Origin of the sequence: Micromonospora sp. NPDC047670, from assembly GCF_043204915.1 — a bacterium.
Lineage (GTDB): Bacteria > Actinomycetota > Actinomycetes > Mycobacteriales > Micromonosporaceae > Micromonospora.
Genome location: NZ_JBIDDA010000017.1, coordinates 1 through 56,717, shown reverse-complemented (window position 1 = coordinate 56,717; position 56,717 = coordinate 1). Strand labels below are relative to the sequence as shown.

The window sequence follows — 56,717 nt, the reverse complement described above, 5'->3', positions numbered from 1 at the left end:
CGTGGACGGCGTCGCCGTGGGCCGCGGGGAGAAGGCGCTGTCGTCGCGTACCGGCCTCGCCATCGCCACCAGCCAGGCGGTCCACGAGCATCTCGTCGCCGCCGGCTTCCCGCGGATCGAACTCCTGCCGAACGTCGCGGACGTGTCGGTGTTCACGGCGGCGAGCAGGTCGGCGGCCGAGCGTCGTCCCGCCGTCCTCTTCTCCGGGAACCTCACGGTCCACAAGCTCGACATGCGACTCCTCGAGTCGGTCGCCAGCGCCCTGCGCGGTCGTGGCGAGCTGCTGCTGGCCGGCCCGCTCGCCGCCGGCGGGGGCAGTTTCGACGCGGAGCTGCGGCGTCTCGAGGAGCTGGGGGCCCGCCACTTCGGCGTCCTGACGCCCGCCCAGCTCGCCGAGGTCGCCGGCACCTGCGCGGTCGGGCTCATCCCCTACGCGATCAACGACTACACCCGGGGTGTCAGCCCCCTGAAGTGCTTCGAGTACCTGTCCTCGGGCCTGGCGGTGCTGAGCACCGGGCTTCCGTCGGTGACCGAGCTGGCCCGGACCAACTCGCACGTGACGGTGGCCGAGGGTGACGACTTCGTGGCCCGCCTGGTGGAGCTGCTCCAGCCGGTCACCGACGCCGTCGTGACCGACCGAATGACGAGCGCGGCAGAGCACGGGTGGGAAGGCCGCGGCGCGGTGCTGCGTACGCTGCTGGAGACGGAACTGGCCCGTGGCCGATAGCGGGCCATGAGCAACGATCGTCGATCGCGTCGCGGTCACACGGGGGTGTCGGGTGGTTCGGGCATGAGCCGGGTCCTGGTGATCAGCGTCGAGCCGCCCTGGCCGGCACAGCACGGCGGGCGTATTCGTACGGCCCGGGTGGCCGAGGCGCTGAGCCGTCACGTCGAGGTGCTGGTCGCGTTCCCCGACCACGGCACGCGGCAGCCGGACCCGCCGGTCGCCACCCGCCCGCTGCGGTGGACACCGCCGTCGACGGTCCGTACCCGGGCGTCGGGCCGGCCCCACCTGGGCGGCCACTACATGGTGCCCATCGCGGAGTCTCTCGACGCGCTCTGCGACGAGTTCCGGCCCGACGCGGTGTACTGGTCCCACTCCTACCTCGCGGCGTGGGCGCCCCCGGCGTTCCAACGGGTGCCGCACATCGTCGAGTTCGCCAACATCGAGAGCCGACGCCTCCGCACTCTGGTGACGTCGGCCCAGGGGTGGCAGCGGATGGCCCGCCGCGCCGAGGCGACCAAGGCCGGCTTCTGGGAGCCCCGGGTCGCCGCCCGCGCCGCGCTCTGCGTCGCGCTCTCCCAGCCGGACCTGGACGTGCTGAGCAGGTGGGCGAGCGACGTCGTCCTCGCCCCCAACGGTGTGGACCTTTGGCCCTACCACCCGTCCCCACCGGACGGATACGTCCTCGCCCTGGCGTCGTACGACTACGAGCCGAACGTGCTGGCGCTGCGGACGCTGGTGCGGGACGTCTGGCCGCTCGTCCGCGCCGGGTCTCCCGAGGCCCGGCTTGTGATCGCCGGCCGGCGGAGCGAGGCGCTGGCCCCAGAGTTCGACGGCGTTCCCGGGGTGACCGTCCTCGGCACGCTCGACGACGTGTCGGAGGCGTACGCCGCAGCCGCGGTGACCGTCGCGCCCGCCACCACCGGCGGCGGCTCGCAGCTCAAACTGACCGAGTCGATGTCGCGGGGGCGGTCCGTCGTGATGAGCCGGTTCGCGGCGCAGGGCCTTCCGGACGCGGTGCGGGACGCCGACGCCTACTGGGTGGGCGACGAGCCGCACTCCTTCGCCGAGGCGGTCGTCGACGCGGTGCGGAACGTGCCCGCGCGGCGTGCGCGGGAGCACACCGCGTGGCAGCGCTGTGAGGCGCTCGGCTGGTCCCGGACGGTCGGCGAGGTGGTCGACTCCGTGACGGCCCTCGCCAGCGGGAAGGCGGCGTCGTGATCCGGCGCGTCCACCTCGTCGAGTCGGGCGGCCGGGGCGGGGTCTTCAACCACTCGGTCGAGGTCGCCGCTGGCCTGGCGGAACTCGGTGTGGACGTGGTCGTGCACACCGCCGACGACTGCGACGCGGTGCCCGCCTCGGTGCGCCTGTGCCGGTGCGTCACCTGGCACCGTGCCTCACCCAACCGCGTGGTCCGGCAGGCCCGCACGTCGGCGCGCTACGTCCTGCGGACGCTGCCGCACCTGTTCCGGGCGATCGACGCCCAGGACGTCGTCCACATCCAGGGCATGTTCGCGCTGACCCCGGAACTGGTCTCGGTGGCCCGGCGCCGCGCCGCGACCGTGGTCGCCAGTCCGCACAACACCTTCGTCCGGTCGAACGCCCCGGGCGGCGGCCGGGCGCTGCGCAGCGCGCTCGAGGACTCCGACCGGATCCTCGTCTATTCGGACGCCGACCGGCAGAAGCTGCTCGACCGGGGAATGGCGAACGTCGCCCGGGTCCCCCTGGTGCAGTGGACCCCGCCCGCGGATGCGGCCCTCGTCGAGCGCTGGCGTGCCGAGCTGAAGCCGGACGGGGGCAGGCTCGCCCTCCTGCCCGGTCAGGTCCGCAGCGACAAGAACCCGGAGTTGTTCGTCCGGGCCGTGGCGGAACTGCCCGACTGGCGGGGTGCGGTGGTCGGCGAGGACCTCGGGCCGGGCCGGCAGGTGGACGCGCTGATCGCCCAGACCGGGGCGGCGGTGACGACCGCCTACCGCTACCTGGGCGTCGACGAGTTCACCGCGCTGGTCGCGGCCGCCGACGTGGTCGTCGCCCCGTACCAGATCGCCAGCCAGTCCGGTGTCCTGGCGGTGGCGGCCCGGCTCGGTGTGCCGACCGCGGTCGCACCGTGTGGCGGTCTGGGCGAGCTGGCCACCGCTGTCGCCCGGGACACCAGCGTCGGGGCGGTACGGGACGCCATCGCCGCCGCGTACGAGACCGGTGCGACGCCGCTCGACACGGCCGACGCCGCCGGTCGCTTCCTCCACGAGTACACCGTCGCCCAGCAGAGCCGGACCGATGGCCGGATCCACGTCGGCTGAGGAGAGAACCGCCTTGTCCACGTTGACCGTCACGATGGTGTCCGTCTCGGAGACCGCCGGTGGCGCCGAGGCGCACGCCGTCGCGCTTGGCCAGGGCATGCGGGAGCGCGGCCACGACGTCGTCCTGTACGGCCAGTGCCCGGGCTGGGAGGAGCGCGGTCTGGACCGGCGGGAGATCGGGCTCGGGCCGAAGTGGTCGCGCAGGACGATGGCCGCCGGACTCCTGCGGGTGCCCCTCGAACGGCGCCGGACGCAGGTCGTCGCCGACTCCTCGATCTACTACCTCCAGTTCAAACGCGAACAGATCGCCCTGACCGCGCCGCTGTCCCGCCGAGCGCCGGTGGTCTGGACGGAGCACGGGCGGTGGATGGGCGGCCCGGCCGGTCGTCTGCTGCTCGCGGGCTACGCGCGCGCCGCCGAGCACGTCTCGCGGGTGGTCTGCGTCAGCGAGGCCGTGGCCGGTGACCTCGAACCGGTGATCGGGCGGGACAAGCTCGTCGTGGTGCCCAACTCGATCGACACCCGGCGCTACGCTGCCCCGCCGGCCACGACGCGGGCAGCGTTGCGCGAGCGGTTGCTGCCGAGCCGCTTCCACGACCGTCGGGTCGCCATCCTCGCCGCGCGGCTGCACCCCGCCAAGCGCCACGACCGGGCGATCGCGGCGGCGCTGGTCAGCGGAAGCGCGCTGGTCGTTGTGGGCGACGGGCCGGACCGTGAGCGGCTGGAGCAGCTCACCGGCGGCAGCGCCGACGTGCACTTCACGGGTCACCGGAACGACGTGCCCGACCTTCTCGCGGCCAGCGACTTCTACATCTACTGCGGGGCGGAGACCGACGGCACGCCGACCTGCGTCCTAGAGGCTGCCGCCGGAGGGCTGCCGATCGTGGCCTTCGACGGCGATCCCGGCACCGAGCTCGTGCCCCGCTGCGGTGGCCTCGTGATCGGGGACCCGGCGGAGCTGACCCCTGGGACGGCGGCGGCGCTGCTGGACCTCCGGGGCAGCGGCGTCGCGTACGTCGAGCAGCGGCACGGCCGCGAGACCTGGCTGGACGCGTACGAACAGATCTTCGGGGAGTGCCTCCGGTGACCTCACCTGGGAAGACGACGACCGGGCCGGGGGATCGGGACACCGCGCCGGTGGGCACCGTCCCGGCGGATCCCGGAACGACCGGCAACGCGGCCGGTACGGGAGCGGAGGGCGCGCGATCGGCGCGCGGGCTCAGCATGGCCACGGCCATCTCCCTCGGGCTCCGGCTGCTGGGCATGGTCGTGGGGATGGCGACCACGTCCGTGCTCGCCCGTTACCTCAACCCGGACGGGTACGGCGTCTTCGCCCTCGCGCTTACCCTCGGCACGGCGGCGGCGCAGGTCGCCGACATGGGTACGACGATCACGGTGAGCTCCCGGATCGCGCGGGAGAAGGAGTCCGCTGGCCGCATCCTGAGCACTGGCCTGGTCATCCGCACGTCGGTGGCGCTGGCCGCGACCGTCGCCCTGCTCGTCGCGGCCGCCCAGGGGCTGTTCGGGCAGTCCAGCGCGGTCGTCAGCGTCGTCGCGATCGCGACGCCGCTCTCCGCGGCCTCCATCCTAACCGCCGGGGCGACGGCCCGGTTCCGTCCCGAGGTGTCGTCCGTCCTCGCTCTCGTCCAGGGCGTCCTCTGGCTGGTGGCGGTCGTCGTCATCGCGCGTACCGGCGGGGACCTCGTCCTGCTCGCCTGGTTCTTCGTCGCCGTCGTCACGCTGCAGACCGGCATCGGCGTGGCGATCAACCGGCGACTGGTGCCCCTCGGCCGGCCGTCCTGGTCGGAGGCGGGTCGGATCCTCGCGCTGAGCTGGCCCCTCGCGATCAGCTCGCTGGCGGTCATGGCCTACTACCGCCTCGGCTCGGTGATCCTGTTCCACCTCCAAGGCGCCGCCGAGGTCGGCTACTACTCGGCCGCCTACAAATTCCTGGACGTCGCCCAACTCGGCCCGGCCATGCTGGTGGCGCCGCTGCTGCCGATCGTGGCGACCAGCATGTCCATGGACCCGCACCGTCGAAAGCTGATCTTCAGCCTGGCCACGCGTACCGGCGCCGTGATCGGTGTCGGCACGGCGGTCCTGCTGATCGCGCTCGCTCCCGCCCTCGTCGCCTACCTCTACGGTGACGATTTCGGCCCGGCGGTCACGCCGCTGATCCTGCTCGCCGTGGCCTTCGTCGGCGTCACCCTCGGCTATGTCGGCACGACGATCTGCTCGGCGCTGGGCGTCGCACGGCCGATCGCCGCGTTGACCGTCACGGTGGCGGTGGTCAACCTCGCGGCACAGTTCTGGGCGTGCGCCCGCTGGGGAGCCATCGGTGCCGCGGCGGTCGCGGCGGGGACGGAACTGGTCATCGGCATCGCCACCTGCCTGCTGGCCGCCCGGACGATGGCGTCGCGGCTGCCCGTGCGCGAGGTGGCGAGCGTGTTGATCGGCGGAGCGGCCACGATCCTCGTGCTGTGGCTGGTCCGGTTCCCGTGGCCGGCCGAGGCGGCGTTGGCCGGCGGCATGTTCGGTGTCGCGGTGCTGGTCTCGCGGGCGCTCACCCTGGCGGACCTCAGGCGCGTGCTGTCCCGCAAGGCCCTGTGACACGGCCGGCACCGCCGGTCAGTAGGTGGCGCCGGTCTGGAGGTTCTGCCAGGTCAACCCGGCACACACCACGGGTCCCGTCCCGCACGACAGCCGGTCGTTCGTGTTCGTGGCCGAACTGCGCTCGGCGCGGACGAGCCGGCTGACGTCGACGGCCAGGTCCAGCGCGTACGAGGTGACCGAACCGCCGGAGGCGATCGAGACCCCCTGCGCGCCGGGCGCGGTCCGCAGGGTGTTGCCCCGCACCACCGCGGCACCCGAACCGCGCACCTTCGCGACCCCGCCGGTGGTGTCGTCGATGGTGACGCGCGACAACAGCAGATCGGTGCGGGTGTTGAGGTCGACCAGCCAGGTCTTTCCGGCCGTCCGTACGTTGGTGAAGGTCACCTTCGGTAGGGTGTGGGTCGCCGCGGTGGCGGTGACCAGGCCGCCACCCCGTCCGGCGACGCCCGTGTCCGACACGCTCGCCTGCCGTACCGTGGCGTTCGCCGCCCACCGGGGAAGCTCCAGCAGGTAGCTGTCGCCGGGCGACGCGGCGCTGATCGCCCGTACGGTCAGGTCGTCCACCGCGCCGGCGACCTGCAGGACGCTGGCGCCGGCAGCCGACGCGGCGACGGTCAGCCGGTCCACCCGTAGCCGCTGGATCCGGGCCGTGGGATCGACGCGCACGACGGGCCCGGCGCCGAGGTGAGCGACGTCGACCCCTTCGACGGTCAGCTCCGCGACGGTCGCGGCGGCGACGGGCGAGACCCGTAGCAGCGCTCCGTCCGCGCCGGGATCTGCGAACTTGATCCCGCGGACGCGGACGCGGGCGACGTTCGAGCCGTTGAGGTACACCAGGTGCCGGCCGGGGATGGTGGCCGCCGTGATCTGCTCGACGACGAGGTCGTCGACTCGGCCGCCGGTGGTGCGCCATTCGGCGGTGTCGTCGCCAGCCCAGATGACGTTGTTGCGGGCGCGGCCGGCGACGCCGCGGACGGTGGTGCGCAGCGCCGCAGTCTCCGGCGATCCGCCGAGCACCTTGACCAGCGCCGCGGCCGAGGCCACGTCGACGTCCTCGATGACCGTGTCGGTGACCGGTCCCCAGACGTCGTCGTAGGCCTCCCAGTCGCGCGGGGTGATGGCCACCGTGTCGTCGCCCGTCGACCCCCGGAGCGTGGCGATCCTGGTCCGCGCGGCAGGCCCCTGGATGTGCACGCCGTCGGACTGCACGGCGAATCGGATCCGGGTGACGGTGGCGTCGGTGACGTCGCCGAGGGAGATGGCGTACTTGTCGCCGGAGGACTCCACCGCCAGCCCTTTGAGCACGAGGTGGTCCACCCGCCGGAACCGCAGCGTGTGAAGGTCGACGCCGCGGCCACCGACACCGTCGGCGCGGACCCAGGTGCCGCCGATCACCGAGATGTCCCGGTCCCGACCGCCGTCGGCGACGGCCGCGTTGGCGAGCAGGTTGCAGGCGCTGCCCGCCGTCAGTGTGACCGTGCACTCCGCCATGGCCAGCGTCGTGCCGCTGTGCACCACGAGGGGGGCGCTGACCTGGTAGTGGGCGCCCCGGGGGCCCCGGACGAGGCCACCCGCGCCGACGCGGAGGGCGGCGTTGAGTGCGGCGGTGTCGTCGCCCCCGGACGGGGCGGGCAGCACGATGCGCCTCGGCCTCGGGGAGTCGCCGGCCAGCACCAGGCCGCCGGCTGCGGCGATCAGGCTGCGGCGGGTGATCATCTGCGACTCCGGGCGTGCGTCGGCTACCTCGTCAGGAGGCCGTGGCGGCGCACCCGGTCACACACCGGAGACACGCCGCGGGCATCGTACTGAAACCACCCGGCTGCGGGTACGTCGGGCGAAACTTCCGGTGGCGTTCGGCGTCGTCGCGCCTGATACTGTTGCCGCGACGGCCGCCGGCCGTGATGTTCGACCTGCCACAAGGCACGACCGCTCTGGTCACAGGGTTGCTTCGGCTGTGGTCGTCCCGCGACTGTCACGGCAACCGGTTCCGGTTGTTGTCAGCGGGTTCTCTTGGCGAAGGCGGCGATGGGTTCCAGAGGGACGTCGACTGGCTCGGGCAGCGACAGCGCCAACGTCCAACTGCCCCTCGGCCAACCCGACGTCGCGGGCGCGGCCGGGTCCGAACCCCGTCCGGCGCACGCCTCCGGCTGGCGGTCCCGCGCCGCGGCTCCGCTCGCCGCCATAGTCCGGAGGCCACTCGGGTGGGTGTCGTTGGCGGCCGCGGCGCTCTCCGCCGCCTACACCGTCTGGACGCTTCCGTCACCCGCCGGGGTCGTCGTCGCGGTGGCACTGCCTCTCCTCGTGCTTCGCGTTCCCCTGACGGGCCTCGTGCTCGTGGCCCTGCTCGCTCAGGAGATCAAACCCAACGGGCGTTTCGGGGAGCTGACGACGCTGGGTCACCAGGTGTTCTTCGGGCCCGGGAAGCTGCCCATCGTCCTGCCGCTCGCGGTGACGGCCGCGCTCGCGGCTGCCGCCCGGTGGTGGCCGCCGAAGCGACTCCGCCTCCGGTCGACCGGAGGCGCGTTGCTCGGGCTCGCCGCGGCCCTCGTCGCCCTGGCCGTCGGCAGCGGCCTGTTCCACGGGCAGTCAATCTTCTCCGCCGTCAACCAGAACGCCCGACCCTTCGTCCTGCTGCTCCTGGGCCTCGTCCTCGGGATGAGTCTGCAGTCGCTCCGGGACGACCGGAGATCGCTCCCGGTGACGGTCGGCGCGGGTCTGACCGGCCTGCTTCTCGCGGCGGCCGTCGCCATCCCCCTCGGTGAGATCGCCGACGACAGGCTCAGCGCCTATTTCGTCTACTACGATTCCGCGCTACCCGCGGTTGCGGCCGCCGTGTTCGTCGGCATGCTCGGGGACCGAGGGTGGCGCTGGGACTGGCGCCACTTGGCGGTGATCGTCGCCGCGCCGCTCCTCATCGTGTTCAGCTTCCGCCGGAGCGTGTGGCTCGCGGCTCTCGTCGTCCTCATCGCCGCCTTCGTGGTCGGCTGGGCGCGGTGGCGACCGATGGTCCGACAGCTCGCCTTCGCGGGTCTCGTGGTGGGGGTGGTCGTCCTTGCCCTCCCGGGCCTCGCCGCGGACATCGGGCTCCGAAGCGTGGGCAGCTTCGAGGCTGGCAGCCGCGAAGCCACCACGAGCGGCCGATGGGTGGCTGGCAGCGCACCGGCCAGGAGCAGCGCGCCGGCCAGGAGCAGCGCGCCGGCCAGGAGCAGCGCGCCGGCCAGCAGCAGTGCGCCGGCCCCGAGCGCCGCGTCGAACCCGAGCCGCGAGCCGAATCCAAGCCGCGAGCCGGGCCCGAGTCGCGAGTCCGTGCCGAGCGGCGCGCCAGACCCGAGTCGCGAACCGGCCGCGGCGACCCCCGGCCCGACGCCGCCGGCCGGGCCCACCAACCGGCCCGCCCCGTCGGGCCAACCGGCATCGGCCGCGCCGAAGCAGGACAGCGCAGCGCACCAGTCGGCGTCGACGAGCGGGCACATCAGCGATCTGCGCGTCGGGTGGGACCACGTCCGGGCGAACCTCTGGACCGGGGGTGGGCCCTCTCTCGCCGCAACTGGCGGGACTGACCGCCAACACCGCGACCCGGGTGTACGTGCATAACGAACTGCTACAAAACTGGCTGCGGTACGGCCCCGTAGCGCCGGTGCTGGTGATTCTCTTCCTGTCGGTCGCCGGCCTTTCGGCACTGGGGCGCCTCCGCGATCCCGGCAGCAACGTCGTCGTCCGGACGGCGGCCGCGTTCTGTCTGATCGCACCTCTGTGCTTCATGACCGCGCCTTTCCTGTCCGAGACGAGCCGGTGGCCGCTGTTGATGGGCATCGCTGCTGGAATCCTCGCGCGGTTCGGCCGGAAGCCGGGCGGACGCGATCCGCAGCCCGGCAGGGCCGGAGCGGGGTGGCCGGGGACCGCCGGCGGCACCGCGTACCCGCCCCCGCCGAGGGCCGGAGCGCCGAGCACGTGAGGTCGCTGTCGCAGCAGGTGCAGCACAGAGGCCGGTGGAGCCTGGTTTGGAGGTCATGGTGACAGGCGTGCCGTTACGTGAGAGCGAGGCGAGCCGTCCGGCCGCGGTGTCCGTGGTCGTTCCCACCCGGAACAGGAGTCAGCTCGCCTACGAGAGAGCGCTGTGGGCGCTGGCGCAACCCGCCGTGCGAGAGGTGGTCTTCGTCGTTGACGGGAGCACGGACGACACAGCGGCCCGGTTGCAGAGTCTCGCCGATCAGGACTCCCGGCTCCGCGTCATCGTCAACGAGCGCAACGTCGGCCCCCCGAAGGCCAAGAACCTGGGCATCCGCGCGGCGACGTCGGAGTGGGTGCTCATCATCGACGACGACGACATTCCCAGCGACAACCTCATCGCCGAACTTCTCCGCGTCGCCCACGAGGCCGGTGCCGACGTCGTCGGCGTGCCGTGGTTCAACGTCGGCGAGGGTGAGAGCGTCGAGGACCGGATCGCCCGGGCACCGAGAGCACCGGGCGGCCCCCGACTGGACCAGCCCGGATTCTTCCCCGAGACGGAGTGGGCGCGGTGTGTCTGGATGCCGGCGAACGCGCTGTTCCGGCGGTCGGTCTTCGACGCCGTGTCGTACGACGAGTCGTACTTCGGTAACTACTACCGCGAGGAGACGGACCTGTACGTGTCGGCGGCGCGGGCGGGCCGTCGGGTCCTGGTGACGGATCGGGGCTACACGTACATCCGCTCACGGACCGGTGGCGGCATCGATCGCGGGTCGAAGCTCCGGTACGAGTACTCCGTGCTCCGGAACAACTGGTACTTCCTTCGCAAGCACGGCGCGTGGCTGCGCCAGGAGGGCCTGATCCGTGGCGCCGCCCGGGAGCAACTGTCGCTGATCGCCCGACGGACCAAGCCCCTCGCCCGCGCCGCCGGCCGGCGTCTCACCCGGTGGGCGCGGCGATGAGGGTCGCCATCGTCAGCCCGAACCCGGCCAACAACTCCGGCGGCGTCGAGCGGTTCTGTCACACCCTCAGCGACGTGATCGGACGGCTCGGCGGTGTGGCCAGCGTCGTGGGTGCCACCGAAGTCGACACGGTCGCCCACGACCTGGCGATCACGAACGGGATGGTCAGCCGCCGCACGGCGGCGCCGCGGATCCACGTCTATCACGGGTGCTGGGTGGACCACGTCCGGTTGGGAACCCGGACCAACTCGTACTCCCTGCCCTGGCGGACACAGTTCCTCGTCAAGGGGGCGGCGAAGGAGATCTGGGCGGGCGCCAACGCGTACCGGATCGCCGTCTCGCAGCCGACGGCGGCGGAGGTGGAGCAGTGGTACCGGTTCCGGGTCCACCGCGTCATCCCGAACGGGATCGACACCGCGACGTTCGCGATCGGCGACCGCGATGACGCCCGTGCACAGCTGCGGGTCTCCCCGGACGAACGGCTCGCCCTCTTCATCGGCCGCGCGGAGGCGCGCAAGCGGCCGGACATCGCCGCCGCCGCCGCGTCCCGCGCCGGCTACCGGCTGTTGGCCGCCGGCTCGGGCTCCGTCGACGGCGCGACCAGCCTCGGGGTGCTGTCGCCGACGGAACTGCGGACCTGGATCCAGGCGGTCGACTGCGTGCTCGCGCCCAGCGACTACGAGGCGTGTTCGCTGGCCATCCTGGAGGCCATGGCCACCGGCACGGCGGTCGTGACGACGCGGGTGGGTTACGTCCGCACGCTCGTCGACCACGTGCCGGACTACCGCGACCTGACCGCGCCCGCCGGTGACCTCGACGAGTTCACGCGGGCGCTGACGATGCTGCCGTCCCGGCGTCAGGCGGTCGACAAGGCCACCGCGTTCGTGCGGGCGGAGAACAGCCTGGAGCGCTTCGCGGAGCACTGGTCGGCGGCGATCGACGAGGTGATGACGAGGACGGCCGCGGAAGGCAGCTAGCAGCTGCCCGAATTGCCGTCCTCGCCGCCGGTCACCCGGCCCGCCCGGTCAGCGGCCGCCACCGCGGAATACCTCCGCGATCGTACGCAACACGACCTTGATGTCGAGCCAGAGCGACCAGTTCTCGACGTAGTAGTTGTCGAACCGAGCCCGGTCGGAGATCGGCGTGTCGCCTCGCAGGCCGCTGACCTGGGCGAGGCCGGTCAGCCCGACGGGAACCCGGTGACGCGCCGCGTAGGTCGGGTACTCCGCCGAGAACTTCTCGACGAAGTACGGCCGCTCCGGTCGCGGCCCGACCACGCTCATGTCGCCGCGCAGGATGTTCCACAGCTGGGGCAGCTCGTCCAGCGACGTCCGGCGCATGAACCGGCCGATCGGACCGACCCGCTTGTCGTGCGCGATCGACCAGTTGGTCTGGGACTCCTGCTCGTTCACCGGCCGCATCGACCGGAACTTGATGACCTTGAACGGCTTGCCGTAACGGCCGATCCGCTCCTGATAGAAGAAGATGCCCGGGCCTCCGTCGATAAACGTGGCGATGGCACAGAGCAGCAGCACCGGGCTCAGCACGATCAGCGCGACGGCGGCGAACAACATGTCGGAGGCGCGCTTGAAGGCCCACCGTGGACCGGAGAGCGAGATGTCACCGATCTTGACGATCGGGATGGCTCCGATGTGGTCGGGGTATCCGCCCTGTGAGCGGGAGCCCCAGAGGCGCGGCACCGCCCAGAGGTCGCAGCGCGAGCTGCGGGGCAGCAGCAGGGTCTCCATGAGGGTGGACTCGAGGCAGTCAGGGTCGGCGATGACCAGCACCTCGCACTCCGACAGCCGGACCAGTTGTTCGAGGTCGTCGAGCGTGCCGATGAGCGGAAGCGATCCGGTGCCCTGGCGCGACGCGGCGTCGACGCAGCCGACGAACCGCAGACCGTACTGCGGGTACCGGCGCAGCAGCCGGGCGAGTTCGAGAGCGATCGGACCGCTGCCGATGATGATGGCGTTGTGCTCCACCCACCGGCGCTTGCGCAGGACGATGGTGAGCGCCCTGCTGAGCGCACGGCCGACGATCACCAGCCCCGCCGAGAGCGCGACGCCCCGCATGAACCCGCCGACGTACTCCACCGAGGAGTGCCGCTCCGCCGCGATGATGGCCACCACCGCGGCGGAGGCCAACAGCCGCCCGCAGAGGCTCGGCAGTTCGTCGAGGATGCTCACGTGCCGGCGGGGCCGGTAGAGCCCACCGGCCGCGAAGATGGCCACGGTGAGGGCGGCGTTGGCCAGGGTCCCGCGCCAGTAGTTCTGGCTGAGCAGCAGCGGAGCGAGCAGCGCGGCGACGTCGATGGGAACCGTCATCATCCATACCCGCAGCCCGCGCGTGCGGGAGGATGCCTTGGAACCGGCGTAGGGCAGGACCGCGGTCGTGTCAAGACCGGCCCGGGGGGCCGCCGGGGCGGCCTCCGGCTCATTGGTCATCGGGCCGGCGGAGAACCGGGCCGCGAAACCCTCGCCGCCGACGACATCCTGCTGCGGTGCGAACGTCTGCTGCGCCACACCGCCGAAGTGTGTCGGAGGCGTGGGATGACTGGTCGCCGGTTGGCTTGACATGGTCGACCCTTCCCCGTGAAAGCCCCTGGCCACGCTATATAGCTCGAGGGCGACCGCAGGATACGACCGGGCCGGACCTGGCCGCCATAGCCGGCAAGCCAGTTCACAGTCCTACTTTGCGGCTGACAGGATCTCCGGCACCGCGTCGCGGCGGACCGCGTCGAAGAGACGCTTGGCCTTCGCCGTGTCGGCGAGGACGACGCTCTCGTTGCCCATCCGGCCCGTCCCCTTCGTGGGGCAGGTGAAGAAGCCCAGGTTGCCGCTGCGCAGGTGACGGAGTTCCATCGCGAGGTCCAGGAGGGACATCGACTGGTCCACCGCCACCGCGTTCGTCGTGGCCTTCACGAAGGAGTTCAGCTTCGCGGGGTTGGCGAGCACACCGCCGGAGGCCGCCTTGTCCAGGATCGCCTTGATCACCTGCTGCTGATGCTTGATCCGCCTGAAGTCGCCGTCGGCGAAGGCGTAACGCTCCCGGGCGTAGTCGAGCGCGGCGGCCCCGTCCATGGTCTGCCGGCCCGCGACGAACTCCCGCCGGCCGTCCGGGTTCAGCGAGTGCGTCGAGGTGAAGGCCTTCTCGACAGTGATCTCGATGCCGCCCAGGGCGTCGACGATCTCCTTGAAGCCGGCGAAGTCGACCATCGTCACGTGGTCGATGCGGACGCCCGTGAACTTCTCGACCGTCTGGACCATCAGCGGAACGCCGCCCCACGCGTACGAGGCGTTGATCTTCGCGTCGCGGCCGCCGCGCCCCTCGGGAGATTCGGGCACGTTGACCCAGGTGTCGCGGGGGATCGAGATGAGCTGGGCGCTCGACCGGTCCCTCGGCAGGTGGGCCAGGATGATCGTGTCGGTCCGGGAGCCGGAACTGTTCTCCGGGTCGCGGGAGTCGCTGCCCAGGACCATGATGTTCATTGCGCCCTTGGCCACGACCTGCGGACGGGACTCCTCCGGCACCCCGTCGAAGGCGTCGACGCGCTCGATGTCGGATTCGACGGAGCGGAGGTAGAGCCCGCCCGCGATCATGCCGCCGCCGCCGACCACCGCCAACACCAAAAGGGTGATCAGTGCGATCCGCTGCCACCGCGGACGCGGCCGCCGACGCCTGCCGGTCGACTGCTCCGGTGTTGGGGGGAGGTCCAGGATGTGGGTCTCGGGCTCCGCGTACGACTGGCGATGGGGCATGGCGTGATGCTACTTATTCCGGTTCCGGTCCGTGTACCCCCGTCCGTGCCGCATGAATAGACCTCTTGACCGAAACTTCGACGAGCGGCTGTTTCCCTTCGCCTGGTAGAACCCTCTCGTGGACGCAACGAAGCTCCGGCGGGCCATCGCCCGCACTCCGCTCGCCCCCGTCGCCGCCTTCCCCAAGCGCCTGGCCCGGGTCGCCCGCCACGACGCCAAGGTGCTGCGCACCTCGGCCCGGTGGCTGGTCACCTCCCGGGAGCACCACAACTACACGTACGACCTGACCAAGCTGAGCCGGCACCACCTGGCCTGGTTCGTCAGCGTGGTCTGCGACGTCCCCGTCAAGCAGGTCCGCGCGTACTTCGCCGAGATCGAGTCCGACGACGTGCTGCGCCGGCACATCGAGTCCGCCACCGCCGGCGCGGCCCGCCGCGGCCTCGCCGACAAGCAGGTCCGCTACGCCCGCCGGATCGGCTGGTACGCGATCGTCCGCGCCACCCGACCCGGGCACGTCGTGGAGACCGGCGTGGACAAGGGGCTCGGCAGCTGCGTCCTGGCCGCCGCGCTGCTGCGCAACGCCGCCGACGGACACCCGGGGCGGGTCACCTCCCTCGACATCAACCCCGAGGCCGGCTACCTCGCCCGGAGCGCGCCCTGGTCCGAGGTGGTCGACCTGGTGATCGGCGACTCCATCGCCTCCATCGCCGCGCTGGACCGGCCGGTCGACCTCTTCCTGCACGACAGCGACCACAGCCGGGCCCACGAGAAGCGCGAGTTCGAGGCCGTCGAGGGCAAGCTGGCGCCCGGTGCGGTCCTGCTCACCGACAACGTCACGGCCACCAACGTCCTCGCCGAGCACGCCGAGCGCACCGGCCGGCGGTTCCTCGCCTACCGGGAGACCCCGGCCAACCACTGGTACCCGGGGGACGGCATCGGGGTGGCCTGGTGACCGGGTGCGGCTGAGCGCGATCCACACGTACCCCGTCAAGGGCGGTCACCGGCTCGACCACGACGACGCGCGCGTGCTGCCCTGGGGGCTGGCGGGCGACCGGCGCTGGATGATCGTCGACGCCGCCGGCGTCGGCATCACCCAGCGGGAGGTGCCCGGGCTGGCCGGGCTCCGCGCGGTGGCCCGCGACGGCGCGTTGCTGCTGCGCGCCCGGGGCCGCCCGGACCTGGACGTGCCGGAGCCGGCGGCCGGCGAGCCGGTCCCGGTGCGCACCTTCCGCAACCGACCGCACCCCGTGCCGGCGCTCTCCGCCGGGCCGGCGGCGGACGCCTGGGTCGGCGCGTTCCTGGGCCGCGCGGCGCGCCTGGTCTGGCTCGCGCGGCCGAGCCGGCACATCCCCTCCGGCGACCGGAGGTATGACACCGGCGACCAGGTCAACTTCGCCGACGCCTACCCGCTGCTGCTGACCACTGCCGCCTCCCTCGACGCGCTCAACGGGTGGCTCGCCGAGGCCGGGGAGGAGCCGGTGCCGATGGCGCGGTTCCGGCCGAACCTGGTGGTGGACGGTCCGGCGGCCTGGGCCGAGGACTCCTGGGCCGGCCGCCCGCTGCGCCTCGGCGGGGTCCGCCTCCGGGCCGCCGGGCCCTGCGAGCGCTGCGTGGTCACCACGACGGACCAGGAGACGGGCGCGAGGGGGAAGCAACCGCTGCGTACCCTCGCCCGGCACCGCAACATCGGGCGCAAGCTCCTCTTCGGACTGCACCTGGTCCCCGAGGAGACCGGCGTCGTCCGGATCGGCGACGAGCTGGTCGTCGAGGGCTGACCGGGCGCGCCGGCCGGGGACACCGGTCACCCTCGGTCGCCCCGACGGCGGCCGCGTCGCCCGGCTCAGCGGGCGGCCGTGCCCGGGGTGGTGAGGTCGAGCCACATGAGGATCTCGTCGCGGTCGTCGCCGGGGGCGACCCGCAGCGCGCCGGGCAGCCGCCCGATCTCCCGGTAGCCGAGCCGCCGGTAGAAGCGGTCCAGCCCCAGCCCGTCCCGGAGGGTCACGTGCAGCGCCTCCCGGCCCAGCTCCCGACCGAGGCGCTCGGCCTCGCGCATCAACGCCAGGCCGTACCCGTGGCCCTGGGTGTCGGGGTGGACCATCACCCGCTTCAGCACGCACCAGTGCGCCTTCAGGTCGAACCGGTTGTCGCAGAAGATCAACGCGGCGACGAGGCGGACGCCCGCGTACCCGAGCAGGAGGCGGTCCGGGCCCTCGGCGATGCCGGCGAACGTCGGATCGGCGGTGCGCCGGACGTCGGCGGCGGTGACCGGCGGTACGAAGCCGACGGCCCCGCCCGCGTTGGTGACGTCGACCCAGAGCGCGACGATCTCTTCGCGCAGCTGCGGGGTCAGTTCGGGGTCGAGGACGAAGCGCAGGGTCACCCGGCAATCCTGGCCGTGCCGGGCCCGCGTCGTCCCGCGATCGTGACGCGCCCGACAGTGGTGCCGGCGGCGCGCGCCGGTCGAACCGAAGGTGCGGGAGGGGGGATTCGAACCCCCACGTCCTTTCGGACAATAGGACCTAAACCTACCGCGGCTGCCATTACGCCACTCCCGCCGACCCGCTGAGTCTAGAGCGTCGGGCGGTGACGGTGCCGGCCCCGCCTCCACCGCCGGCCGCGCGGCGGGTCGGGCTCAGTCCAGGCCGAGGTCGCGGCGCAGCTTGGCCACGTGGCCGGTCGCCTTGACGTTGTAGAGCGCGCGCTCGACCTTCCCGTCGGCGTCGATCACGAAGGTCGAGCGGATCACGCCGGTCACCGTCCGGCCGTACGACTGCTTCTCGCCGTACGCGCCGTAGGCGGTCAGCACCGACCTGTCGGTGTCGGCCACCAGCGGGAAGGTGATGGCGTCGCGTTCGCGGAACTTCGCCAGCTTCTCCGGCTTGTCCGGCGAGATGCCGACGACCTCGTAGCCGGCCGCCTGGAGCGAGGCGAGCGAGTCGCGGAAGTCGCAGGCCTGCTTGGTGCAGCCGGGCGTCATGGCCGCCGGGTAGGCGTACAGCACGACCTTGCGGCCGCGCAGGTCGGCCAGCGAGAGCGTCTCGCCGGTGTCGGTGGGGAGGCTGAAGTCGGGCGCGGGGTCACCGGGGGAGAGGCGGTCGGGCGCGGTCATGGCACGACCCTACCGCCGGCCCGTGCCCGCCGGCCCCGGGCGACGCGCCGGGCCGGGCCAGGCGTCCGCGCTCGCGTCGGCCGGCGTCCGCGCGGCGGGTGGTGATCGATGCCATGCGCTGTTGCCAGATATTGGCAACAGTGATGTACGGGAAATAGGCTGACCCGGCGGGCGCGGACGGACCGCCGACGCGTGGGAGGTCGCGTGGAAACCCTGGCGATGCACATCTCGAACGGGATCATCGACGGTCCCGTCGCCGCGGTCTTCGCGGCCGTCGCGTTGGCCGCGATGACCTTCTGCGTCCTGCGCGGCCGGCGCGACCTGGACGACCGGTTGGCCCCGATGGCGGGCCTCGTCGCGGCCTTCATCTTCGCCGTGCAGATGCTCAACTTCCCGATCCTCACCGCCGGCGTCAGCGGTCACCTGCTCGGCGGCGCGCTCGCCGCCATGCTGGTCGGCCCGTGGGTCGGCGCGCTCTGCGTGGCCGTGGTGCTGGTCGTGCAGGCGCTGGTCTTCGGGGACGGCGGCGTCGCGATGCTCGGCCTCAACATCACCAACATGGCGGTGCTCGGCACCGCCGCGGCGTACCTGCTGATCGCGCTGCTGCTGCGGGTGCTGCCGCGCACCCCGGCCGGTCTCGGCGTGACCGCCTTCGTCTCCGCCCTGGTCAGCGTGGTGGTCGCGGCGATGGGCTTCGTGTTCCAGTACTGGCTGGGCGGCACGACCGACCTGGGCGGCAACCTGGGCGGCCTGGCCGGCACGATGGCCCTCGTGCACCTGCTGATCGGCCTCGGCGAGGGCCTGATCACTGCGACCACGGTGGTCACCGTCGCCAAGGTCCGGCCTGATCTCGTCTACGCGCTGCGCGGGCTGCGCCCGGCGTCCGCGCCGGCCGTCCCGGCCGTCGGAGGTGTGCGGTGAGGAGGCGTTCCTGGGGGTTCCTCGTCGGCGGCCTGCTGGTCGCACTGCTGCTCGCCGGGGTGGTGAGCAACTTCGCCTCGTCGCACCCCGACGGGCTGGACTCGTCGCTGCGCGAGGGCTGCACGTTCGACGCCGACGACAACATCACCGGCGGCAGCTGCCCGGCCCAGCGGGAGAAGGAGCACGAGATCGGCGGCCCGTTGGCCGACTACGGCGTCGCCGGCGTCGACAACGACTTCCTCTCCACCGGCCTGTCCGGCGTCCTCGGCGTGCTGCTCACCTTCGCCGTGGCCGGCGGCGTGTTCTGGCTGGTCCGCCGCCGCGGCCCGCAGGACGGCGACGCGGCCGGCCCGGAGCGCGCCCCGGCCGGCGCGGCGGACCGGGAGTAGCGGGGGATGGGCGCCGGGCACGCACACGTGCTGTACCGGGAGGCCGCCTCGCCGGTGCACCGGCTCCCGCCCGAGGTCAAGATCGCGGCGATGGTGGTCTTCACCCTCGCCGTGGTGGCCACCCCGCGCGAGGCGTTCTGGGCCTTCGGCGGGTACGCCGTGCTGGTCGCGGGGGTCGCCGCGCTGGCCCGGGTCGGTCCGGGCTGGCTGCTCAGCCGGTCGTTGATCGAGCTGCCGTTCGTGCTCTTCGCCGTCGCCCTGCCGTTCCTCGGCGCCGGCGAGCGGGTCGAGGTGCTGGGCCTGAGCCTGTCGTCCGACGGTCTGCTCGGGGCGTGGAACATCGTGGCGAAGGGCACCCTCGGCGTACTCGCGTCGCTCCTGCTGGCCGCGACCACGACGACCCGCGACCTGATCGTCGGCCTGGACCGGCTGCGCTGCCCGCAGATCCTCACCCAGATCGCCACGTTCATGCTGCGCTACCTCGACGTGCTGGTCGGCGAGGCCCGCCGGATGCGGGTGGCCCGGGTCTCCCGGGGCGACGACCCGCGCTTCCTGTGGCAGTTGCGCGGCTTCGCCGCCGGCGTCGGCGCGCTCTTCCTGCGCGCGTTCGAACGCGGCGAGCGGGTCTACCTGGCGATGCTGTCGCGCGGCTACGCCGGCCGGATGCCGGCGGTGTGGCAGGGCGCGGGCGCGGCGACGGCCGGGCAGTGGCTGGCCGCGGCCATCGTGCCGGTCCTGGCGGCCACCATCGCCGCCGCCGCCGTCGTGCTGACATGATCGGAGATGTGCAGAACGCTGTCTCCCTGGACGTCCGTGGCGTCCGGTACGCCTACCCGGACGGGCACGTCGCCCTGCACGGGGTGGACCTGACCGTGCCGCGCGGCGAACGGGTGGCGCTGCTCGGGCCGAACGGCGCCGGGAAGACCACGCTGGTGCTGCACCTCAACGGCATCCTCACCCCGACCGCGGGGAGCGTGACCGTCGGCGGCCTGACCGTCAGCCAGGACCGGGCCACGCTCGCCGAGGTGCGCCGCCGGGTGGGCATCGTCTTCCAGGACCCGGACGACCAGCTCTTCCTGCCCACGGTCGCCGAGGACGTGGCGTTCGGGCCGGCCAACCTGGGGCTGCGCGGGGCGGAACTGGCCGCCCGGGTGGACGAGGCGCTCGCGGCGGTCGGGATGGGCGAGCACCGGGACCGGGCCCCGCACCATCTCTCCTTCGGCCAGCGCCGTCGGGTGGCGGTGGCCACCGTGCTCGCCATGCACCCGGAGATCCTGGTCCTCGACGAGCCGTCGTCCAACCTCGACCCGGCGGCCCGCCGCGAGCTGGCCGAGATCCTGCGCGGGCTGCCCGTGACGCTGTTGATGGTCACCCACGACCTGCCGTACGCCCTGGAGCTCTGCGACCGCTCGGTGATCCTGGACGCCGGCCGGATCGTCGCCGACGGCGCGACGCCGGACATCCTCGCCGACGCGGACCTCCTGTCCCGTCACCGCCTGGAACTCCCCCACGGCTTCACCCCCACCCCCCACCCCTCCCGCTGACCCACCCCGCCGCGCCTTCCCCGCCGCACCCCGCGCCCGCACCCCGCCCCCGCCCTCGCCCTCCCTGCTCCCGTGATCTTGCAGTTACTGCCCCGACAAAAGCCGCGTATCCACGCACACCAAGGGCTGAAAGTGCAAGATCGCGGGCGCGGTTGTGGGGGTGGGGGTGGGAGGGGGGTGGGAGTCGGTGGGGCGGGTCAGGGGTGGGCGGGGGAGTCGGGGGTCGGGGCGGGGGTGGGGGTCGGGTGGCGGGAGGTGGCGTGCAGGCGGAGAGCACCGGCGGCGGTGGCGCCGGCGCCGGCGATGAGGACGGCGGCGACCAGGATCCGGGCGGCCGTTCCCGACCAGGGGACCGGGGCGACACCGCGCGCGAAGACGGCGGCGTTGGCCACCCCGGCGAAGAGCGCCAGGCAGGCCCCGGCCAGCGCCAGCGCGAAGTCGGCGGCCGGCCGGCGGGCCAGCGCGAAGACCCCGGCGGCGATCGCGCCGAGCCCGGTCAGCAGCGCCCAGACCTGCCCGCCGAGCAGGCCGGTCAGCAGCCCGCCCGGCCCCCGCGCGCCGGCGTCGAGCTCCCGGCCCACGGTGAACGTCACCGCCGCCAGCCCGCCGAGCACCAGCAGCCCGCCGAGCCCGGCCAGCGCCCGCCCGCCCGGGACGGACCCGGCCGGCAGCAGCCCGAGCGCGCCCACCGCGAGCAGCCCGAGCGTGGTGACCACCCACCAGGCGTACGCGTCCGGCGGTGGCACCCAGTCGAGCGTGCCGCGGATCTCCATCGGCTCGGCGCCGGCGCGCAGCGGCACCACCCAGTCCCGCACCCGGTGCTCCCGGTCCGGGGCGGCCCGAACCTGCGGCGGCGGCCCCGACTCGCGCCAGAGCGCCCGCTGGTCGTGCCAGCGCGCCGTGGACGAGTCGTCGACCCGCCGCCACTGCGGCGCGGCCGCCGGGTCCACCTCGGCCGGCAGCCGGGTGTCCCCGGCGATGGTCCGGTTCAGGTACGTCGCGGGGGAGCGGACGTTCTCGTACACCCCGTCGGGGCCGACCCGCAGGTACGGCTCCCCGGAGTAGCCGAGCACCTCGACGTCGCGGTCGTCGGTGTTGGTCAGTTCCAGCCGGGCGCCCGCCTCCACCGCCCGTACGCTCAGCCCCGGCCGGGCCGGGGTGACCTCCGTCACCTCGGTGCGGTAGTCGGTGCCGTCGGGGGCGTCCGCCCCGTGCGCGGCCGCCGGCCCGGCGAGCGCGAGCGTCGCGGTCAGCGCGGCGGTGAGCACCAGGCCGGCGCGGGCCAGCAGGTCACGGATCACTGGCCGGCCGCCGCCACCGCCGCCTTGATCCCCTCCGGGCTGCGGTCGGCGACCTCCTCGCCGTCGACCAGGATGGTCGGCGTGCCGGTGATGCCGGCCTTGCTGGCCTCCTCGGTCACGTGCTCGGTCCACGGCTTGAAGGTGCCCTCCCGCAGGCAGGAGGCGAACCCGTCCCGGTCGATGCCGGCGCCCGCCGCGATGTCGACCAGCTCGTCGTCGCTCAGCCCGGCGCCGCCCTCCGGCGGCTGCCGCTCGAACAGCGCCTTGGCGTACTCCCGGTACCGGCCGCTCTCGGCGGCACAGCCGGAGGCCGCCGAGGACCGGGTCGAGTACCCGGTGGTGGAGAAGCGGTTGAGGTAGGCCACCGGGTGGTAGACGACCCGCACCTTGCCCTCGCTGATGAGCTGGTCGATGGTCGGACCACTGACCTGCTCGAACTGCTTGCAGGCCGGGCAGAGGAAGTCCTCGTAGACGTCCACGGTGACCGGGCCCGAGCCGGCGACGACGCCGGTGCCGGCCTCGTTCGAGCCGGTCGGCGGGGTGAAGTCGTCGGAGCGCTGGCTGGAGTAGACGCTCCAGCCGATGAGGCCGGCGATCACCAGGACGGCGACGGCCGCCACGGAGACCCAGAGCGTCCGCTTGCGCCGCTGCTCGCGGGCGAGCTGTTCGCGGACCACCCGCGCGGCGCCCTTCTGCCCCTTGCGACTACTCATTCTCGTCCTCCACGGGTGCGTCCCCCGTCAGCCAGCCGTCCACCGAGACGGGCGTGCGGGGCCAGATCAGCAGGAAGCCGGCCAGCGCCAGGAATCCCAGGTCCCGGAGGATCTCCGGGAGGTAGCTCGGGGCCTGTCCCTCGGCGAGCTGGCCGCCGCTGCCGAAGCAGCCGCAGTCGATCGCCAGGCCCCGGCCCCAGGCCGAGGCGATGCCCGCGATGAAGACCACCAGCAGCGCCGCGGAGACCCCGGCGCCCAGTCGGGTGGCCAGTCCGAGGAGCAGGAGTACGCCCAGCGCCAGCTCCACGAAGGGCAGCGCCGCGCCGACCACCGTGGCGACGTCGTACGGCATGACCTGGTACGCGTTGACGGCGCGCCCGGAGGCGGCCAGGTCACCGACCTTGCTGCCGCCGGCGACCAGCCACACGGCGGCCAGGCCAAGCCGGGCGGCGACGCCGAGCCAGGGACGGACGGCGGGCCAGCGGGCGGCCCGGATGCCTGGTGTGGTCACGCTCATTGGTCGTCGCATCCGCCGCGGAAGTTCCCGGCCACGGTCCGACTCATCCGGCGAGGGCGTCGCCGACCGCCTCGACGAGGTCGTTGCGGGCCCGGGCCACCCGGGAGCGGATGGTGCCCACCGGCACTCCCTCCACGGCGGCGGCCTCGGCGTACGACAGGCCGAGCAGTTGGGTGAGCACGAACGCGCCACGTCGCTCGGCGGGGAGCCGACGGACCAGGTCGGCGGCGCCGAGCTGGCCGGCGGGGTCGGGGTGCGACCGGGCGGTCCACGCGTCGGCCGCGAGCCGCTCGTCGAGCCGGCGGCGGCGCACGACGGTGCGCAGGTGGTCGGCGCAGGCCCGCCGGGCGATGCCGAGCAGCCACGTCCGGGCGCTGGAACGCCCTTCGAAGGCCGGCAGCGCCCGGAACGCCCGCAGGTAGGTCTCCTGCGTCAGGTCGTCGGCGCTGTCCGGGTCGACCAGCGCGGCGGCGAAGCGCCACACCTCGGCCTGCGTGAGCCGGACGAAGGCGGCCTGGGCGCCGGGATCCCCGTCGCGGGCGGCCAGCGCCCACCCGGTCGCCGACTCGCGCGCGGCGGGGCCCGCGGCGTCGGTCGGGCCGACGGCGGAGCTCTCGCGCGGGGCGGGGATCACGACAGTCCAGGTTACGCGGCCCGACGGGGCCGGGCAGGGTCCTTCGGCCCTTCCATGGCCTGCGCCACGCCGGGAACTTTTCCGGCACGCCGGACGACTACCCGCTCATGACATGCGACGACGTACGCACGGCGCTGTCGGCGCGGCTGGACGGCGAGGACCCGCAGGCGGCGCCGGAGGCGCTGGACGCGCACACGGAGCGCTGCCCCGGCTGCCGCGCCTGGCTGTCCCGCGCCGAGCAGGTGACCCGGCTGGCGCGGGTGCGGGCGGTGGCGGTGCCCGACCTGACGGCCTCGGTGCTGGCGGCGGTGGCCGCCGACCCGGTCGCGGCCCGGGGCGCGCCGGCGGCGGCCCGGCGGGCCCGCCGCCAGGTGCTGCGGGTGGCCGTCGCGGTCGCCGCCGTCGCCCAGTTGTCGATCGCACTGCCGGTGCTGCTGGCCGGGCTGGGCGTGACCGTCGATCCGCACACCAGCCGCGAGATGGCCTCCTTCGACGTGGCCCTGGCGGTCGGCTTCGCGCTGGCCGCGTGGCGGCCGGAGCGGGCTCGCGCGTTCGTGCCGGTGGCGCTGGTGCTGGCGGTCTGTCTGGCCGGTACCAGCGCGGTCGACATCGCCAACTCGACCACCGCCCTGGTGCACGAGGTCGGCCACCTGGCCGCCGTGGTGCAGGCGGGGCTGTTGTGGGCGCTGGGACGGGTCAGCGACGAGCCGGACCGCCGGGTGTCGACCGCACTGCGGGCCCGGCATGGCTGACCGCGCGTCGGACGGGCGGCGGTGCGCCCCGGTCGTGTCCCGCGTCGCGCCGGGCGGGCGTCTTCCGATCGCGCCTCGGGTCGCGCCGGGCGGGCATCTCCCGGTCGTGTCCCGCGTCGCGCCGGGCGGGCGGCTCCGGGGCGCCTCGGCCGCCCCCGGCCCGGCCGGGCCCGGCATCGACGGAGTCGCGCGCGAGGGGTCGGGTCCGAGAGCATGGCCGGCATGAGTGTCGCCAACCGTCGCTGGTTCGCCCGGCTGACCGTCGCCGCCGGCCTGCTGGTCACCGTCGTCGCCCTGCTGATCGCCCCCGCCGGTCCCGCCAGCGCCCACGCGGTGCTGGTGAGCAGCAGCCCGGTCGCCTCGGCCGTCGTGCCGAGCGGGCCCACCGAGGTGGTGTTGACCTTCAGCGAGTCGGTCCGGAAGGTGCCGGGCAAGATCCGGGTCATCGCGCCCGACGGCTCCCGCGCGGACCGGGGCGAGCCGACCTTCTCCGGCGGCGTGGTCACGGTCCCCGTCGACTCGGCCGGCGGGCGCGGCACCTACCTGGTCAGCTACCGGGTGATCTCCGCCGACAGCCACCCGGTCTCCGGCGCGTTCACCTACTCCGTCGGCGCGCCCTCGACGCCCCCCGTGGACACCGGGGAGGACGACAGCCGGGCCGACCCGGTCGTCGGCAACGCGGTCAAGGCCGCCAAGTACGTCGGCTATGCCGGCCTGCTGCTGCTCGTCGGCCCGGCGATGGTCCTCGCCGCGCTGTGGCCCCGGCGGCTGCCCCGGCGGGGCCCGGCGCGACTGGCCTGGGCGGGGCTCGGGCTGGTGGCGCTCTCCACCGTGGCGAACCTGCTGCTCCAGGTCCCCTACACCGCCGGCGGAGGCGTGTTCGACGTCACCGGCGAAGGGCTGGGCGCGGTGTTGGGCAGCACCTTCGGCGCCGCGCACCTGGTCCGGCTGGGCCTGCTGGCGGCGGCGGCGTTCCTGCTGCGGCCGCTGCTGGCCGGGCCGGTCGGCCGCGCCGACCTGGTGATCCTGGGCATCCTCGGGGTGGCGGCCCTGTTGACCTGGCCGTTGGCCGGGCACCCGGCGGCCTCGCCCGCCCCGGCGGTCTCCGTTCTCGTCGACGCGGTCCACCTGGGCAGCATGGCGGTCTGGCTGGGCGGGCTGGTGATGCTCGCCGGCTTCCTGCTGCGCCGGGCCGACGATCGGGAACTGGACGCGATCCTGCCGATCTGGTCGCGCTGGGCGGCGCTGGCCGTCTCGGCGCTGCTGCTCGCCGGCACCGTCCAGGCGTTGATCGAGGTGGCCACGCCGAGCGCGCTGGTCGACACCACGTACGGGCGGTTGCTGCTCGGCAAGATCGGGCTGTTCGTGCTGGTGATCGCGGTGGCTGCGTACTCCCGGCAGTTGGTGCGCCGGCGTACGGCGGCGGGCCGGCCGACGTCGATGCGGCGGGCGGTCGCGGCGGAACTGGCGATCACGGCCGTGGTGCTCGGCCTGTCCGCCACCCTGGTGCAGACCACCCCGGCCCGCACCGCCGGTTCCGACGTGGCCGGCGGGTCCCCCGGCTACTTCTCGACGACGCTGTCCAGCACGAACTACTCGCTACAGGTCGAGCTGGACCCGGCCGAGCGGGGCAACAACACCGTGCACTTCTACGCGTACTCGAAGGACAACCGGCCGCAGCCGGTGGTGGAGTGGCGCGCCACGGTCGCCCTGCCGTCGGCCGGGATCGAACCGATCCAGGTCCCGCTGCTGCCGCTGACCGACAACCACGCCACCGGCGAGATCAACCTGCCGGCGGCGGGGGAGTGGCAGTTGCGCGTCACCGTCCGCACCTCCGACATCGACCAGTCCACGGTGACCGCCACCGTGCCGATCAGGTAACAGGAAGGCTCCCACGCAGATGATCCGTCACCGGCGTACCGCAACCGCTGCTGCCGCCCTGGCGCTCGGCGCCGTCGCCACCGCCGTCCTCGGCTTCGCGGCGCCCGCCTCGGCCCACGTCACGATCAATCCGAAGGAGGCGACCCAGGGCGGCTACGGCCGGTTCGCCTTCCGGGTGCCGAACGAGAGTGACACGGCCGCCACGACGAAGGTGGAGGTGGTGCTGCCGGAGAACGCGCCGGTGGGCTCGGTGTCGACCATGCCGGTGCCGGGCTGGACGGTGGCGGTGGAGAAGCGCAAGGTCGATCCGCCGGTCGAGGTGCACGGCAGCCAGCTCACGGAGGTCGTCGCCAAGCTGACCTGGACCGCGACCGGGGACGCGGCGGTCAAGCCCGGCCAGTTCCAGGAGTTCCCGGTGTCGATGGGGCCGCTGCCGCAGGTCGACACGATGGTCTTCAAGACGTTGCAGACGTACTCCGACGGCAACGTGCAGCGCTGGATCGAGGAGCCGACCCCCGGCGGCGAGGAGCCGGAGAGCCCGGCCCCGGTGCTCACCCTCACCGCGGCCTCGCCGTCGGCCGCTCCCACCGGCGGCGCCCCGGCGCAGGCGGACGACGACGATGACGACGCCGAGGGCGACGGCCTGGCCACCGGCCTCGGCCTCGCCGGCCTGGTCGCCGGGGCGGGGGGCCTGCTGCTCGGCGGGCTCGCGTTCGCGCGGACCCGGCGGGAGCCCACGCCGAAGGCGTGACCCGTCGCCTCGTCCACCGGCCCGTCGGCGTACCCGGCGGGCCGGTTGCTTTCCCGGCCCGTGCCGTGGATATCCGCTGATCAGCCCTCCCTCGTCGGTAAGGTCGGCCGGGTATCCGGCTACGGAGGGGGACGAGGCGAATGCGGTTCGTGCGGGTGCTCGGCGGGGTGCTGCTGCTGACCATCGGGATCCCGGCGCTGCTCGCCGGCGGGGCGCTCGGGATGGTCACCCGGCACGCCGACTCCGCGGGCGCGTTCAGCGCCCGGTTCGAGACGGTGCACACCCCCGGGCACGCGGTGGTCGTCCCGGACCTCGACCGGCTGCTGCGCGCGGAGGCACCGTTCACCAGGGCCGGGCAGGCCCGGCTCCGGCTGGAGGCCCGCACGGCCGACGGTCCCGCCTTCGTCGGGCTGGCTCCCGCCGACGAGGTGCGGCGCTGGCTCGACCCGGTGCCGCACGCCGAGGTCCACCGGGTGGCCCTGGCCCGGGGGCCGCTGCCGGTCCGGCTGGGGCCCGCCGCGCCGTCCGCCGCGACCGCGCCGGCCGGCACGCCGATCGGCCAGCCCTTCTGGGTACGCGAGGGGATCGGCGCGCTGGAGTGGTCCCCGCAGGAGCTGGCCGACCGGCGGCTGAGCCTGGTGGTGATGCGTCCCGACGGGCGCGCGGACCTGACCCTGGAGCTGCGCGCGGAACTGCGCGCCGGGTGGACCGCACCGGCGACGGCGGGCCTGCTGGCCGGCGGGGTGCTGGCAGTGGCGCTCGCCGTGCTGCTCCTGCTGCGCCCGGTCCGCCCGCGCGAGGTGGTCTTCGTGGTCGAACCGGACCAGGTGCCGGTGCTGGCCGGGCGGCTCGGCGTGACCTCGCTCAGCGGGCTGGGCGCCCAGCCGACCCGGGACAGCGACCGCTCCCCGGCCGTCGAGCGCCAGCTCGCCTCGGTCGGCGCCGGTCCCGGCGGGTCCCGGCCCGCGATCGGGCCGGTGCCCGCGCGCCGACCGGCGACGCTCGCCGACCTCGCCGGCGACCCGGCGGTCCGGCCGCCCGAGGTGACCCTCAGCCTCGCCTGGCCGCCGGCCGCCGCCGAGGAGACTGCCCAGCCGGTCCCGACCGGGGGTCAGCTCCGTCCCGCCGCCCCGCACGCCGGCCCGGAGCCCCCGAACGCCCCACGCTGACCTGCGCCGGGGACCCGGACGCGCACCACGCCCACCGAGCCGGGGGATCCGCACGCGCACCACGCCGACCGCCGTGGAGGGAGGCAGGACGGCGAGCGGCCCTCCGCGCTGCCGACGCGGAGGGCCGCCTTCACCGGGGGGATCGGTGCTACCCGAGAGACGTCTGAGGTAGTTGCGACCAGATTAGCGGTGAAGAGGGCTACTCGGGAAGACTGTCCATTTGGTGCGACTTCCCGGCCCTGCGCCCGACCGGCAGCGCCACCAGCAGCACCAGGCTCAGCAGCACGTACGTGTTGCGCACCAGGAACTCGCCCGGCGAGTCGGTGCGCACCGGGGCGATCCCCCAGTCGTAGAACGTCACCACGCCGTACACGATCAGGGCCGTCGTGCCGACGGCGAGCGCCGCCAGCGCCTTCCGGCGGCGGGCGCCCTCGGCGGGGTCGGCGCTCAGCGCCGCGTCCGCCAGCACCACCACGGCGGGGATGAACCAGTAGATGTGGTGGGTCCAGGTGATGGGGCTGACCAGCGCGCCGACCAGCCCGGTGAGGGCGAGGCCGGTGAGCGGGTCGCCCGCCCGGGCGGCCCGTGCCGCCCGCCACAGCCCGTACCCGGCGACGACCGCGACCACCAGCAGCCAGAGCAGCCGGTCCGGCTTCTCCGGCGCGGTGATGCGGCTGAGCAGCCCGAACAGCGACTGGTTGCCGGTGTAGTCCGTGCGGCCGACCCGGTCGGTCGCCCACAGCTCGTGCGTCCAGAACCGCCACGAGTCCCGGGGCGCGACCGCCGCGGCGAGCAGGGTCGCGGCGGCGGCAGTCGCGCTCGCCACGGCCGCCGCCCGCCACCGCCGGGTGGCCAGCAGATAGACGATGAAGATGCCCGGGAAGAGCTTGAGCGCCGTCGCCAGCCCCACGCCCACGCCGGCCCAGCGACCCGCCCGGGGTACGGCGAAGAGCAGGTCGGCCAGGATCAGCACGACCAGCAGCATGTTGATCTGACCGAAGGTGATCGTCTCGCGGGTGCTCTCCACCGCCAGCACGAGCAGGACCGCCACCGTGAGGGTGAACACACGGGGCAGGCCGTGCCGGGCGATCACCGGCGCCAGCAGCCAGCGGGTGGTGACCACCACCGCGAGCCCGGTCAGGACCGTGAAGATCGTCACGGTGACGCCCAGCGGCAGCAGCGCGAACGGCCGCAGCAGCAGCGCGCTGAACGGTGGGTACGTGAAGTAGAGCTCGCCCTGGACCCGGTCGGGCTGCACGTAGTCGTAGAGCGGGTTGCCGGCCGCCCACCAGTCCATCGCCCGCATGTAGATCTTCAGGTCGAAGAAGTCGTGCACCAGGCCGGGCAGGTAGAGCACCGGCAGCACGGCGGCCAGCGCCAGCACGGCGACGAGCCGACGGACCGTACGGCCGCCGGGGTCGTCGTCGGTGACGGCGGGCGGTGCGGCGGGTTCGGCTGGCACGGGGAAACCCTAGCGGTCGGGCTGCGGCACGGTGCGCGGGCGCGCGGCCGGGGGAGCTGCGCGTAGGCTGGGCCGGTGGCTGATCTTCTCGTCTGGATCGACTGTGAGATGACCGGGTTGGACCTCGGCAGGGACAAGCTGATCGAGGTCGCCGCGCTCGTCACCGATCCCGATCTCAACGTGCTCGGGGAGGGCGTCGACGTGGTGATCCACGCCGACGAGGAGGCGCTGGAGGCGATGCCGGAGATCGTCCGGACGATGCACGGCAAGTCTGGGCTGACCGAGGAGGTACGGCGCTCGACGGTGACCCTGGCCGAGGCCGAGGACATGGTCCTCGACTACGTCGCCAGCCACGTCAAGGACCCGCGCACCGCGCCGCTCTGTGGCAACTCGATCGCCACCGACCGCGGCTTCATCACCAGGGACATGCCGCGCCTCGACGCGCACCTGCACTACCGGATGATCGACGTCTCCTCGATCAAGGAGCTGTGCCGCCGCTGGTACCCGCGGGTGTACTTCGGGCAGCCGCAGAAGGGGCTCGCGCACCGGGCCCTGGCCGACATCCGGGAGAGCATCCGAGAGCTGGAGTACTACCGGCGGACGGTCTTCGTGCCGCTGCCCGGCCCCGACGTGGAGACCGCCAAGGCGATCGCCGCCCAGCTCTGAGTCGTCCCGGAGAACCCGCTGGACGCGGCGGGTCGGGGTAGGGCTATTATTGGTCCGCACCCCGCCCGGGGCGATCGACCGGGCGAGGAAGGCGTGGTGGCTGTAGCTCAGTTGGCAGAGCACCGGGTTGTGGTCCCGGTTGTCGTGGGTTCAATTCCCATCAGTCACCCGGTTGACGAAGGCCCCCTCCTCGCGGAGGGGGCCTTCGGCGTATCCGGGGCTCAGGCCGTCGGCGTGGGCTCGGGCTCGTCGCTCGCGTCCGGGGTCGCCTCGGCCGGCGGCTCGTACGGCAGGGCGCTGCCCTTGACGTACTCGTCCCAGCTCATGTTCCAGTCGGTCCAGCCGTTGCCGTTCTGGAGCTTGCGCTCGGTGCCCTTGACGGTGATCGGGTCGCCGACCCGGGTGTTGGCGAACAGCCACGCGCCGTTGACCATCGAGACGTTCACGCAGCCGTGGGAGACGTTCACGCTGCCCTGCTGCCCCTCCGACCAGGGCGCGGCGTGGATGAACTCGCCGCCCCAGGTCAGCCGCTGGGCATAGTCGATCTTGGTGCGGTAGCCCTCCTCGGGGCCCAGCTCCTCGAAGGTGTCGAAGACCGTCTTGCGCAGCTTCTCGATCACCACCATCGTGCCGCTGGAGGACGGTGTGCTCTTCTTGCCGAGGCTGACCGGGATGGTCTTGATCACCGAACCGTTCTTCGTGACGGTCATCCGCTTGGTCTTGTTGTCCACGGTCATGATCACCGCAGGGCCGACCTTGATGTCGACGGTGAGGTCCGCCCGGCCGTACCAGCCGTCGCCCAGCGGCAGGCCGCCCGCCTGGACGCGGTAGGAGACCTTGCTGTCGGCCTGCCAGAACTCCTTGGGGCGGTAGCGGATCTCCGTGGGGCTGACCCAGTGCCAGATGCCCTCCTGGGCCGGCGTGGAGGTGACCGTCATCCGGCTCTGGACGTCGTCGCGGTAGTCCTCCGGGATGGCCCGGCTGAACTTGACGATCAGCGGCATGCCGACGCCGACCACCTGGTCGTCGCCGAGGAAGCTGCTGATCCGGACCTGCTTGCCCGGCTTGGCCATGGTGGTGAAGGTGCTGGTCGCCGTGGCGGGCCGCCCGTCGTCACCGGTCGCGGTCACGGTGGCGGTGTAGGTCTCGCCGTACTCCAGCGCGCCGGTGGGGAGCCAGCTCGCGCCGTCGGCGGCGAGCTTGCCCTCGACGGCCTCGCCGGACGAGTCCTTGAGCTCGACGGTGGTCTGCTGGGCGTCCTTCGTGGTGAAGGTGATGCCGGTAGAGGCGGGCACGTCCTTCGCGTCGGCCTTGGGCTCGACGATGGTGGCCGCGGCCTTCGGCGCGGCGGGTTGGCCGCCGCCGTTCTGCCAGCCGGACGGCTTGTCCCCGCCGCCGTCGGTGCAGGCGGCGGTCAGGGCGAGTGTCGCGGCGAGCAACGCCGCCGCGAACCCGCGGCGTCGCCCACCCCGCCGGTCGTCCCCGCGCCGGATCAGCTGGTCCTGGACAGCTCGCATGATTCCCTCACAGTCGTGGTCCCCGATTGCCCATCGTCCCTCACTGACGCACCCGGACTGGTACCCGTTCCTGAAGGTGAACCGAAACACGCCGGGCAACCTGTCCGGATGTCGATAAAATCTTCGGCTTCGCGAGGTGGATTCGTCTTCACCGGGCGGCCGGCGCGGAGGGCGCGGGGGGTGTCACCGTGGGCCCGGCGGATGCGGAGCCGGGGCTTCCTCGCCACCTCCGGCGATCGACCCGGTGTGGTCGGGCCGGAAAGGCCGGCGACCGGCCCGCGGGAGCGGACCGGTCGCCGGTGTGGTCGGGTCGGGGTGGCTGTCAGAACGCCGGCCCCGCGCCGCCCTCGGGCACCGGCAGGGCGCTGCCCTTGACGAACTCCGACCAGCTCAGGCTCCACGCCGTCCAGCCGTTGCCGGGCGCCAACCTGCGCTCGGTGCCCTTGATGGTGATCGGGTCGCCGACCTTCGTCTTCTCGAACAGCCACCTGGCGTTCGTCGTGGAGACGTTGACGCAGCCGTGCGAGACGTTCTGCCGGCCCTGCACGTGCTCCGACCAGGGCGCGGCGTGGATGTACTCGCCGCCCCAGGTGAGCCGCTGGGCGAAGTCGATCTCGGTGACGTAGCGGTTCGCCGGATCCGGGTCGTCCCGGGTGTCGAAGACGGTGGACTCCTTCTTCTCCATCACCACCATCGTGCCGCTGGAGGAGGGCGTCTTCTTCTTGCCGAGGCTCACCGGCAGGGTGCGGACGACCTGGCCGTCCTCGTACACCGTCATCTTCTTGGTGGCGTTGTCGACCTTCATCTCGAACGCCCGGCCGATCTTCGCGGTGGCCGTCCGGTCGACGTTGCCGTACCGGCCGTTGCTCAGCGGGATGCCGGCCAGCGCGATCCGGACGGTGAGCGTGGTGCCGGGCTTCCAGTACTCCGGCGCGCGGTAGTAGGCCTGGGTGCCGTTGTCGACCCAGTGCCAGGCGCCCGGCTGCGGCGGGTCGGTGTGCACGAACATGCGCTTCTGCACCGCGGCCCGGTCCTTCTTCGGGATGCCCGGGTGGAACTCGGTGACCACCGGCATCGCCACGCCGTAGGTCTTGTCGTCGAAGAGGTACAGCCCCGAGCTGATCAACGACTTGGGCTTCGCCATCGTCGTGAAGGTGCTGGTGCCCTGACTCGTCGCGCCGTCGGCCCCGGTGGCGGTGACGGTGGCCGTGTAGCGGCTGCCGTACTTCAGCGGCTTCGACGGCACCCAGGAGGAGCCGTCGGCGCGCAGCCGCCCCTCGACCTGCTTGCCGTCCGCCGCGGTCAGGGTGACGCTCGACACCTTGCCGCCGTCGGGCAGCTTCGCGCTGATCTCGGAGCTGACCGGCCTGTTCTTCGCCCCGTCGGCCGGGTTCAGCGCCAGCGGCGGACCGCTCGGCGCCACCGGGCTGGCGGGCTCGGCCGCCGCGCTCGTCGTGACGGCGGTGGTGCCGCCGACGAACTCCGCCTTCTTCTGCTCCTCGCCGCAGGCTGTCAGTGCCAGCGACGCCATCAGACCGAGGGCGCCCACCATCGCCCCGGCCCGCGCGAACATACCCATCCCCACCTCTGTTCTCGCGTACCTGGCGCACATGGTGCCGCATCGGCCCCGCTCCGCAGACCCCTGTTGCCGTACGCCCGGTGGTTTTGCCCTGGATGCCCGTTAAGCTCGACCGAAGGGGGGAGCCGGGGATCGGATTGGAAACCGGCTCGGAGGGCGTGCTAGTGTTCTCCCCGTTGCCAGCGAGCGCCGCTAGCTCAACTGGCAGAGCAGCGGACTCTTAATCCGCGGGTTCGGGGTTCGAGTCCCTGGCGGCGCACCAGCAGTAACACCCACAGGGCCGGTCGTTAAGACCGGCCCTGTGGCCTTTTTGGTGACCCCTACGCCAGGCATCGAACAGATAACCGAGCTTGTCCGTGGTCGACCGCTGGGGTCGCCGGGTCACCTCGACGCAGATCAGCTTCGTGATGGTCGGGGAACTGTGCCCCAGCACGTCCTGGATCTTCTCGATCGGCACGCCCCGTTCGTAGAGCATCGTCGCGCACGAGTGACGTAGATCATGGAAGCGCACCCGACGTAGCCCGGCCGTGTCGAGGAGCCGGACGAAGCGCCGGTTGAGGCTGCGCGGTTCGATCGGTGTACCGATCGTGGTGGTAAGACCAGGCTGTGCTCCTTCCAGTCCTTGCCACAGGTGCGCCGCTCCGCCTTCTGGCTCGACCTTCGTGAAGACCTCGGGGTTCCACCCCGGACCCCGGCCCGCAGGGATCCGCCAGCATGTTGGGTCGCGCGTGTGACTAGTCGCGCGTGAGTCCCGGCGGAAGGGCGTCTTCGTCGGTCTCCACCCGGCGAGCGTTGACCAGCGGATTGCCGTGCAGGGCGGTGATCAGTGCGGCGGTCCCGCCGATGTCGGTCCATACGTCGTCCCAGAGGGCGGAGACGAGCCAGGAGTGATCTGCAGGGAAGAACAGGTCGGGTAACGATCCCATGCCGGCGCGCATGTGGCCGATCCGCCAGGTGAGGGCTTGTTCGGGTCCGGCTTCGACCAGCACATAGGGCCAGCTCCAGTAGAGGGACACCTTCGGAGCGAGGGGGAAGACGATGTCGTGGGCGCCCGTGTCGAGATAGCCCAGCCACCAGGGCTGGTCAGGGGTGTTCTGGGTGAGTACGTCGATCACCGCGCGTTCATGGGCTTGGACACTCACACCGTCGGGCGGGTAGAAGGTGGCGTAGGCGTCGAACACCGGCGGTATCGCTGTGGTGATCGAGAAGCCTTCCGTGGTTTTGCCAGCGATCCAGGCGACGTCGCCGGCCGTACCGATCCGCCAGCTTCGCCCGTCCTTGGTGACCTCCATGGAACCCATCATGATGGGACCGACCTCGGTCGTGCGGCGTCTCGCGTCCTCGGGCGCGAGGCCCGGTTCCGGTTCGGTAGACATGCCTGCTCCCTGCTCGGCCACCCGCCGGGCGCGCCGTGGTCGGTATTCACGAAGCCGGGTCCGTAGGCCGCCACCTCGACTACGCGCACATAGGTCGACGGAGCAGCCCGGCGTGCCATCAGCGTGCCATTGGGCGAGGACGACAGGGACCAGCCGAGGCCACGAGAGACCGCCATGACCAGGCCGCCAAGCCGGTGGCCCGGTTCCAGCCGCGACCTGGCCCGTCCGTGGGGCTTCCCCATCGCCGAGACATCGGCTCTGGCCCCTCCCGGGGCGTGGCGTCCAACGGATCGCGCGGGAAGATCCATGCCGTGGATGTCCCCGAGCTGCTTCGTCGAGCTGCCTGTCACGTGCCCGCGGTCGCGACGGATGAGGCCGGCGCGACGGTGGCCGACGCCAACGAGTACCTCGACCACGACGAGTGGGAGGTCGCGCTGGACATCCTCGTGGAACTGGGCGACGCGTACCGCACCGAAACCGCTTACTGGGATCTGCTCGCGGAGGCGGCCAGGCTGATGTGGCTCTCCCAGACCGAGCGGTGGTGCCACTGGCGCCGCTTCGAGGTCGTTCACGGGATGGTGCGCGCGGACCTTCAGCTCGTGGATCCGGACGTCGCCGGTGGCAGGCGGACTCCCATTCCCGGCGACGGGCGCCTCCGTCCGTTGTGGGACATCGGCGATGTGACGGCGGCGGGCGAGCCGGACCTGTACGTCGCGCGGCTGTGGGTCGAGGCACAGCCGGATCTGCGGCCCGGCGGGAGAGCAGTTGTTCGCCTGGCTCCGCTGAGTCCGCAACGGTGGCGACGTCTGGCGGCCGGCGACGTGATCACCATGCACGAACAGAGGCCGGTGGCCGGGACCGCAACCGTCGTCGAGTCGGTGCTCCCCATTGCGACGAGTGCAAGGCGTGACAGAGGGTGACGTGGGCGGGCTGGGCTGTCTCGGTGTTGACCTGATCGCAGGCGGGTGGCGGCGCCCCGGAGGCTACCGGGTTCGACGTCGACCGTGCCCTATAGAGAGTTCTTTTATCGTGGGTTTCGGCTGGTGCGGACGCGGTGTAGGACGAGGATGGCCTGGACGATCTTAATGGCGCGTCGGGGGCAGCAGTGGAGTTTGGCCAGGATTTTCCAGCCCTTGAGGGTAGCGACGGCGCGGATTTTGGTGTGGTGACGGTTGACGGTCTTCCGCCGGCGGGACAGTCCGGGTGCCTGGTGACCGTCCGGGGTGCCGGCTACTGGCACGTGGTTGGCACGAATCCGTATGGTGGCCGTCGATCACCCCCATGAGTGGAGGAAGGTGCTGAGGCAACATGTCTGAGCTGGCACTGCCGATACGTACCGAGCGACTGCTTCTTCGGCAGTACCGGCTGAATGATGTGGATGCCTTGCTTGCCTACTACGGGGACCCGCTCGTTGCTCGCTACGTTCCGTGGGAACCGTGGTCGCGTGAGCACGCGGCTGAGCAGGTGGCCAAACGCATTCATGGCTTGGGTGTTACCGGGATGGACTCCGTGCTGGCGCTGGTGGTTGAGCACAAGGGCGAGGTCGTCGGCGATGTTGTTCTGTGGCCGGCCGACGAAACGCTGTCTCGAGGTGAGATGGGCTGGATCTTCCATCCGTCCGTGTCGGGACGCGGGTTTGCCACAGAGGCAGTTCGAGCCCTTGTCGGCGTGGCCTTCGAGCACTGCGGCATGCACCGAGTCATTGCTCGACTCGATGCACGGAACGAGGCATCGGCGCGACTGTGCCAACGTGTGGGCATGGTCAAGGAAGCACACCTGCGCCAGGACTACTGGATCAAAGGCGAGTGGGCTGACACTCTGATTTACGGACTGCTCGCGGAGCGGTGGCACGGCTAGTGCTGTGTCCACTAACGTTCACCGGGTTTCGGTGAAGCGAGTTCTCTTCATCGTGGGTTTTGGTATGCCTTGTCAGCGAAGGTCATCACGTTGGCGCTGGCCAGGGCGTCGATCAGGCCGTGCGTGCGGGCGGCGGTCAGGTCATGCACGGCACCGGGCAGGGCGGGCGAGGCCAGACGAGGCGTCCTTTGCAGTCCGCGATGATCTGCACGTTGACTCCGCGGCGTTTGTGTTTCCCGGAGTAGTACGGCTTCTGGTCGGCGACCCGGTCAGTGGGGATGAGGGCGACGTCGAGGATCGCGTACGCGAGCCGGGCGACGCGCCGGACGGCTGCGTTCAGGTCCTCGGCGTGCTCGGCGAGCAGGTCGATGGCTTCCCGGACGTACCGCCAGGCGGTTGTGACGCTGACCGCGAAGCCGCAGGCCAGACGGGTGATGGTGCCCCCGTTACGCAGATGGGCCAGGGCGAGTAGGGCCTGCCGGCCGGCGTCGAGGCGCCGCCACCGGCCTCGGCGTCGGGCGCGTTCGGCGCAGATGAGGTCGGCGAGGTGGTTCAGGGTGCGGCTGGACAGCGCGATCGCGGACGGGTAAGACAGCATGGCGAGGCTTCCGGTTGGGGCATCGGCTCTTGGTCGACTGCTGTCTTACCGGGGGCCTCGTCCTATGTCGACACATGACCTCCCGCCCCCACCGTGGCCAGGGCCATCACGATGAAACGACCTCAGAGATCGTCCACGTCAGGCCGGTGCAGATGATCCTGGCCATTCGTGGCGACGGGCTGCCCAGCACGTTGTCTAGCGAGCGATCGACAGCGTCCCGGGCAAGAGGCCAAGCAGTGGCTGGCCAACTCACCGAGCTACGTAACCTATGTGGGCCAGGAGTGCGATCTCTTGCCCCTATGGGTCATTATCTCAAGCGATAGAAAGCACCGTCGAAACCTGAGAGCCTATATATGTACTTACTGTCTTCATCGCCTTTTACGGAGTAGATTCTGAAGGTGACCTCGTCACCGCGAACGACTCCCAGGAAGTCTCCCTTGTCTGCATTCGAGTAGTTGTTCGCAAAATCCATCACATAGGTCTTATCGCCTATTGTTATGTATTCGTATTCCGGCCCGCTGGCGGTTCCGATTACTTTTGCGCCTATCGTCTGTCTGTAAACGAAAAAGAGCAAAAGCCCAACTATGCATGCGGCCACCCCCAAGATCATCGACTTGCGCATTCTTTTAATTGTTGGCACCTCCTTGCTCTGGGCCGGTTCCGGTGAGCCGTGGACGCGGCACCGTGATCGTGGGCACAGGCTACCCAGCCGGTGGGGCGGTGTGCGTTGCCGGCAGCCGGGATGCCGGCCGAGACGCGGTCGCCCGTGGGGTTTGCCATGGCCGTCATCTGGCTCCCTTCCGGGCGTGGCGTCCAATGGACCACGGGGGGAGGATCCACGCCGTGGGTGTCCCCGAGCTTCTTCCTCGGCCCGCCTGCCCGGCGGGAGAGCAGTGGTTCGCCTTGGCTCCGCTGAGTCCACAACAGTGGCGACACCTGGCGGCCGGCAACGTGATCACCATGCCCGAACAGAGGCCGGCGGCCGGGACCGCGACCGTCGTCGAGTCAGCGTTCCCGTTGACGACATGTGACGGAGTGATGACGGGCGGTCCAGTCATGTCTCGGCGTCGCCCGGATTCTTCGAGGACTCCGTGTGGAGGTAAGCGTTCGATCGCAGGCGACATTCCACGCCGGATGCGCCCGGCTCCATCTGGGACGGGTGGCCGGCCAGCGAGCGACGTTCGACCGGCGAACCGACGGTCGAGGCCGGCCCTGATCCCTATGGTCACCCCTGCCAGCGAGAGCGACAGCCCGGGCACCTCGACCGAAGCATGGCCGGGGCTGCGCTCTGGTCGAGCAGGACTACCTGCGCCGCATCCTGTTGCGCGAGCGGGACGAGCCGGGCGGTGCGGCGCCGGCGCGGATCGCACAGACCGTCCGGTTCGCGCTCGACCACGGCTACCACGTGGTGCTGGAGGGGCATCATGCACACCAGCCGCTACCGGAGCATGCTGACCGGCTCCGCGACGGCCATCGGGGGCGGTCGCTGTTCGTCTACCTCGACGTGTCCCTGCCCGATACCCTCCGCCGGCACCTCACGCGCCCACAGGCCGGCGAGTTCACCGCCGAGCACATGAGCGGCTGGTACACCGCCCACGACGTCCTCGGCTGGCCCGACGAACTCGTCCTCCCGGAATCCACCACGCTGGAGCAGGCCGTGAAGGGATTGCGGCAGCGGCCGGGCTACGGCAGACCGGACGCGACGACGACGCTTTTCCCGATCGCGCCGTAACCGCGCCGGCAGCCGGGCGACGCGCGCTGGCGGGTCCGGCGTGATCGTTTGCGGAACCCGTCGCGGTGGACCCGGGCGGTGGGCGGTGGCTGTCACAATCGAGCCGTGTCTACCCCACGGCGGCGTCGGTCGTCCCATCCCGCGATCATCGGTGCGGTCATCGCCGCGGTGGCCACGGTGGTTGCGGCGGCCATTCCGGTGGCGCTGGAACTCGTCCGCGACACCGGGGGCGGTGGCACCGCGCCGCAGGCCGAGGGCAGCCCGTCAGTCGTGCCGTCCCAGGTGGTCGGCCCTCAGGTGACCGCCGGACCCGGCTCCTCCGCGGCGCCCGCGTCGAGTGCCCCGTCGAATGCCGCACCGGTCGAGGCCGAGGTGCGCTCCCTGGTCGAGATGCCCGAGGTGGACGACTGGGAGGGCTGGCAGCAGGAGCCGCGTACCGTCGCCGGCAGGCGGCACGAGACCGTGCTCACCGCGTCGCCGTGTTGGTTGAACGACCACTACACGGCCACGTTCGTCGTCAGTCGGCAGTACCGGCTCCTCGAGGCGGCCGTGGGGATCGCGGACGACTCGCCGGGAGCGCTGCCCCTGCGGTTCACCGTGCTGGTCGACCGGAAGAAGGTCTTCACCACGACGGTGGGCCTCGGGAAGACCCGCCCGGTCAAGGTGGACATCAGTGCCGCGACCCAGGTTTCCCTCCAGGTGAGCACCACCAGCGTGGACCAGTGCCACGGCGACAGCATCGGCACCTGGATCGCCCCGCGGCTGCACCGGTGAGCGCTGCGCCGAATGACGATTCTTGCCTTTGACCGTTGTCGATCGGCTGGCCGACAGGAACGACCCTCTGCTCGTGGTGGAATTCCCATATCCGACATGCGTGCCGATTCGCGCTGCCGAATTGGCGTGGTGGGGCTTCGGCGGCCGCGCCCCTCCGCGTCCGGGTCCGACGCGACCGTCGTCGCGCGGGGACGGGCGTCCGACGGGACGGCAGACCCCCCGATCCGTCGTGGGTTGCGCCACCTCGGGCGACGCAGCGTCCCCAGTGGAGGCGTTCTGCTTGCCGCGTAATCACCCCTAGCTGGGAGCGGCATTCCGTTCGGGAAGCCGATAGGGTCGACAAGGGATCATCTCCGCTGCGTCGCCCGGCCGACGGGTGAATTGCCGGGGGAGCAATTTCCGAGGGAGAGAGGCCGAACATGATCCGCAAGCCGAATCTGTCCGTGGACGCCCGGTACGTCCTGCCGTCCTTCGCCGAGCGGACGTCGTACGGCATGAAGGAGACCAACCCGTACAGCAAGATGTTCGAGGACCGGATCATCTTCCTCGGCACGCCGGTCGACGACGCCGCCGCCAACGACGTGATGGCGCAGCTCATCACGCTGGAGGCGACGGACCCCGAGCGGGACATCACCATGTACATCAACTCGCCGGGCGGCTCGTTCACCGCGATGACGGCGATCAACGACACCATGCGCTACGTCCGTCCGGACGTGCAGACCGTCTGCCTGGGCCAGGCGGCGTCCTCGGCCGCGATCCTGCTGGCGGCGGGGACCCCGGGCAAGCGGATGGCGCTGCCGCACTCGCGGATCCTGATCCACCAGCCCGCGATCGAGGGCGTCCAGGGCCAGGGCACCGACCTGGAGATCCAGGCCCGGGAGATCATGCGGATGCGGACCCAGATGGAGGAGATGCTGGCCCAGTACTCCGGCCGGCCCCAGGAGGAGGTCTCCCGCGACATCGAGCGGAACAAGATCCTCACCGCCGACGACGCGGTCGCCTACGGGCTGGTCGACACCATCCTGCGCAGTCGGAAGAAGAGCGCGGTGAAGGTGGGGAACTGAGCTGATCCGCCGGGGTCGACGGCGCCCACCGGCCCGTCGACCCCGCCCCGGCCAGGCCGACCAGGCTCGCCCGACCAGGCTCGTCCGCCCGCCCAGGCCCGTCCGCCCGCCCAGGCCCGCCCGCCCGCCCAGGCCCGTCCGCCCGCCCAGGCCCGTCCGCCCGGACCCGCCCGGGCCGGGTCCGGTCCACCCGGCGCGCCCGGGGTCAGTCCCGTGCGGTCAGTCCGGCCTTGTCCGGGGCGGGCGGCGGGTCGTCCACCGCCCGTGCCAGGTCGCCCGCGAGGTGCGGCTGGTAGCCACCGCTCGCGGTCCACCCGCCGTCGAAGCGCACGGTCGTGGCGGTCAGGTAGCGCAGCTCGTCCGCGGCCAGTGCCCGGATCAGCTCCGCCACCTCGGCGGGCTCCGCCAGGCGGCGCTGCGGGGTGCCCCGCACGATGGTCTCCTCGTCGAGGAGATTGCGGTGGATGCCGTCCATCACCAGCGGCGTCCGCACGTAGCCCGGGCTGACCGCGATGACCCGGATGTTCTGCGCGGCCCACTCCACCCCGAGCACGTCGGTCAGCATCGCGACCCCGGCCTTCGAGGAGCAGTACGCGGCCCCCTCCACCATCGCCAGGTGCGCCGCCACGGAGGCGATGTTGACGACCAGCCCACCGGCCCGTCGCAGGGCGGGGAACATCGCCCGGCAGCAGTAGTACGTCCCGGTCAGGTTCACCCCGATGACCCGCTCCCACGCCGCCGGGGCCAGTTCGCTGGCGAACCCGCGCCCGCCGATGCCGGCGCTGTTGACCAGCAGATCCGCCCGGTCGACCTCCGCCGCCGCGGCGGCCACCTGCTCGTAGTCGCGTACGTCGACCTGGCGCCCGGTCACCCCGTCCGCGTCGCAGCCGCGACGGTCCCAGCCGATCACGCGCCATCCGTCGTCGACCAGCCGCCGCGCCACCGCCGCGCCGATCCCGCTGGCCGCGCCGGTGATGACGGCCAGCCGTTGCCCACTCCCGTGCAACCTGCCCTCCCTGGTGTGCGACGTTCAGTTCGGGGGCAGCCGCAGCCGGGCGATGCGGCGCTCGCCGTCCAGGGCGCGCATCGCCCGGGCCAGCGTCGCGACGTGCAGTTCGTCCTCGCCGCGTTCGAGCATGGTCTCCGCCGTCACGCCGATCGCCCTGGCCTCCGCCACCAGCGCCTGCGCGGCCAGCACGCATCCCCGTACGTCGAAGTGGCCGCTGTCCCGGGCCGGGTTGAGGCGGGCGACCAGGTCGACGATGCGCAGGTAGCGGTCGACGAGTTCCTGCTCGGCGCGGGTCAGCGCGGGAAGCTCTCGTTCGGTCATGGTCGTACCCTGTCATTCCGGCCCCGCCGCTGCCAGCCGCCGAGCACCTCGCGGCTGGCGTGGGCCACCTCGTCGAGGACGGCCTGGAACGCGGCGAGCACCGCGTCGTCGGGGCCTCCCGGGGCCGGTGGGCCGTCGGGGTGGACGGCGCCGTCGGCGCCGGGCAGCGCGGCGAAGTCCGGCCGCAGCCCCTGCACCCACAGCGCCGCGGCGAGCCGGGCCAGCGCCGCCAGCCCGTCGGGGCGTCCCTCCGAGGCGCTGACGACGACGTGCCGCTGACCGTGCAGCGTGTCGCGGACGAAGGCGGCGAGGCTGCCGTGGCCGACCTGCACGAAGACCCGGGTGCCCTCGTCGTGGAGGCGCTGCACCAGCTCCCGGAAGCGGACCGGCGAGACCAGGTGCCGGACCAGGAGCCGGCTCAACGCCGGCTCGTCGTCGGGATAGCGGTCCACCGTGGTCGCCGACCAGACCGGTACCGTCGCGGCCCGCAACGGAACGGCCCGCAGGATGGCGGCCACCGGGCCGAGGTAGGGCGCGAGCATCGGACTGTGGAACCCGGACCGGAAGGGCAGCACCGTCCGGGGCACCGACGGGTCGGCGATCCGGGCGAACGCGGTGTGGATCGCCGCGTCGGTGCCGCAGAGCACCGTCTGCCGGGGGCTGTTGTCGTGGGAGATGACCACGTCGGCCACCCCGTCGATGAGCCGTCTCGCCTCGGTGACCGGGCAGCCCACCACCGCGAACGCCACGTCGGGCAACTGGTAGGCGTCCGGCCCCATCCCCCGGGCGAAGTCGTCGAATGCCTCCGCCGCCCACCTGCCGGCCGCGAACAGGGCGCTCCACTCCCCGGCGCTGTGCCCGGCGACGAGGTCGGGGTGGATGCCCATCCGGCGCAGCGCGCCGTGGAGCAGCCGCCCGGTGTGCAGCAGGTCCCAGGTCCGGCCGCCCACCGTCCCGGTGCGGTCCGGCTGGTAGCCGGGCAGGCCGAACGCCCCGGCCACGTCGTCGAGCGGCGGCCGGTCGTGCGCGGAGAGGCCCGGGAAGAGGAACGCCACCCGGCCCGGACGGCCCGGCCGCAGCACCGGCTCCGTGGTGTACCAGAGGTCGGCCGGGCCGTCCCAGGACCGTTCCCGCAGCACGAGTTCCTGGGCGAGGGCGAGCCGGTCCGGGGTCGGCGTCAGCAGCGCCAGCCGGCACGGCGGGTCCGGGTCCTCCGGCTCCGCGGGGTGCGGTCCGCCCCGGGCCACCGCCCGGAGCCGGTCCGCGAGCCCCGCCGGGGAGGACGCGGCGAGGCGCAGGACGGCCGGTCCCGACGGACGGGGGTACGGCGACCGGGCCGGCTCAGTCATCGAACCCGGCGGGCCGGAACGGGGCCGGGTCGCCGGCCACGTACAGCACCTGGTGAACGTCGCGCGGGCCGTCGACGATCTCGCGGATCAGCGCCTCGACGCCCGCCTCGGGTTCGATCACCTCGATGCCGCGGCGCGCGTACTCCCGCTCCAGCTCGGCCGAGACCATGCCGCCGCCGGCGGCGGCCCACGGGCCCCAGGCGACCGCGAGGGTACGCCCGGTGAAGCGGTCGGCGGCGGCCAGCGCGAGCGTGTCCAGCGCGTCGTTCGCCGCCGCGTAGTCGGCCTGTCCCCGGTTGCCGAACGCGCCGGAGACGCTGGAGAAGAAGAGCAGCAGCCGCAGGTCCGGCTTCAGCGCGTCCAACAGGACCCGGGCGCTGCGCACCTTGGCGTCGTAGACGGCGGAGAAGGACGCCTGGTCCTTGTCCCGGATGAGCCGGTCGTCGACCGCCCCGGCGCCGTGCACGACGACGTCGATCCGGCCGTGCCGGCGGTAGACCTCGTCGACCGTGGCGGCCAGGCGGGCGTCGTCGCGGATGTCGAACCGGTGGTACCGCACGGAGGCGGCGTGCGCCTCGAGCCGGTCGAGGACGGTGCGCAGCTCGCGCCCGGCGAGGAGGGCGCGCAGCCGGCGTTCCACCTCGGCTGGTGTGCCCGCGCCGGCCGCGAGCAGGGCACGGCGTAGGTCGACCGGGTCCGTCAGGCCGGCCGTGGTGGCGTCCTCGGCCGACTCGGGCGGTGCGGTGCGACCGACGATCTCCAGGTGACAGCCGTACCGTTCGGCGAGCGCGACCGCCGTCCGGGCCGTGATGCCCCGCCCGCCGCCGGTGACCAGCACCACCGAGTCGGAGTCCAGGTCGAGCGCGCCGGAGCCGGTGGGGAGGTCCTGTCGGACGTACCGGCGGGTCACCCGGGACCCGCCGGGCAGACCGACGACCCCCCGGGGCGTCCCGCCGGCCACCTCGTCGACGATCCGGTCGGCGACCGCCTCCGCGCCGCCCTGGGGGTCCACGTCCAGCAGGCGGACCCGGGTCTCCGGGTACTCGTGGGCCACGGCGCGGACCAGCCCGGCGAAGCCGATCCCGGCCAGCGCGGCGTGCTGGCCGGCCGGGGCCGTCTCCGAGTCGACGGGCGCGAAGCGACCGCCCATGGTGGTGACCACGGTGACGTCCGGCACGCCGGCGGTCAGCAGCGCGCGGAGCCGGTCGTACGCCGCCGGCAGGGCAGGCTCGCCGGCGGCGTCCGTCACCGGCAGCAGGATCGCCAGGTCGAGGCCCTGCGGCGCGGTCGCGGCATCGACCGTGTCGACCCCGGAGCGGGTCAACCGGCGGCGCAGCGCCTCCGCCAGCTCGGGTGCGCCGCCGAGGACGACGGCGACCCGCCCGGAGAGGTCGGCGGCGGGCCGGGTCGACGCGGGCAGCGCTCGCAGGGCGGGAACGTACCGGTCGGGCGCCCGGCCCGGGGCCGGCCCGCCGGAGGTCGCGGTGTCCGGCGCGGCCGGGCGGGTGTCCTTCGTGGCCGCTGTGGTCGTCGTGGTGGGGGCGGGTGCCGCGACGCCGGCGGCGACCGGGGTCGCTTCGGCCGAAGCGGGGTCGAGCGGAGGGAGCTGCGCCACCAGGTCGGCGATCGTGCGGGCGCCGACGAGAGCGGACAGGCGCGTCTCCGGTCGCGGCACCGCCAGCCGGCGCAGCAGCGTCTCGGCCAGCTCCGTCCGCTTGATCGAGTCGATGCCGAGGTCGGCCTCCAGGTCGATGGTGGGGGCGAGCATCTGCGCGGGATAGCCCGTCCGCTCGCTCAGCAGGTCGACGGCGAGCCCGAGGACGGTGGTCGGGCCGGTGTCGGACGCCTCGACGGGAGCGGCGCGGGTGGGCGTCGCGACGGTGGTCGACGTCGGGTCGGGGGTGGATCGCCGTGGCCGGGGATCCCGGTCCAGGTAGCCGAGCACGACCTCGCGTTGGGCGTCGACGAGTTCCCGGCTGTTGCGCAGGAACTCCAGCACCGCCGCCTCGCGGGGATCCCCGGTGGCGGCGCTGTCCGCGGTGGCCAGCCGGGGGGCCTCGTCGGCGGGGCGCAGGCCGTTCGGCACCGGGTTGCCGTCCGGGCCCCGGACCAGGTGCCCGTCGACGGTCCACCCGGTGGCGGCGGGTACGGCGGCCGGGGTGGCCCGCGCGCCGGCGAAGAGGCGCGCCGGGTCCACCGGCACACCCGCGACGGCCAGCTCCGCGAGGGCGTGCAGCAGGCGGGGCAGGCCCGGCTCGTTCGGCACGTCGCAGCTGACCGCCCGGTGCGGCCGGTCGCCGAGGATCCGGCCGATCATCCGGCTGAGCACCCGCCCGGGCCCCACCTCGACGAAGACCCGGGCGCCGGCGGCGTACATGTCCTCGATCTGGGTCAGGAACCGCACCGGTGCGGCGAGCTGCCCGGCGAGCAGCCGGCGGATCTCGTCCGGCGCGTCCGGGTAGCGCTGCCCGGAGGCGTTCGCCCAGACCGGCCGTTGCGGCGGCTGCACGGGGCAGTCGGCGAGGACGGCGGCGAACTCCTCGGTGGCGTCGGCCATCGCCGGGCTGTGGAAGGCACAGGAGACACCGAGCGTGGTGGCGGAGCGGCCCTGGGCGCGCAGCCCGGTCACCGCGGTCGCCACCGCCGCCTCCGGGCCGGCGATCACCACCTGCTGCGGGGCGTTGTGGTTCGCGATCACCACGGCGTCGTCGAGGCCGGCCCGGGCCAGGGCGTCGGCGACCTCGTCGGCGCCCGCGGAGACGGCCGCCATGGCACCACCCCGCCCGCCGGCGGCGTGCATCGCGGCGGCCCGGGCGGCGGTGAGCCGCAGCAGGTCCGGGCGGGACAGCGAGCCGGCGGCGTGCAGGGCGACGAGTTCGCCGTAGCTGTGCCCGCCGAGCAGGTCCGGCCGGACCCCGAGGGAGTCGAGCAGCTCCAGCAGCGCGACTTCGGCGACCCCGAGCGCGGGCTGGGCGTGGCGGGTGTCGGCCAGCGTGGCCGCCCGCGCCGCCGCCGTCGCCTCGTCGAACGAGGTGGGCGGGAACATCGCCGCGGCCAGCGCCGGGTCGTCGTACAGGTCGTTCCGCATCGCGGGGAAGGCCGCGAAGAGGTCGGCCAGCATGCCGGGGCGTTGGCTGCCCTGCCCGGGGAAGACCAGGGCCACGACGGGCGGCTCCGTCTGGCCGGGGTCGGCCAGGTAGATCCCGGACGCGGGGTCGGCGGTTCCCTCGGCGGCCAGCCGCAACCGCTCCCGCAGCTCGTCGAGGCTGCCGGCCACGACGGCGGCGCGGACCGGCCGGTCGTCGTCGCGGGATCGGCGGAACCACTCCAGCGCGAGGGCGTGCAGCGCCCCGTCCCCGGGCGGCGCGTCGGCGGCGAGGGCGGACAGGGCCCGCGCCGCCTCCCCGGTCGCCTGCCCCTGCCCCGCCCGGAGCAGGAAGAGCTCCGCCGGCCAGCGTTCCCACGCCTGGTCGGGATCGGCGGTGCTGGGATGCGCCCGGACCACGGCGTGGAAGTTGGTGCCGCCGAAGCCGAAGGCGCTGACCCCGGCGGCGCGCCGGGCCGGGGGAGCGAGCCAGGGCCGCGCGGCGCCGTCGAAGGCGAACGGGCTGGCCGCGGCGTCCCAGTAGGCGTTGGGCCGGGTCAGGTGCCCGGTCGGTGGGCGGACCCCGGTCTGCACCGCCCGGACGGCCTTGATCAGGCCGGCCATGCCGGCGGCGCACTTGGTGTGCCCGATCAGCGACTTGACCGAGCCCAGGGAGCAGGTGGCGGGGCCGGCCCCGTCGGCGGTGAACAGCTCGGAGAGGGCGGACAGCTCGGTGCGGTCGCCGACGACGGTGCCGGTGCCGTGCGCCTCGACCAGGCCGATCTCCCCGGGCGTCACGCCCGCCGCCCGCAGGGCCCGCTCGACCGCGTGCCGCTGGCCCTGCGCCCGGGGGGCGGTGAGGCCCATGCCCCGGCCGTCGCTGGCCCCGCCCACGCCGGCGATGACCGCGTGGATCCGGTCCCCGTCGCGTTCGGCGTCCGGCAGCCGCTTGAGCACGAGGCAGGCGACGCCCTCGCTGATCACGATGCCGTCCGCGCTCTGGTCGAAGGTGCGGCACCGCCCGGTGGGCGAGAGCGCCTGCACCGAGCCGAAGAGGAGGTAGTCGTGCACCCCGTTGTGCACGTCCACGGCCCCGCACAGCACCATGTCGCTCGTGCCGGCGGCCAGCTCCTTGCAGGCCAGGTCGACGGCGGCGAGCGACGAGGCGCAGGCCGCGTCGACGGTGTAGTTGACCCCGCCGAGGTCGAGCCGGTTGGCGATGCGGCCGGCGATGACGTTGCCCAGGATGCCGGGGAAGGAGTCCTCGGTGAGGCGGGGCAGGTGGGCGTCGAGCGCGGCCGGCGGTTCGGCGAAGTACGTCGGCAGCAGCGCCCGCAGCCCGTACGCGGTGGCGAGGTCGGCGCCGGGCTCCGCCCCGAAGATCACCGAAGTCTGCGCCCGGGGGAACGGACGGTCGGCGTACCCGGCGTCGGCCAGCGCCCGTTCGGCGATGACCAGGGCGAGCAGTTGGGCGGGGTCGATGCTGCCGAGAGCGGCGGGCGGAACGCCGTGCGCCACCGGGTCGAACGGCACGGGTGCGAGGAAGCCGCCCCATCGGGACGGGCTCTTCTCACCCGGGCGGGGGTCGTCCGCCGAGTAGTAGCGGTCCACGTCCCACCGCCCGGGGTCGACCTCCACCACGGCGTCGGTGCCGGCGACGACGTTGGCCCAGAAGGAGGCCGCGTCGGTGGCACCGGGAAACGCGCAGGCCATGCCCACGATCGCGATGTCCATGGAATGCCCGGATCCTTTCCTCATCCCGTCCCCCGTCCCGCGCCCGGTCCCACTCGTGACGGGCGGACGCGCGGTCGTACTCGAAAAGGGCGCCGTAGGTGGCGACGTCCGTGAATGCGCATAGCGCTGCGACGGACGTTTAAGGGTTGGCGGCCAGTGGCACTGCGGCGGTCTGCCGCGGTGGCTTCGCACGGGCGGCGCTGACGGTCTGGTGCCAGTTATAAAGCGTGAACCCCGGAGGGGGGTTCACGGGAGTCGACACAAGCGAGATCGGTTGTGGCGTGCCTGCCTCCGAATGACCTTGTTCGATTTACAGGCGTTTCCTTGATCCTTGCATACCGACCGGTATGTGTCCACCCGTGATCAGATGATCACCCGAAGCGCCAGTTTTTGGCACGCCACGCCCGTTTCGTTACCTTTTGTTGGGGGCGGCGCGGTGGAAGTTCTGCGGTGCGCGGGGCGCCGCGGCGGTCGCGCGGAGGGGGCGTGACCATCGTCACGAGTGGCTGGCGGAAGTGCAGCTGGTCGCGATAATGCGCCGCTCCCAAGTGTTCGTTAATTGCCGGAAACGTCCGCGCGAATACGTGCGTCGAGGACCCCTGAACTGATTGGTAGGGATTGACTCCGACCGGGGTCCATGATGTGCTTCCCGAGTCCCGACGGGTCGGGGAAATGTGTCCGGAGTGCATCCGGTGGCCGACCGGGGGATCGGGATGCCGTTGTCGTACGCCTCGTCGGGGCGACGCCGCGGCGGGCAAAGGAGACCTGGGGGAACGGGAGATCCGGTGCTGATCCGTCCTGTCGACCGAGCACGTGAACACCGCGACCGCGGGCAGCGGGCGACCGCCTGTCGCGGCGCGTCGACCACCCGGTCGCCGGGGCGGCGCCGGCGCGGCTGAGCTGGCCGTCGCAGGCGGTCGTCGGGTCCGACAGGGGCCGCCCCGGCACGGGGTGCGGCGTTCGAACCATGTCACGGGGGGAACCAGTGGATCTTGCTTTGGACGGCCGGCGGGCGCTCGTCACCGGATCGTCGTCCGGTATCGGGGCGCGCATCGCCGAGATGCTGGCCGACGAGGGCGCGACCGTCGTCGTGCACGGGCGCTCGGTGCCCGCCGCGGAGTCCGTGGCGCAGGGCATCCGGGCCAGGGGCGGCGCCGCGGAACCGATCGCGGTCGACCTGCTCGACCCGGACGGCCCACACCGGCTGGCGGTCGCGGCAGAGCGTTACCTCGGCGGCGTCGACATCCTGGTCAACTGCGCCGCCACCGGCCTGGACCGGCCGTGGGCCGACACCACGGACGAGGACTGGCGGCGCCTGCACGAGCTCAACGTCGTGGCTCCGGCCCGCCTCGCCCAGGCCCTGGTCCCCGGCATGCGCCGGCGAAAGTGGGGCCGACTCATCCAGATCGCCAGCGGGGCCGCCACCCAGCCTCAGGTCGGCTCGGTGGCGTACTCGACGACCAAGGCGGCACTGGTCAACCTCACGGCGGGGCTGGCGCGGGCGCTGGACCGCACCGGGATCACCGTCAACACCGTCAGCCCCGGCGTCATCGTCACCCCACGGGTCGAGGCGTACGTCCGCGGCCTCGCCGCCGACCAGGGCTGGGGCAGCGACTGGTCCGACATCGAGCAGCGCGTCCTCGCCGGGTCGATCGACAACCCCACCGGCCGGCTGGGCACACCCGACGACGTGGCGGCACTGGTCGTCTTCCTCGCCAGCCCGCTGGCGGGCTTCGTCAACGGGGCCAACCACCGCGTCGACGGCGGCGCGATCGCCGTCGTCAACTGAGTCTCCGCGGAAGGATCAATGGTGACTGTCCACTACTCGGCGGACCGGCGACCACGGTGGTTCCTCTTCCCGGACGCCCCGGAGGCGCCCGTGGCGTTGTACTGTCTGCCGCACTCCGGCGCCGGGGCGACCGCCTACCGGGCCTGGATCCCCGCCGCGGCGCCGGGCATCGCGGTACGCCCCCTGCAACCGCCGGGCCGGGAGAGCCGGATCGACGAGCCGCCGGTCTTCGACGTCGCCGAGGTCGCCGACGTGCTGGCCGAGGAGACCCGGCCGTACGCGCTGTACGGCCACAGCTTCGGCGCCCTCGTCGGGCACGCCGTCGTCGCGGAGCTCCAGCGGCGCGGTGCCGCGCTGCCCCGCCGGCTCGTCGTCGGTGGGTCCCGCCCGCCGGACGACCTGCCGGAACTCGCCCGCCGGCTGCTCGGCCTCGACGACGAGGAGTTCCTGCGTGAGGTCGTCGCGATGGGCGGCACGCCGGCCGAGATCCTGGAGCACCCTGCGCTGGCCGCCCTGCTCATCCCGGTGCTGCGGGCCGACTTCGGCTGGATCGACCGCTACGCCGGCGAGGCGCACGGCCCGGTCGACGTGCCGATCCTCGGCTTCGCCGGCACCGAGGACCCGATCGCCACAGCGGCGGCGATGGCCGGCTGGCAGCGGATGACGTCCCGCGGGTACCGCGGCCACAGCGTGCGCGGCGACCACTTCTTCCACATCACCGACCCCGCCGGGGTGGTGCGGGCCATCGCCGCCGACCTGGCGGCCGACTCCCGGTAGCACCTCCGATGCGCCAACTCGACGGGCCCGGCAACGGGCGACGGGGTCCCCGGTCTTCTCGTCCGGAACGGAGCGGCACATGACAGACTGCCTGATCGTCGGTTTCAACGACGCCGACTTCGCGAGCTACGTCAGCGACGTGCGGCTCATGGGGGCCGACTCCGGCGCCTTCCGCGACCTGCGCCTGGCGTACATCGACCTCGACGGGCGACCGCTGCGCGCGCTGGACGCGCTCAGTCACCTGCACGAGAGCCCACCGGGCGTGCCGAAGCCCTACTTCCACAACGCCGACTTCCTCTGGCCGGTGGTCACCGTGCTGGGCAGCTTCCTGGCGCGGCGGGGGCTGAGCGTCGACTTCGTCAACCTGTTCCAGCACCAGCGCGAGGAGTTGCGGGAGAAGCTGGCCGGCGACGTCCGCCTCGTCGCGATCACCACCACGCTGTACGTCTCGCCGCAGCCGATCATCGAGATCGTCGAGTTCGTCCGCCGGCACAATCCGAAGGTGTCCATCGTGGTCGGTGGGCCGTTCATCACCAACCAGGTGGCCGCGCTGAAGCGCCCCGACCTGGACGCGATGATGGACTACCTCGGCGCGGACTACTACGTCACCGGCCGGGAGGGCGAGCTGACCCTCGCCCGGCTGGCGCTGGCGCTGCGCTCCGGCACGGACCCGGGCGAGGTGCCGAACCTGGCCTACCGCTCGGACGGCGACTTCGTCCACACCCGCACCGAGATCGAGTCGAACCCGCTGACCGAGCTGGTCGACTACCAGGTCTTCGGCCCCGACGCGTTCAACGAGTTCGTCACCACCCGGACGGCGAAGTCCTGCCCGTTCTCCTGTGCCTTCTGCGGCTTCCCCCAGCGGGCCGGCAAGTACACCTACCTCGACGTGACCCATGTCGAGCGGGAACTGGACAACATCCGCAAGCTGCCGTCGGTCAACACGGTGACGTTCATCGATGACACCTTCAACGTCCCCAAGAACCGGTTCCGCGACATCCTCCGCATGATGATCGACAAGGACTACGGGTTCAAGTGGAACTGCTTCTACCGCAGTGACCACGGCGACCGCGCGACCATCGAGCTGATGAAGGAAGCCGGCTGCGAGGGCGTCTTCCTGGGCATCGAGTCGGGCAGCGACGTGCTGCTCAAGCAGATGAACAAGACGGCCCGCCGGGCGGACTACCTCGACGCGCTGGCGGCCTTCAACGAGCACGGCATCTCGACGTACGCCTCGCTGATCGTCGGTTTCCCCGGCGAGACGGAGGAGACCGTCGCCGAGACCGTGGACCTGCTCGACCAGGGCCGGCCCGACTACTTCCGGGCCCAGCTCTGGTACTGCGACCCGGTCACCCCGATCTACCAGCGCCGGGACGAGCTGGGCATCAGGGGCGAGGCGTTCAACTGGAGCCACCGCACGATGGACTGGTCCACCGCCGCCCAGATCATCGACGACCTCTTCGTCGACGTGACCAGCTCGGTCTGGCTCCCGCAGTTCGGGTTCGAGCAGTGGAGCACGTTCTACCTGCAACGCAAGGGAATGTCCGGCGAGCAGGTCAAGGACTTCGTCCGCGCCTTCAACGCCGTCCTGGCCGACCAGCTGCGCCATTCCGGCGGCAGCGCCGCCCAGCCGGAACTGCTCGACCGGCTGCGCCGGACGAGCCAGTTCGACGTGGTGAACCCGCCCGGTCCGGCGCCGTCGCCACTGAGCTGACCCGATCCGCCCGTCTGAGCAGAAAGCGGTACCGTGCGCCGAACACCCACCGACGCGGCCCGGGCCCGGCTGGCCAGCCGGCTGGCGGCCGGGGCCGAGTTCCTCGCCAGCGACACGACGGACGACTCCGGCAACCTGCCCGACGACACGGCGACGACCGACGGCCCCCGGCGGTTCGCGGCCGCCGGGCCCCCGCCGGACCCGGCCGCCCCGGTCCCGGTCTCCTTCGCGCAGCGCCGCCTGTGGTTCCTGCACCAGTTCCAACCGGACAGCCCCGCCTACCACGTCCCGGCGGTGCTGCGGCTGACCGGCCCCCTGTCGGTGGACGCCCTGCGGGACGCCCTGGACCGGCTGGTGGCGCACCACCCCGCCCTGCGCACGGTGTTCGACGACGTCGACGGCGAACCGGTGCAGCGGATCGTCGACCCGCCCGCGGCCCGGCTCGACGTGACCGACCTGACCGACCTGCCGGCCGAGCAGCGGGAGGCCCGCGTCCGCGACGCCGTTGCCGCCGAGCGCCAGCCCCCGTTCGACCTGCGGCGCGGCCCGCTCCTGCGGACCCGGCTGTTCCGGCTCGCAGAGCACGACCACCGGCTCTTCCTCGACCTGCACCACATCGTCGTGGACGGCTGGTCGCTCAGCGTCCTGGTCAACGACCTCGTCCGCTACTACGCGGCGGGGACCGGGCACGGGACGGCGCCCGCCCGGCCGCCCGTCGACCCGGCCGGACACGCCCGCTGGCAGCACCACCGGGTCCGTGCCGGTGAACTCGACGAGCAGCTGGCGTGGTGGGAGCGACGGCTCGCCGGCGCCTCGGCCACGGAACTGGCCCCCGACCGGGTCCGCCCCGCCGTGCTGGGCTGGCGGGGCGGCCGGCGGACGGTGCGACTCGACCCCGAGCTGACCGACCTGGTCCGGGCCGCCGCCCGACGGTACGCGGCCTCGCCGTTCATGGTGCTCCTGGCCGGATTCGTCGCGCTGCTGCACCGGCAGACCGGGCAGTCGGACGTCGTGCTCGGCACGCCGGTCGCCGGTCGGGACCGGGTGGAGCTGGAGCCGCTGGTCAGTCTGCTGGTGAACACCGTCGTGCTGCGTACCGACGTCTCCGGCGATCCCACCTTCGCCGACCTGGTGGCCCGGGTGCGTGACGTCGTGCTGGACGCCCAGACGCACCACGAGGCCCCGTTCGAGCTGCTCGTGGAGCGGCTGCGTCCGGTCCGGGACCCGGCCCGCCACCCGCTGTTCCAGATCGTCTTCGCGATGAAGAACCTCCCTCCGTTCGAGCGACTGCACGTCGGCCCGCTGGCCGTGGAGCTGCTCGACATGGTCGGTGAGGTCTCCAAGTTCGACCTCTCCGTGATGGCGTTCGAGGGCGACACGCACATCGACTGCGAGTTCGAGTTCAGCACCGAGCTGTTCGACGGCGACCGCATCGCGCAGCTGATGGTGCAGTACCGGGCGATCCTCGGCTCCCTCTGCGCGCGCCCGGACCGGCGGGTGTCGGCGGCGGCGCTGCTCGACCCCGAGGAGGAGGAGCGGATCGTGCGCCGCTGGAGCGGGCAGGTCCGCGACTACCCGACCGGGCCGGTGCACCACCTGGTCGCACGGCGGGCCCGGTCCGCGCCCGACGCGCCGGCCGTGCGGGCCGACGGCCGGACCCTGACGTACGGGGAACTGGACCGGCGCGCCGACGTCCTCGCCGGCCGGCTGCGCGCCGTCGGCGCGGGGCCCGGCCGGCGGGTGGCCGTCTGCCTGGAGCGGGGAGCCGACCTGGTGACGGCCTTCCTCGCCGTACTCAAGGCGGGCGCGGCGTACGTGCCGCTCGACCCCGGCTACCCGCCGGACCGGCTCACCTTCACCCTCGCCGACAGCGAGGCCTGCGCCGTGCTGACCGGCGAGGAGCTCACCGGCCGGTTCGCGGCGGCGCGCACCGCGGTGCTCGACGTCGCCACCGCCGCCGCGGGGGCCGCCGGCACCGACGCCGGGGCGGCCGACGGCGTGGCCGCCGCGGCCGAGCCGGATCCGCGGGAGATCGCGTACGTCATCTACACCTCCGGCTCCAGCGGGCGCCCGAAGGGGGTCGAGGTCACCCACGGTGGGCTGGCCAACCTGGTGCACTGGCACCTCGACGCCTACCGGGTCGGGCCGCAGGACCGGGCCACCCTGGTCGCCAGCCCCGGCTTCGACGCCTGCACCTGGGAACTCTGGGCGGCACTGGCCGGCGGCGCGGCGCTGCACGTGCCGCCCGAGCCGGTCCGGGTCGCGCCGGACCGGCTGGCGAGGTGGCTGGTCGACGAGGCGATCACGGTGACCTTCCTGCCCACCACCGTCGCCGAGGCGGTCCTGGCGGAGCCGGCGGTGACCGGCTCGGCCCTGCGGCTGCTGCTCACCGGGGGCGACGCGCTGACCCGCACGCCCCCGCCCGGCCTGGGCGCCCGGCTGGTCAACCACTACGGCCCGACGGAGAACACGGTGGTGGCCACGGCCGACCCGGTGCCCGCGCAGGACGGGCCGGTGGTGCACGCGCCCCCGATCGGCCGCGCCATCGCCAACGTCACCACCTACGTGCTGGACGGTGCCGGGCGCCCGGTGCCGGTCGGCGTACCCGGCGAGTTGTGCCTCGGCGGCCTCCAGGTGGCCCGGGGCTATCTCCGCGACCCCCGCCGCACCGCCGAACGCTTCGTCCCCGATCCCTTCGGGACCACGCCGGGCGCCCGCCTGTACCGCACCGGCGACCTCGTCCGCTGGTTGCCCGACGGCCGGCTGGACTTCCTCGGGCGGCTCGACAGCCAGCTCAAGGTGCGCGGCTTCCGGGTCGAGCCGAGCGAGATCGAGGCGGTGCTGGTGACCCACCCCGCCGTCCGGGAGGCCGCCGTCGTGCTCCGTGGCGACGGCCCGGACCGCCGGGACCTCGCCGCCCTGCTCGTCCTCGACGACGGGCCGGCGCCGACGTACGAGGAGGTGCGGGCCGTGGCCCGGCGGCACCTGCCGGGCTACATGGTGCCGGCGGTCCTCGCCGCGGTGGACGCCCTGCCGGTCACCACCAACGGCAAGCTCGACCGGGACCGGCTGTCCTGGCGGGACGGCCGGCCGCTGCGCCAGGAGACCACCGCCGAGCCGCCGATCGGCGCCACCGAACGCGCGGTCGCCGACGTGTGGGCCCTCGTGCTCGACGTCCCGCCGCTGGGCCGCACCGACAACTTCTTCGACCTCGGCGGCCACTCGTTCCTCGCCCTGCGCGCCCGCCAGCAACTCGCCGAGCGGCTCGGCGTCGAGCTGAACGTGGTCGACCTGTTCCAGTTTCCGACCGTGGCCTCGCTCGCGGCCCACCTGGACCGGATCCGCGGCACCCGGGAACCGGTCGACGGGGAACCGGGGTCACCGGACGGCCACGCGCAGCGCCGCCGGGCCGCGCTGCGCGGCGGCCTGGCACGTCGTCGACAGGCGCACGAACAGCGCCGCCTCGCGGAAGGGACGGACCGATGACCGAGCTGCCTGCGCACCTCGACGACCAGTTCGACAACGCCCTGGCGGTGGTCGGTCTGGCGGGTCGTTTCCCGGGGGCGTCGAGTGTGGCGGAGTTCTGGCGCAACGTGTGCGCCGGGGTGGAGTCGGTGACGTTCTTCTCGCCGGAGGAGTTGGCGGCGGCGGGGGTGCCGGAGTCGGTGTATTCGCACCCGAGTTACGTGCCGGCGAAGGCGCGGTTGGACGGCGTGGAGTTGTTCGACGCGGAGTTCTTCGGCTTCAACGCGCACGAGGCGGAATTGACGGATCCGCAGCACCGGTTGTTCCTGGAGTGCGCGTGGGAGGCGCTGGAGGACGCGGCGTACGACCCGGCGCGTTTCCCGGGCCGGATCGGCGTCTACGCCGGCAGTTCGGTCAATTCCTATCTGCTCCGGGCGGTGGCGGCGGACCCCACGCTGATCTCCGACATGAGCGCGCTCATGGCCAACGAGAAGGACTTCCTGGCCACCCGGGTGGCGTACAAGTTCGACCTCCGGGGCCCCGCGATGACGATCCAGTCGGCGTGTTCGACGTCGCTGGTGGCGATCCACCAGGCGTGCCAGGCCCTGCTGGCGGGGGAGTGTGACATGGCGCTGGCCGGCGGGGTCGGCGTCCGGGCCGAGGACGCCGAGGGCTACCGCCACCAGGACGGCATGGCCCTCTCCCCGGACGGGCACTGCCGCGCCTTCGACCGGGCCGCCGCCGGCACCGTCAACGGCAGTGGGCTGGGTGTCGTGGTGTTGCGGCGGTTGGTCGATGCGGTGGCGGCGGGGGATGTGGTGCATGCGGTGGTGCGGGGTTCGGCGGTGAACAACGACGGT

At 72.9% G+C, this 56,717-nt stretch carries 48 protein-coding genes, 3 tRNA genes and 3 pseudogenes (1 of these 54 running past the window's edge); 32 read left to right on the top strand and 22 right to left on the bottom strand.

Going from position 1 to position 56,717, the window contains the following annotated elements:
* The 5 genes from ACGF7U_RS28035 to ACGF7U_RS28015 all read left to right on the top strand — a co-directional run.
* A protein-coding gene (locus tag ACGF7U_RS28035) for a glycosyl transferase family 1 (RefSeq protein ID WP_393111665.1) crosses the window boundary here: on the top strand, positions 1-727 show its 3' portion. The gene continues 440 nt to the left of window position 1, outside the view; only the last 727 of its 1,167 coding nucleotides appear in the window; its start codon lies off the left edge, out of view; it ends in the stop codon at positions 725-727.
* A 63-nt stretch (positions 728-790) separates the two neighbouring features.
* Positions 791-1,945, top strand: coding sequence for a glycosyltransferase (locus tag ACGF7U_RS28030; protein WP_393111663.1), 1,155 nt, complete (start codon positions 791-793; stop codon positions 1,943-1,945).
* Entirely contained in the window at positions 1,942-3,024 is a 1,083-nt protein-coding gene (locus tag ACGF7U_RS28025; protein ID WP_393111661.1) for a glycosyltransferase, read from the top strand. The genes ACGF7U_RS28030 and ACGF7U_RS28025 overlap by 4 nt, the downstream gene beginning before the upstream one ends.
* A 13-nt stretch (positions 3,025-3,037) precedes the next feature.
* A complete protein-coding gene (locus ACGF7U_RS28020) occupies positions 3,038-4,111 on the top strand; it encodes a glycosyltransferase family 4 protein (protein WP_393111659.1) in 1,074 nt (357 codons plus the stop codon).
* Between the two features lie 137 nt (positions 4,112-4,248).
* On the top strand, positions 4,249-5,634 hold the full coding sequence (locus ACGF7U_RS28015; RefSeq protein WP_393111657.1) for an oligosaccharide flippase family protein: 1,386 nt from the start codon (positions 4,249-4,251) through the stop codon (positions 5,632-5,634).
* An 18-nt stretch (positions 5,635-5,652) separates the two neighbouring features.
* Here ACGF7U_RS28015 and ACGF7U_RS28010 read toward each other — a convergent pair whose 3' ends face one another.
* Positions 5,653-7,353, bottom strand: coding sequence for a hypothetical protein (locus tag ACGF7U_RS28010; protein WP_393111655.1), 1,701 nt, complete (start codon positions 7,351-7,353; stop codon positions 5,653-5,655).
* A 489-nt stretch (positions 7,354-7,842) separates the two neighbouring features.
* Between ACGF7U_RS28010 and ACGF7U_RS28005 the strand changes: the two genes are divergently transcribed.
* The 4 genes from ACGF7U_RS28005 to ACGF7U_RS27990 all read left to right on the top strand — a co-directional run bounded on the left by ACGF7U_RS28005 (position 7,843) and on the right by ACGF7U_RS27990 (position 11,524).
* On the top strand, positions 7,843-9,231 hold the full coding sequence (locus tag ACGF7U_RS28005; RefSeq protein ID WP_393111653.1) for a hypothetical protein: 1,389 nt from the start codon (positions 7,843-7,845) through the stop codon (positions 9,229-9,231).
* A 43-nt stretch (positions 9,232-9,274) separates the two neighbouring features.
* A complete protein-coding gene (locus ACGF7U_RS28000) occupies positions 9,275-9,592 on the top strand; it encodes a hypothetical protein (RefSeq protein ID WP_393111651.1) in 318 nt (105 codons plus the stop codon).
* A 67-nt stretch (positions 9,593-9,659) separates the two neighbouring features.
* Positions 9,660-10,547 carry a glycosyltransferase family 2 protein gene (locus ACGF7U_RS27995; protein WP_393111649.1) on the top strand — a complete coding sequence of 296 codons (888 nt, stop codon included), beginning with the start codon at positions 9,660-9,662 and terminating at the stop codon, positions 10,545-10,547.
* Positions 10,544-11,524, top strand: a complete 981-nt coding sequence (locus tag ACGF7U_RS27990) for a glycosyltransferase family 4 protein (RefSeq protein WP_393111647.1) — start codon at positions 10,544-10,546, stop codon at positions 11,522-11,524. Before ACGF7U_RS27995 ends, ACGF7U_RS27990 begins: the two co-directional genes overlap by 4 nt.
* A 48-nt stretch (positions 11,525-11,572) precedes the next feature.
* Here ACGF7U_RS27990 and ACGF7U_RS27985 read toward each other — a convergent pair whose 3' ends face one another.
* Positions 11,573-12,994, bottom strand: coding sequence for a sugar transferase (locus ACGF7U_RS27985; protein ID WP_393111797.1), 1,422 nt, complete (start codon positions 12,992-12,994; stop codon positions 11,573-11,575).
* A gap of 243 nt (positions 12,995-13,237) precedes the next feature.
* Complete coding sequence (locus ACGF7U_RS27980) at positions 13,238-14,308, bottom strand: LCP family protein (protein WP_393111645.1); 1,071 nt, start codon at positions 14,306-14,308, stop codon at positions 13,238-13,240.
* A gap of 118 nt (positions 14,309-14,426) precedes the next feature.
* On the opposite strand from ACGF7U_RS27980, the gene ACGF7U_RS27975 reads away from it, so the two are divergent.
* Both ACGF7U_RS27975 and ACGF7U_RS27970 read left to right on the top strand, forming a co-directional pair.
* Positions 14,427-15,260: a class I SAM-dependent methyltransferase gene (locus ACGF7U_RS27975; protein ID WP_393111643.1), complete on the top strand. Its 834-nt coding sequence runs from the start codon at positions 14,427-14,429 to the stop codon at positions 15,258-15,260.
* A gap of 4 nt (positions 15,261-15,264) precedes the next feature.
* Positions 15,265-16,083, top strand: coding sequence for an MOSC domain-containing protein (locus ACGF7U_RS27970; RefSeq protein ID WP_393111641.1), 819 nt, complete (start codon positions 15,265-15,267; stop codon positions 16,081-16,083).
* A 65-nt stretch (positions 16,084-16,148) separates the two neighbouring features.
* Here ACGF7U_RS27970 and ACGF7U_RS27965 read toward each other — a convergent pair whose 3' ends face one another.
* The 3 genes from ACGF7U_RS27965 to bcp form a co-directional block, all read right to left on the bottom strand.
* A complete protein-coding gene (locus ACGF7U_RS27965; RefSeq protein WP_393111639.1) occupies positions 16,149-16,688 on the bottom strand; it encodes a GNAT family N-acetyltransferase in 540 nt (179 codons plus the stop codon).
* Between the two features lie 92 nt (positions 16,689-16,780).
* Positions 16,781-16,863, bottom strand: a tRNA-Leu gene (locus tag ACGF7U_RS27960).
* Between the two features lie 77 nt (positions 16,864-16,940).
* The gene (gene bcp / locus ACGF7U_RS27955; protein ID WP_393111637.1) at positions 16,941-17,417 is read right to left on the bottom strand and encodes a thioredoxin-dependent thiol peroxidase; all 477 of its coding nucleotides are present in this window, start codon (positions 17,415-17,417) and stop codon (positions 16,941-16,943) included.
* A gap of 204 nt (positions 17,418-17,621) precedes the next feature.
* Here bcp and ACGF7U_RS27950 point away from each other — a divergent pair, with 204 nt between their 5' ends.
* From ACGF7U_RS27950 to ACGF7U_RS27935, 4 genes are read left to right on the top strand one after another with little or no spacing between them, the layout of a single operon-like run.
* Complete coding sequence (locus tag ACGF7U_RS27950) at positions 17,622-18,338, top strand: energy-coupling factor ABC transporter permease (RefSeq protein ID WP_393111635.1); 717 nt, start codon at positions 17,622-17,624, stop codon at positions 18,336-18,338.
* Positions 18,335-18,727, top strand: a complete 393-nt coding sequence (locus ACGF7U_RS27945) for a PDGLE domain-containing protein (protein WP_393111633.1) — start codon at positions 18,335-18,337, stop codon at positions 18,725-18,727. Before ACGF7U_RS27950 ends, ACGF7U_RS27945 begins: the two co-directional genes overlap by 4 nt.
* A 6-nt stretch (positions 18,728-18,733) precedes the next feature.
* Positions 18,734-19,504 carry a cobalt ECF transporter T component CbiQ gene (cbiQ, locus tag ACGF7U_RS27940; RefSeq protein WP_393111631.1) on the top strand — a complete coding sequence of 257 codons (771 nt, stop codon included), beginning with the start codon at positions 18,734-18,736 and terminating at the stop codon, positions 19,502-19,504.
* Positions 19,501-20,271, top strand: a complete 771-nt coding sequence (locus ACGF7U_RS27935; RefSeq protein WP_393111629.1) for an energy-coupling factor ABC transporter ATP-binding protein — start codon at positions 19,501-19,503, stop codon at positions 20,269-20,271. The genes cbiQ and ACGF7U_RS27935 overlap by 4 nt, the downstream gene beginning before the upstream one ends.
* Before the next feature lie 197 nt (positions 20,272-20,468).
* On the opposite strand, the gene ACGF7U_RS27930 is transcribed toward ACGF7U_RS27935, so the two are convergent.
* The 4 genes from ACGF7U_RS27930 to ACGF7U_RS27915 are packed head-to-tail and all read right to left on the bottom strand — an operon-like array spanning position 20,469 to position 23,436.
* Entirely contained in the window at positions 20,469-21,572 is a 1,104-nt protein-coding gene (locus ACGF7U_RS27930; protein WP_393111626.1) for a hypothetical protein, read from the bottom strand.
* Positions 21,569-22,285 (bottom strand): DsbA family protein, encoded by a 717-nt coding sequence (locus tag ACGF7U_RS27925; RefSeq protein ID WP_393111624.1) that lies wholly within the window; start codon positions 22,283-22,285, stop codon positions 21,569-21,571. The genes ACGF7U_RS27930 and ACGF7U_RS27925 overlap by 4 nt, the downstream gene beginning before the upstream one ends.
* Positions 22,278-22,802 carry a MauE/DoxX family redox-associated membrane protein gene (locus ACGF7U_RS27920; protein ID WP_393111622.1) on the bottom strand — a complete coding sequence of 175 codons (525 nt, stop codon included), beginning with the start codon at positions 22,800-22,802 and terminating at the stop codon, positions 22,278-22,280. Before ACGF7U_RS27920 ends, ACGF7U_RS27925 begins: the two co-directional genes overlap by 8 nt.
* 43 nt (positions 22,803-22,845) lie before the next feature.
* Positions 22,846-23,436 carry a sigma-70 family RNA polymerase sigma factor gene (locus ACGF7U_RS27915; RefSeq protein WP_393111620.1) on the bottom strand — a complete coding sequence of 197 codons (591 nt, stop codon included), beginning with the start codon at positions 23,434-23,436 and terminating at the stop codon, positions 22,846-22,848.
* A gap of 107 nt (positions 23,437-23,543) precedes the next feature.
* Here ACGF7U_RS27915 and ACGF7U_RS27910 point away from each other — a divergent pair, with 107 nt between their 5' ends.
* The 4 genes from ACGF7U_RS27910 to ACGF7U_RS27895 all read left to right on the top strand — a co-directional run bounded on the left by ACGF7U_RS27910 (position 23,544) and on the right by ACGF7U_RS27895 (position 27,989).
* Positions 23,544-24,188: a zf-HC2 domain-containing protein gene (locus ACGF7U_RS27910; RefSeq protein WP_393111618.1), complete on the top strand. Its 645-nt coding sequence runs from the start codon at positions 23,544-23,546 to the stop codon at positions 24,186-24,188.
* Between the two features lie 213 nt (positions 24,189-24,401).
* A complete protein-coding gene (locus ACGF7U_RS27905; RefSeq protein ID WP_393111616.1) occupies positions 24,402-26,069 on the top strand; it encodes a copper resistance CopC/CopD family protein in 1,668 nt (555 codons plus the stop codon).
* Between the two features lie 19 nt (positions 26,070-26,088).
* Positions 26,089-26,820 (top strand): YcnI family protein, encoded by a 732-nt coding sequence (locus tag ACGF7U_RS27900; protein ID WP_393111614.1) that lies wholly within the window; start codon positions 26,089-26,091, stop codon positions 26,818-26,820.
* A 140-nt stretch (positions 26,821-26,960) separates the two neighbouring features.
* Positions 26,961-27,989, top strand: a complete 1,029-nt coding sequence (locus ACGF7U_RS27895) for a hypothetical protein (RefSeq protein ID WP_393111612.1) — start codon at positions 26,961-26,963, stop codon at positions 27,987-27,989.
* A 199-nt stretch (positions 27,990-28,188) separates the two neighbouring features.
* Here ACGF7U_RS27895 and ACGF7U_RS27890 read toward each other — a convergent pair whose 3' ends face one another.
* Complete coding sequence (locus tag ACGF7U_RS27890) at positions 28,189-29,451, bottom strand: glycosyltransferase 87 family protein (protein ID WP_393111610.1); 1,263 nt, start codon at positions 29,449-29,451, stop codon at positions 28,189-28,191.
* Between the two features lie 75 nt (positions 29,452-29,526).
* Here ACGF7U_RS27890 and orn point away from each other — a divergent pair, with 75 nt between their 5' ends.
* A complete protein-coding gene (gene orn, locus ACGF7U_RS27885) occupies positions 29,527-30,117 on the top strand; it encodes an oligoribonuclease (RefSeq protein WP_393111608.1) in 591 nt (196 codons plus the stop codon).
* Positions 30,118-30,213: 96 nt separating this feature from the next.
* Positions 30,214-30,286: transfer RNA gene (locus ACGF7U_RS27880), tRNA-His, on the top strand.
* Positions 30,287-30,338: 52 nt separating this feature from the next.
* On the opposite strand, the gene ACGF7U_RS27875 is transcribed toward ACGF7U_RS27880, so the two are convergent.
* Both ACGF7U_RS27875 and ACGF7U_RS27870 read right to left on the bottom strand, forming a co-directional pair.
* The gene (locus ACGF7U_RS27875; RefSeq protein ID WP_393111606.1) at positions 30,339-31,634 is read right to left on the bottom strand and encodes an Ig-like domain-containing protein; all 1,296 of its coding nucleotides are present in this window, start codon (positions 31,632-31,634) and stop codon (positions 30,339-30,341) included.
* A gap of 322 nt (positions 31,635-31,956) precedes the next feature.
* Positions 31,957-33,213, bottom strand: coding sequence for an Ig-like domain-containing protein (locus ACGF7U_RS27870; protein ID WP_393111604.1), 1,257 nt, complete (start codon positions 33,211-33,213; stop codon positions 31,957-31,959).
* 186 nt (positions 33,214-33,399) lie between these two features.
* Here ACGF7U_RS27870 and ACGF7U_RS27865 point away from each other — a divergent pair.
* Positions 33,400-33,475: transfer RNA gene (locus ACGF7U_RS27865), tRNA-Lys, on the top strand.
* Here the strand turns inward: ACGF7U_RS27865 and ACGF7U_RS27860 are convergent.
* Together ACGF7U_RS27860 and ACGF7U_RS27855 are read right to left on the bottom strand one after the other, a co-directional pair.
* Positions 33,434-33,787 carry a tyrosine-type recombinase/integrase gene (locus ACGF7U_RS27860; RefSeq protein ID WP_393111795.1) on the bottom strand — a complete coding sequence of 118 codons (354 nt, stop codon included), beginning with the start codon at positions 33,785-33,787 and terminating at the stop codon, positions 33,434-33,436. The two genes, ACGF7U_RS27865 and ACGF7U_RS27860, sit on opposite strands and share 42 nt — an antisense overlap.
* A 160-nt stretch (positions 33,788-33,947) precedes the next feature.
* A complete protein-coding gene (locus tag ACGF7U_RS27855) occupies positions 33,948-34,589 on the bottom strand; it encodes a hypothetical protein (protein ID WP_393111601.1) in 642 nt (213 codons plus the stop codon).
* A gap of 311 nt (positions 34,590-34,900) precedes the next feature.
* On the opposite strand from ACGF7U_RS27855, the gene ACGF7U_RS27850 reads away from it, so the two are divergent.
* Entirely contained in the window at positions 34,901-35,509 is a 609-nt protein-coding gene (locus ACGF7U_RS27850; RefSeq protein ID WP_393111599.1) for a hypothetical protein, read from the top strand.
* Between the two features lie 104 nt (positions 35,510-35,613).
* Here the strand turns inward: ACGF7U_RS27850 and ACGF7U_RS27845 are convergent.
* A pseudogene (locus ACGF7U_RS27845) lies at positions 35,614-35,793 on the bottom strand (IS5/IS1182 family transposase); the annotation flags it as partial.
* Positions 35,794-35,897: 104 nt separating this feature from the next.
* On the opposite strand from ACGF7U_RS27845, the gene ACGF7U_RS27840 reads away from it, so the two are divergent.
* Positions 35,898-36,446, top strand: a complete 549-nt coding sequence (locus ACGF7U_RS27840; protein ID WP_393111597.1) for a GNAT family N-acetyltransferase — start codon at positions 35,898-35,900, stop codon at positions 36,444-36,446.
* A 59-nt stretch (positions 36,447-36,505) separates the two neighbouring features.
* On the opposite strand, the pseudogene ACGF7U_RS27835 reads toward ACGF7U_RS27840, so the two are convergent.
* Positions 36,506-37,044, bottom strand: a pseudogene (locus ACGF7U_RS27835) (transposase family protein); the annotation flags it as partial.
* A 307-nt stretch (positions 37,045-37,351) separates the two neighbouring features.
* A complete protein-coding gene (locus ACGF7U_RS27830) occupies positions 37,352-37,666 on the bottom strand; it encodes a hypothetical protein (RefSeq protein ID WP_393111595.1) in 315 nt (104 codons plus the stop codon).
* Between the two features lie 609 nt (positions 37,667-38,275).
* Between ACGF7U_RS27830 and ACGF7U_RS27825 the strand changes: the two are divergent.
* The 3 genes and pseudogenes from ACGF7U_RS27825 to ACGF7U_RS27815 all read left to right on the top strand — a co-directional run bounded on the left by ACGF7U_RS27825 (position 38,276) and on the right by ACGF7U_RS27815 (position 40,614).
* Positions 38,276-38,820: pseudogene (locus ACGF7U_RS27825) on the top strand (kinase).
* 61 nt (positions 38,821-38,881) lie between these two features.
* A complete protein-coding gene (locus tag ACGF7U_RS27820) occupies positions 38,882-39,550 on the top strand; it encodes an NPCBM/NEW2 domain-containing protein (RefSeq protein ID WP_393111593.1) in 669 nt (222 codons plus the stop codon).
* Between the two features lie 419 nt (positions 39,551-39,969).
* Complete coding sequence (locus ACGF7U_RS27815; RefSeq protein ID WP_393111591.1) at positions 39,970-40,614, top strand: ATP-dependent Clp protease proteolytic subunit; 645 nt, start codon at positions 39,970-39,972, stop codon at positions 40,612-40,614.
* 205 nt (positions 40,615-40,819) lie between these two features.
* Here the strand turns inward: ACGF7U_RS27815 and ACGF7U_RS27810 are convergent, their stop codons facing one another.
* The 4 genes from ACGF7U_RS27810 to ACGF7U_RS27795 are packed head-to-tail and all read right to left on the bottom strand — an operon-like array spanning position 40,820 to position 48,112.
* Positions 40,820-41,620, bottom strand: a complete 801-nt coding sequence (locus ACGF7U_RS27810; RefSeq protein WP_393111589.1) for an SDR family NAD(P)-dependent oxidoreductase — start codon at positions 41,618-41,620, stop codon at positions 40,820-40,822.
* A gap of 24 nt (positions 41,621-41,644) precedes the next feature.
* On the bottom strand, positions 41,645-41,944 hold the full coding sequence (locus ACGF7U_RS27805; protein WP_393111587.1) for a hypothetical protein: 300 nt from the start codon (positions 41,942-41,944) through the stop codon (positions 41,645-41,647).
* Positions 41,941-43,293 carry an acyltransferase domain-containing protein gene (locus ACGF7U_RS27800; protein ID WP_393111585.1) on the bottom strand — a complete coding sequence of 451 codons (1,353 nt, stop codon included), beginning with the start codon at positions 43,291-43,293 and terminating at the stop codon, positions 41,941-41,943. The genes ACGF7U_RS27805 and ACGF7U_RS27800 overlap by 4 nt, the downstream gene beginning before the upstream one ends.
* The gene (locus ACGF7U_RS27795; RefSeq protein WP_393111583.1) at positions 43,286-48,112 is read right to left on the bottom strand and encodes an SDR family NAD(P)-dependent oxidoreductase; all 4,827 of its coding nucleotides are present in this window, start codon (positions 48,110-48,112) and stop codon (positions 43,286-43,288) included. The genes ACGF7U_RS27800 and ACGF7U_RS27795 overlap by 8 nt, the downstream gene beginning before the upstream one ends.
* 985 nt (positions 48,113-49,097) lie before the next feature.
* Between ACGF7U_RS27795 and ACGF7U_RS27790 the strand changes: the two genes are divergently transcribed.
* The 5 genes from ACGF7U_RS27790 to ACGF7U_RS27770 all read left to right on the top strand — a co-directional run.
* A complete protein-coding gene (locus ACGF7U_RS27790) occupies positions 49,098-49,901 on the top strand; it encodes an SDR family NAD(P)-dependent oxidoreductase (protein ID WP_393111581.1) in 804 nt (267 codons plus the stop codon).
* A gap of 21 nt (positions 49,902-49,922) precedes the next feature.
* Positions 49,923-50,678 carry a thioesterase II family protein gene (locus ACGF7U_RS27785; RefSeq protein WP_393111579.1) on the top strand — a complete coding sequence of 252 codons (756 nt, stop codon included), beginning with the start codon at positions 49,923-49,925 and terminating at the stop codon, positions 50,676-50,678.
* Positions 50,679-50,757: 79 nt separating this feature from the next.
* Entirely contained in the window at positions 50,758-52,392 is a 1,635-nt protein-coding gene (locus tag ACGF7U_RS27780; protein WP_393111577.1) for a PhpK family radical SAM P-methyltransferase, read from the top strand.
* A gap of 33 nt (positions 52,393-52,425) precedes the next feature.
* Complete coding sequence (locus tag ACGF7U_RS27775) at positions 52,426-55,878, top strand: amino acid adenylation domain-containing protein (protein ID WP_393111575.1); 3,453 nt, start codon at positions 52,426-52,428, stop codon at positions 55,876-55,878.
* On the top strand, positions 55,875-56,717 hold an 843-nt coding region (locus tag ACGF7U_RS27770), incomplete at its 3' end, for a beta-ketoacyl synthase N-terminal-like domain-containing protein (RefSeq protein ID WP_393111573.1). The genes ACGF7U_RS27775 and ACGF7U_RS27770, both read left to right, overlap by 4 nt.

What these genes read in the sequence shown, in the direction of transcription:
- ACGF7U_RS28030 (WP_393111663.1), top strand. Translation starts at nt 791, where the DNA reads ATGAGCCGGGTCCTGGTGATCAGCGTCGAGCCGCCCTGGCCGGCACAG.
- ACGF7U_RS28015 (WP_393111657.1), top strand. Translation starts at nt 4,249, where the DNA reads ATGGCCACGGCCATCTCCCTCGGGCTCCGGCTGCTGGGCATGGTCGTG.
- ACGF7U_RS28010 (WP_393111655.1), bottom strand. Translation starts at nt 7,353, where the DNA reads ATGATCACCCGCCGCAGCCTGATCGCCGCAGCCGGCGGCCTGGTGCTG.
- ACGF7U_RS27990 (WP_393111647.1), top strand. Translation starts at nt 10,544, where the DNA reads ATGAGGGTCGCCATCGTCAGCCCGAACCCGGCCAACAACTCCGGCGGC.
- ACGF7U_RS27985 (WP_393111797.1), bottom strand. Translation starts at nt 12,994, where the DNA reads ATGACCAATGAGCCGGAGGCCGCCCCGGCGGCCCCCCGGGCCGGTCTT.
- ACGF7U_RS27980 (WP_393111645.1), bottom strand. Translation starts at nt 14,308, where the DNA reads ATGCCCCATCGCCAGTCGTACGCGGAGCCCGAGACCCACATCCTGGAC.
- bcp (WP_393111637.1), bottom strand. Translation starts at nt 17,417, where the DNA reads ATGACCGCGCCCGACCGCCTCTCCCCCGGTGACCCCGCGCCCGACTTC.
- cbiQ (WP_393111631.1), top strand. Translation starts at nt 18,734, where the DNA reads ATGGGCGCCGGGCACGCACACGTGCTGTACCGGGAGGCCGCCTCGCCG.
- ACGF7U_RS27935 (WP_393111629.1), top strand. Translation starts at nt 19,501, where the DNA reads ATGATCGGAGATGTGCAGAACGCTGTCTCCCTGGACGTCCGTGGCGTC.
- ACGF7U_RS27925 (WP_393111624.1), bottom strand. Translation starts at nt 22,285, where the DNA reads ATGAGTAGTCGCAAGGGGCAGAAGGGCGCCGCGCGGGTGGTCCGCGAA.
- ACGF7U_RS27920 (WP_393111622.1), bottom strand. Translation starts at nt 22,802, where the DNA reads ATGAGCGTGACCACACCAGGCATCCGGGCCGCCCGCTGGCCCGCCGTC.
- ACGF7U_RS27910 (WP_393111618.1), top strand. Translation starts at nt 23,544, where the DNA reads ATGACATGCGACGACGTACGCACGGCGCTGTCGGCGCGGCTGGACGGC.
- ACGF7U_RS27905 (WP_393111616.1), top strand. Translation starts at nt 24,402, where the DNA reads ATGGCCGGCATGAGTGTCGCCAACCGTCGCTGGTTCGCCCGGCTGACC.
- ACGF7U_RS27900 (WP_393111614.1), top strand. Translation starts at nt 26,089, where the DNA reads ATGATCCGTCACCGGCGTACCGCAACCGCTGCTGCCGCCCTGGCGCTC.
- ACGF7U_RS27895 (WP_393111612.1), top strand. Translation starts at nt 26,961, where the DNA reads ATGCGGTTCGTGCGGGTGCTCGGCGGGGTGCTGCTGCTGACCATCGGG.
- ACGF7U_RS27875 (WP_393111606.1), bottom strand. Translation starts at nt 31,634, where the DNA reads ATGCGAGCTGTCCAGGACCAGCTGATCCGGCGCGGGGACGACCGGCGG.
- ACGF7U_RS27870 (WP_393111604.1), bottom strand. Translation starts at nt 33,213, where the DNA reads ATGGGTATGTTCGCGCGGGCCGGGGCGATGGTGGGCGCCCTCGGTCTG.
- ACGF7U_RS27855 (WP_393111601.1), bottom strand. Translation starts at nt 34,589, where the DNA reads ATGTCTACCGAACCGGAACCGGGCCTCGCGCCCGAGGACGCGAGACGC.
- ACGF7U_RS27840 (WP_393111597.1), top strand. Translation starts at nt 35,898, where the DNA reads ATGTCTGAGCTGGCACTGCCGATACGTACCGAGCGACTGCTTCTTCGG.
- ACGF7U_RS27830 (WP_393111595.1), bottom strand. Translation starts at nt 37,666, where the DNA reads ATGCGCAAGTCGATGATCTTGGGGGTGGCCGCATGCATAGTTGGGCTT.
- ACGF7U_RS27815 (WP_393111591.1), top strand. Translation starts at nt 39,970, where the DNA reads ATGATCCGCAAGCCGAATCTGTCCGTGGACGCCCGGTACGTCCTGCCG.
- ACGF7U_RS27805 (WP_393111587.1), bottom strand. Translation starts at nt 41,944, where the DNA reads ATGACCGAACGAGAGCTTCCCGCGCTGACCCGCGCCGAGCAGGAACTC.
- ACGF7U_RS27800 (WP_393111585.1), bottom strand. Translation starts at nt 43,293, where the DNA reads ATGACTGAGCCGGCCCGGTCGCCGTACCCCCGTCCGTCGGGACCGGCC.
- ACGF7U_RS27795 (WP_393111583.1), bottom strand. Translation starts at nt 48,112, where the DNA reads ATGGACATCGCGATCGTGGGCATGGCCTGCGCGTTTCCCGGTGCCACC.
- ACGF7U_RS27780 (WP_393111577.1), top strand. Translation starts at nt 50,758, where the DNA reads ATGACAGACTGCCTGATCGTCGGTTTCAACGACGCCGACTTCGCGAGC.